Raw genomic sequence first — 57,671 nt, forward strand, 5'->3', positions numbered from 1 at the left:
AAGCGCCTACGTATCGCCCCGAACCTGCATTACGTAATCAACCCGGACCAGTTCAACGAACCGACGCGCAGCAACGATCTGAAGAATGCATTGATTGCGGGCATGCGGATCGACTGGAATCTGTGACCCGTCGAGAAGCTGCGCGCGTTGCGCGCATGCTTGGCGGGTACCACTGCCTGAAGTGAGTGGCGGGTGCGTTGCATCTGACTGCAGTGCAACGCATTACGTCGACTCGGTTGGCTTGGGCATTTACCGGTAACCCACGGAGTTCGATGAACCGCGTAAGCGCGCGACCACACTCGATGAGGCTTTGTCGGCCGCCCCTGTCGCGCGCAAGCCAGTCGCTGTAATGACGACGTCGCATCATTGCGAATCTGATGTCGCACGCAGATTGATCGCTCTGTATTGCCTTTGGTTGCCGTAACGCGGCCCATTCTTCTCCAAGGTGGCACAGAGCCGGCCTTCGCCACAGGGAGCTAGGTCGGCACGCGACACGCGATCCAGGTAGTCGATGGAAGCTCGAAGCTTTGCGAGTTCGGTTCGCTTTTCGTTGATGATGCCAACCGAGTAGGCCACCCCACCCAGCCCTAGCACGCCCGCCACGAGCATCGTGGCGGATGCGATTCCCATGCGGCGCGTGATCCGTGTCTCCAACGTCTGCTGCGCTTGCGCGTAACGCCGGGTGGCCTGTTGCAACGTCTCGTCCGCCGTGGCCATTTCTTTGTTGAATCGCTTGACGGCTGGCTCAAGAGTCTGCGTCAACGCCTGATTGGTCAACTGCGTCAGCGTCGGCAATGCATTCTCAAGCACCCGGTTGACCTTGGCATCGGCGCTGCTGGCCGCGCGTTGCAGCACTTGGAGTTGCTCGGCGACCACATCGCGCAACCGTTGTTCGCGCTGCTGCATGGATGCCATCAGCGTCGTCAGCACCGTGATGGTCTCTTGCAAAGACGCATTGGATGCGTTCAACGTCGCCATCATTTCCGCCATTGCGGCAGCGTCTTGCCTGTCCATGAGGTCTCCTAAACTCGGCTGGTCACGGAAGAGATTCTGACTAACCGCCGCCCCCTCCACCACCACCGCCTCCTCCACCGCCCCCACCGCCGTCTCCACCTCCGCCGCCGTCCCCTTGGGGACCGCTCTGCATCGGCCCCTTTGCAAACTCGGGCAAGGTCATCACCATCACCGGCCCGCGGCTGGTGTTGATTTCCGCTGAGACATCCATCCCAAGCGCCTGGCGTGTGGCGACCTGCTCCTGGGCCTCCTGCTGGGCCTGCGCCTCCAGGAAATCGTTGCCTTTTTTCAACAACGCCTGCGTGGCTGCGCTGTTGGCCACACGATTTAGCGCCTGCTCAATCGCCAACTCGTTCTTGGTGTCGAGCGCGTAGAGCACCTCGTCCACATCCGGGTCGCCGGTGATGGATTTTCGCTCGGTATGCAAAGAATCATCTGGCCCATCCCCTACCCCTGGACCGTTAGAGCGCTGAGTTAGATGTGGAAAGGTATCGGTTTGCTCAGCAGCTTCACTGGGCGAGCGACGCGCTTGCTCGCGCTGCGGGAACTCGTCGAGGCTTGGGCCGTCCACGCTTCGGGTCTCGTCGCGAACGAAGGGATAGGGTTCTCCGCGCTCGCGATGCTCCTTCCATTCCTGGTGGAAGCGTTCGTCTTCCCGATCTGCCAGCTCAATTTCCTGTTGCAGCTGGCGTAGCGAGCGCATGGTCTCCTCCAGGAATAGGGCACCGCCCGGGTCTGCGACGATGCGGTCCTGCGCCGGAGTCGATTGGGTGCGCAGGCCTTCCGCTTCCGCCGACCCGACAGGCAAGCGATTCTCTGCGCTGGCTTCCAAGGACTGCTCGCGTGCCTGCGCGAGGTGTGCTGCAGGCAGCAAAGCCGCCTCCTGATAGGCATGCAGCGCGTCTGAAGGACGGGGCTGCTCTGCCTTGGTTTCTTGCTCCTCAGGAGTGGTAAGCGCCTTGGCCTGCGATGCAATCAATGCTTCTGCTGTCGCAGGCTTAGTTTGAGCCATGACGCGAACTGGCTTTGCTTCCTGCTCACGAGCCACGTATTGCTGACGGACCGACGCTTGCTCCATCTCTCCTTGCTGCGTTTGCACCTGGTGATGCAGTGCTGGCGGCACCACATCGCCCCCCGCGCTTTGCGAAAGTCGGTTGTAATTTTCCAGCTCAGATGCAGGCATCTGAGGGCGCGCTATGTCGCGACTCTCCACTGCCGGCATTTTCAGCGCGTGCTCCGCTTCTTGCGCTTGACGCGGCTGCGCATCGCCTGGACCGGGCGTTTGCTTCAGCTGATCGCGCACGTCAGGAGCGAGGTGTTCGCGTGCCTGATGCTTCTGTGCCTCTGGCTGTTGGCGCGCGTCCTCCTGCTGCAACTGAGAACGCGACGTGTGCTGAGCAAGCGCGGCATCCTGAGCGTGCGATTGAGTGTCCGGCTGCGGCAAGGGCTCCTGACGCTGTGCCTGCTGCTGTTCGATTCCTTGAGTTTGCTGCTGCTGATCATGCGTTTGCTGAGCATGAGCTTCCTGGACTTCAACTTGCCGGGTTTCTTGAGCCTGGCGGTCTTGCTGCTCCCGCTGCTGGTTGTCCTCAGCTTGGCGTTCCTGCGCCTGTCGTTGCTGGACTTCTCTACCCTCACGCTCCTGCAGCTCGCGTTGCTGGCTGGTCTGTGCTTGCCGCTCCTGCACTTGGCGTTCGTTTAGTTCACGTTGCTGCTCTGCTTGGCGTTGACCTTCCAACACCGCGTGCGCCTGGACCGCTTGTTCGCTGTGTGACCTATCTTCATGCTCAGGCTGTGCCTGCTGGAGATGCTCGCGCACCTGCGCGGCATGCTGCTCTTGCGCGAGGCGATCTTGCTGTTCGCGTTCTTGCCGCGCCTGCGCCGCAATAGAAGCCTGCATGCGTGCCTGGAGGTCGAGCACTTGCTGCGGACTTGAAGAATCGGAGGTCGAGGTGTCCCCATCTCCCGTCGCTTCGGACGCCCGAGCAACGGTTGCCGATTCCTGTCGGTGGTCCCGCGTCTCACTCAACGCCTGCCGGATGTCTTCGCTGCTGGTGACGGCCACCACACGAGTGACCCCATCGCTGCCGCGTTGAAGGTGCGCGATGGGGCTGTCATAACCGTATTGCCCCGACTCATTACGCTGTAACTGCTGCATGGTCGGCCCCGTGATGCCATTGGCGTCCATGGTCCGCTGCGAAGCCAGCGCCACGGCCTGCTGGGTCTGCGGGTTGACGTTCAAATCGACGCCTGCGGCCCGGTAACGGTGCAGCAGCTCGTTGTGCTCCAGCTGCGCAGCCGTGGGCACGGGAAGCGCTTGGATTGCCGCCAAGGCTTCCCGAGAGCGTTCCAACGAGGGTTGCCGCAGTTGGTCGGTCAGTTCCAGCTCCACCGCCAGATTGCCACTGGCGACGCCATCCTTGCCGGACCACTGTCCTGTCTCAGTGCGCTGGTAAAGCTGAGCATCAGACCCCAGCACCGCGCCGGGCTTGGCCTGGGCGGCTTGGACGGCCGCCGGCACTTCGACACCGTAAGCCTGCGCCCGCTGCGCTGCATGGTTTTCCAAATAGGCCGCGGCGATGGCTTCGCGCCCGGTTGCGATGTTGCTTTCGATACGGCCCAGGGCTTCTTGGTTGAGCTGTTGCGCGCGTTCCGGGGAGGCGGTTTGGTGTTCGTAGCTGCCTCGGTCGTTGGCACCGGACACGGCGGTTCTGACTTGGCGTTCCCATGCCTGGCTCTCGGGATTGCGGTGCCAGTTCTGGTTGTCCAATCCCACCTGGTCGCTTGCACGGGCCGGGATGTTGAACGGGTTCTGGGGTGGCGAGACTTTGCCCAACGCCAACTCCACCGCCTTGGCGTTGGCCAGCGCCCCCAGCTCCTGCGATTTCTCATAGCTGGCGACCACGGGCTGTTCGCCCGACGTGCGGCGGCCATCCTGGGCGAGCTCGATGGCCGCTTCGCGCTGCCAGTTGCGACCGTTGAATTGCCACTCCACACCGGCCCTGTCGGTCTGGTGATAGATGGCGCGGTTGTCGAGCAATTCGGCGCCTTTGTCGAACGCCTTGCTCATCAACAGCGCATCGCCCACCACTAGGGCAGCAGGCACGAAGCCGCTGCCGCCAATCGCGGCGGCGGTGGACGCGCCACCGGCCCAGCCGCCCGCGTTGCGGGCAATGGCATGCTGAACTTCCGATTGCGCGGCAGTGGCATTGCCCTGTTCCAGCAGCTCCGCCGAACGGCGGGCGGTCACCACCGCATCCGCGCCGGTCGCTAACAAACCGCCCGAACGCACCAAGGTGCTCGCCGAAGCATTGCCGAGCAATACTTCCATGGACGCGGCACCGCGTTGGCCTCGGGGGACGCGCAGGTTATGTGCGGCCTCCTCACCGAGAATCTGCTCGACCTTGAGGATGCCTTGCTCGGATAAAACCACTCGCCCGTATTGATGGGCATTGGCGATAGCGAGCGACAAGCCGCTGCGCTGGAGTTGGAGGTCGCCGCCCCGGATGATGGCGCTATTGCTGACCTGGATCTGGTTGAGCGTGGAGACGATGCGCGACTCAGAGTGCGCGACGGCGCCCCAGCCGTGGTCTATTCCCGTGAAGCTCTTCAGGGCTTCAATTTGTTGGGCATAGGTCTGCTGGTAGGTCGGGATATCGCGGAAAAAGTCTTGAACCTTCTGATTGGTCTGCGCAGGGGTTAAACCAACGGGCGTATTGGTGTTCAAGTCCCCGTTGATCAGCCCGGCCTTGACCGTATCGCGTAGCTCTTCAACGCGCCGAACAACTCGATCCATCGCATCTGGATCACCACTCAAGGCAGCTCGACCATCGCGGGTCTTCTGAAGCCTCTCCAAGCGAAGCAGCATCCCACTTTGGTATTCGCCAAGTGGACCACCGCTATGCGGCGTAACCCCAATTGTTTGCGCAAACTGGGGACTGGCAGGAAGGAACAATCGGTTTTCCGGTGCGTGGATATCGAACTTCCCCGCCCGCTGAAGCTCATCAAGCAACTCGCTGTTCTTCAGCGTCTGCTGCTCAATATTGTGGTGGTCCTGAAAAAGCGTTCGGTAGTTCGGCACGGATCAGGCTCCTTCCTTGCGACATTGTGGCTCGCTTTAGCGGTTGACTACGTCGTAGAACCAAAGGCCGTCCGATTGTGCATCGGTGCCAATACCTGCTGCTTCCACAGCATCCTTAAATACTCGGTCGCAAAAGACGCCTCCATGAAAAGGCAACCTGAAGACGTGTGCGTCTCCCAGAACGTCACGCCTAAAAGCCAAGCGGATTTCGCCTGTCAGGTCGTAATACTTGCCCTCCTCAAAATCGTCACTGACCTCTATGTTGAGTATGGAAGCGTCCTCGTCCAGCGCATCCACCGTGCGGATCACATCGCACAGATAGACGTTCGGACCCTTCGAGCCATCGGCTAAACGATAGTCAGCGTCAGCGAAGGCGAAGGCTTCGGCATCCACTGACTCCATCACACGACGCAGACGTTCGGAAACCAACCAATAGCCGCTGAAGCCGCCCTCTAGGTCCTGTGGCAGCACGCCTTCGCTGGGTTGATAAAACAACCGGGGAGTCTCCCGCAAGGGTGGGAAGCCCCCACTTTCCGGCTTCAAAACGAGTCTGGGAGCAGTAAGGAGTGCGTCTCGGTTTTCAAAGACCACACCGTGGCCTTTGCCCCCCCGGCGAGCATCGGGGCGAAGGAGGAAGAACTCACCTTTTTTGGGTTCATTGATCATTGTTGTTTCCATGCGTTGCCTCCCGTCCACCTGGGTATGCTCCCCATCTCAGTCGGGCAGAGTCTACCGTTCCGATCGCCGACCTGGCGACGGCGGATGCCGAAGCTGTAATGACCCACCACTGCCTAACGCCTGAATTAAGCCGTGCCACGAAGCGGGTTCGGCTTGAATGAATTGTTAGGCCTCAGCCCACTCTCCATCCTGTGGATTGAACAAGGCCATATGCTCGGGCTCAGCAAGCTCGCTTGCGTCTTGCAGAGCTTCAAATATGGCCTCCTGGGAATTTTGCCAATACGGAATTGAGAGCGCTATTTCCGTCGCAAACACAGCCACTTGGACGGGACAGCCACCGATGTTCTTTACGAACTCATGGCACCGCGGTGTCGTGGCCTCAAGGCTGTACCCGTATTTGGCGAGCTTGCCTATGAATCTTTCAACGGCGGATTGATCAAGAGGCGGGTGATCAAACTCGTCGATTGCCTTCCCTTGTTCGGCGTGCTCACGAACGACGGGATGAAAGAGCTGGAAACCATAGCTCATTGTGTCTCCTGAGGTCTAACGCCTGAATTAAGAGCAGCTATCAAAACTACTGCGCAGCCGCCAGGCGGGCGCGGCCGGTGCTCGGAATCGGCATGTACCCACTACACTCCGGTTCCTCCGCGCCGTCCGCACCCACCTGACGACTGCTCGCTACGTTTTGTTAGCCGCTCTAAGCCGGCCCGCAGCGGGGCGGCGACTGAGTGCGAATATAGCCGAAGGCGCGCACTTAGGCGCCGCCCTGATGTGGGCTCGGCTTGAACGAATTGTTAGGGCACAGGCTAGTCAAGACAAACGCCCCCGACCACGATCCCCTGCTCGACTTTGTCGTAGCAACCGTAAATGTCATGCGTGTCCTCTTGGCATGTGCCAATCGATCGTGAGCCAACAATGCTGCTCTCCGGCGCCTTGCAGAGTCCTTGGCACTGCGACTTATCGGAGCAAATCTTACCTGCATCTGCAAATCGCTTGACGCAAGCAGCCGTGCCAAAAATCCCGACTCCACGGACGGCACCGCCTTCAGACCTGCATTGCTCCTGATTGATCTTGGCAAGAGCAGCAGTGCTGGAGTGATTCACGCTTTTCTGCATCCGCCAATCGCGCCAAGAGCTATAGCCGCACATAAGAAATACGGCAATCAGAACTGTGAGTGCACGATTGCTCGACATGGGCCCTAACGCCTAAACTAAGCAGACCCGCGGAGCGGGTTCGGCTTGAATGAATTTTTAGGCAGCGAGCTCAGTGAAGAAGGTGAGCCTGTTGCCGTCTGGATCAGCTACTAAGATTTCGCGAGTTTTCCATGCGGTGTTGTGCGGCGAGCCAGATTGAACAAGTCCTGCTGCTTGGAACGCCTGATGGCACTCGTCTACATCTGGAACAGCAAAGTAGACGGCGCCACCGACCTGACAGTCGTCTGCGTGCTCTGTTAGGAAAATCGATTGGTCCCCGCGACTAAGCTGCGCAAAAACCGGAAGATCTGGCTCGTGCCGATACTCCCAATCGACGGTGAATCCAAGCCCCTGAACGTAGAACGGGAAACTGGCGGAAGCACTGGTTACCCGAAGGACGGGGGTCACTGTCTGAGTCACGATGATCTCTCCTTGCTCCCTAACGCCTGAATTAAGCCAACCCGCGAAGCGGGTTCGGCTTGAATGAATTGTTAGGCGCCAACCTACGGCACAAACCCGGCAGGAAGCAACCTGACCTCCGTGGCCATGCAAATGCCGTTGCCGCCGGACAGCGGTCGCACTCCCAAGATGGTACCGTGATGCGCAAGCTCTGCTTGGACAATGACCACAGGTCGCTCGGAGCCATACTCAAGTGACTGGATTGCACAGCAAGGCAGGGCCATTGGGGCGGCGGCGGAATCACCCTGTACGTAGAAGACTGCGGAGCCAGCAGCGACGTCGGCCTCCGTAGCCGGACGGCCGACAACACAGGGCGTGTTGTGCCACTCACTTTCTGCGATTGAACCCCAAAGATCGGCCATGTTTGTTGTGGCGCCTAACGCTTGAATTAAGCCGAGTTGCGAAGCAACTTCGGCTTGAATGAGTTGTTAGGCGGCTGATCCATTAATGGACGCCGCTGGGCGGACCAATGAGGGAGTCAATTCCCTCATCCCGAATAGTGCGCAACGCCTCGTCGAGTGCGGCCTGGTCCGTTGCGAATAGGTCATCCCAGATGGTGGAGTTGTTGAACTCATCAACAGCCTCAAGGGTCCAGTCGGTGTCGAGCCCGCGATAGATCTCTAGGCGAACAGTGCGGCCATCGGTCGTGACGGAGCGGCATAGGGGCGATGTAACAAGCTGATAGTTGTCCATGAAAAATCTCAGTTGCGATTGTCTCTGTTCATCTGCCTAACGTCTGAATTTAGCCGAACCGCGAAGCGGTTTCTGCTTGAATGAATTGTTAGGCCATTGGTCGGGAGCCCATCGTCTGATGCAGCAGAACGAACGACTCACGAGCGCGTACAAGTCCCAGCCTTACCTCAGTGATGGAGTTCTCAGGCTTGTCCATGAAGAAGGCAATGTCATCGGGTGACGCAATCATGCTCTCCAACACTTGAAGTTGTGTCCCAGCAATTAGTGAATTTGCAATCTTTCCGTAGCTGAGAGAGTCCGCGACGCTCTTAAGGCAAACTGCGATAACGTGAACCTTTTCCGCCGCGTCATAGCCGGCGCTGGATGAAACAAAGTCTGCCTTTGCTTTTACAGCTGCGGCCAGCACCTCCACGGCGTTGATGCTCTTGCGGTATTGCCAGAAGTTCCAGAGATAGCGTGCGACCGGTAGTGCGACCGCGCAAACAGCGACTGTCCCTATGAACTCAAGCATTTCGTCCCCCGCGAAGGTGTATCCGCGGAGTATCTTCTATCGCTGGCGCTTTGTGAATGGGAGAAATCGTAGCCGCGATCACGGATCACACGATGGCAAGCGGACTCTACTCTTTGCGCGGTTTCTAGTTTTATCCAGCAAGGACACAAGCGTATGAAATAAACCCTCAAAAACAATGGCGTAACAGCACGTTTGCCGACACGGTTGCTCGATCAACTGCGTGAACGCTTGCGCGCTCGGCGCTACAGCCTGCGCACCAAGCAGGCGTATCTCAGTTGGATACGGCGCTTCGTCCTGGCCAGCGACTCTCTACCGCAACGTACTGCGTATCGATCGGAATCACGTGTCCGACGAAATCGCTAGTGTTCGCGATCTTGAGTAATGGCGTCACAGTGCACAACCGTGAACTAGACGTCCAACCAGAAACGAAAAAACCGCGCAATGCACGGCTTTTTCGTCACACCTTTTGCCAACCGATCAAGGACGCCGCGCCAGCGCCTCCACGTCCTTGGCCTTGGGCAGCAGATCCTGCTTGGTCACCGCAAACGGTCCGATGCTCAGCATCGGCACCGCCACGATCACCGAGGAGATCACCACGATCACCGCACCGATCATGTGGGTCTCGGCCAGGCCTTCCATCGACTCGCCGCCGTAGATGTACAGCGCCAGTGCCGACAGGAAGAACATCACCGCGGTGATCACCGTGCGCGAGAGCGTCTGGTTGATCGAGCGGTTGAGCACTTCCAGCGGCTCCACGCGCAGCGCGCGGAAGTTTTCGCGCACACGGTCAAACACCACGATGATGTCGTTGATGGCAAAGCCCATCACCGACAGCAGGCCGGCCAGCACGGTCAGGTCGAACTCGCGCCCGGTCAGCGACACGAAGGCCACCGTGACCAACAGGTCGAACAGCGCGGTCAGGCTGGCCACCACCGCGAATTTCCATTCGAAGCGGAACGCGATGTAGATCAGAAAGCCCACCAGCATGAACACGGTGGCGTAGACACCGTTCAAGGCCAGGTCCTTGCCGACCTGCGGGCCGACGAATTCGCCCGGCTGCACGGTGGCGGGGTTCTGCGGGGTGCTGACGGCCTTGCGCACTTCTTCGGCGACGGTGCTTGCGGCATCGTCGCGGTTGTTGTGCTGCTCACGCGCCTGCAGGCGGATCATCACTTCATTGCCGCCGCGTGCGTTCTGCACCTGGGCGTTTTCAAAGCCGGCCTTGGACAGCTGCTCGCGCACCTGGTCCACGTCCACGGTCTTCTGGAAGGAGGTCTGCACCAGCGTGCCGCCGGTGAATTCCAGTGCGTAATTGAAGCCCTTGCCGACGATGACGCCGACCGAGGCGACCGCGATCACCAGCATCAGGATCAGCACCGGCTTGCGCAGGCGCATGAAGTCGATCTTGGTGTCGTTGGGAATGAGATGAAGCGGGAACAGTTTCATGAAAAGAGCTTCCGTTGGACGACCGCACCGTCAAGGTCCGGCCGCTTGCGCAGGGATTCCTGCTGCGGCGTTGCGCAAAGGCGCGCGCGCCGCAGCAGGACTCGCATCTCAGATGGCCACAGACTTGAGCTTCTTGCGGCGGCCATAGATCAGAACCGCCAATGCACGCGAGACAGTGATCGCAGTGAACATCGAGGCAAAAATACCGATCATCATGGTCAACGCAAAACCGCGCAGCGGCCCGGTGCCGAAGGCATACAAAGCCACCGCCACGATCAGGCCGGTGAGGTTGGCGTCCAGAATGGTGCCGCCGGCCTTTTCATAACCGGCCGCAATCGCCGATTTGGCCGGCACGCCCAGGCGCAACTCTTCGCGGATACGCTCGTTGATCAACACGTTGGCGTCCACCGACAGGCCGACCGACAACGCCAGACCGGCAAACCCCGGCAGCGTCATGGTGGCGCCGAACAACGACATCACCGCCACCACGATCAGCAGGTTGAACAGCAGCGCCACCGAGGTGATCGCGCCGAACACGCGGTAATAGATGGTGAAAAACACCAGCGTGAACAGGAACGAATAGATCACCGCAGTGACGCCCCGCTCCACGTTCTCCGCACCCAGGCTCGGGCCGATCACGTATTCCTCGACGAAGTCCATCGGTGCGGCCAGCGAACCGGATTTCAGCAGCTTGGCCAGATTTTCGGCTTCGGTCTTTTCCAGGCCGGTGGTGCGGAAATTCTTGCCAAATACACCCGCGATACGCGTCGAAGGCAGTGCTTCTTCCTTAACTCGTACACTTCGAATTTCCTTGCCGTCAACTACGGTCACAGTTGGAACTCGCTCAATGAAGACCACGGACATCAGCTTGCCGACGTTGGCACTCGTGTAGTCAAACATACGCTGGCCTGCAGCATTATTGAGCGTCACATTCACTGCCGGCATTCCGTTTTCGTCATTACCCACCGTGGCATCGACCATCTGGTCGCCAGTCACCAGCGCGCGCTTGTTCAACAGCACCGGGGCATTGCTATCGCGCAGGCGATAGACCTTGGCTTCCGGCGGAATGGTGCCGCTGCGCACGGCGTCTTCGGCATTGCCTTCGACCACGGCGCGGAATTCCAGCGAGGCGGTGGCGCCGATCAGGCGCTTGGCCTCGGCCGTGTCCTGCAAGCCGGGCAATTCGACCACGATGCGGTCTTCGCCCTGGCGCTGGATGGTCGGCTCGGACACGCCCAGTGCATTGACGCGGTTACGCAAGGTTGTGAGGTTCTGCTCGATCGCGCCGCTGGCGATCTGCTTGAGTTCGGCCTCCGGCACCTTGACCGAGATGGTCTGGCCACTGACGTCGTAGGTCAGCGTGGGCTGCGACTTGGCCAACGCGGTCCGCGCGGCATCGGCGCTGGCGCCCTCGCCCAACGAGACCTGGATGCTGTTGTCGCCACGACGCTCGACCGAGCGATAGGCAATGCGGCCATCGCGCAACGTGGTGCGGATGTCCTCGGCAAAGCCCTCCAGGCGCTTTTCCAGTGCGGCTTTCTGATCGACCTGCATGGCGAAGTGCACGCCGCCGACCAGGTCCAGACCCAGCACCATCGGCCGGCCGCCCAGCTTGGCGAGCCAGTCCGGCACCGTGGATGCCAGGTTCAGCGCCACCGTGTAGTTCTCGCCCAACTGCTGGCGCAACACGTCGTTGGCACGGGTCTGCGCCTGCAGGGTGGGCAGGCGCACCATCAGGCTGTCGCCTTCCCGGGTCACCGCCTTGGGTGTGATGCCGGCGCTCTTGAGGTCGGCGTCGATCCGGCTGCGCAACGCGTCGTCCAGCTGCGCACCGCGGCTGGCGGTGATCTGCACGGACGGGTCTTTCTGGTAGACGTTGGGCAGCGCATACAACGCGCTGACCGCCAGCACCACCAGGATCAGGAAATACTTCCAGCGAGGAAATTCGAGCATTGCGACAGTCCCGCGCGGCACCATCCCGGCGCCACGCCTAGCAGTGAGAACGACTTCAAGCGGCCGATACAGCGTCGCGAGCGGTCATCCGGTGGATACGGGCAGTGCATGGAGCAAAAGCGCCCGGGGGCGTGGTCCGACTTCGTGCACCGACTGCGCCCACCAGAGGGTGCGCGCAGCTGTGGTGTTGCAGGTGTTCACTTGCAGCGACGTCTTGGGCGGACCCAAGCACGCATTGGCAGCGCAACGACAGCGGAGTGTACGAGCGGCCCCTGCCGTTTTCGAGCACCTGCCGGCAGCGCCGGACGGTGCCCGCTGCCGATCACGCGACTTAGCTGGCGGACTTCAGCGTGCCCTTGGGCAGCACGTGGCCAACGGCGCTGCGCTGCACGCGGATGCGCACGTTGTCGGCCACTTCCACGGTGATGAAGTTCTCGCCGATATCGGTGATCACGCCAGCCACGCCGCCGGAGGTGATGACCTCATCGCCACGCGACAGCTTGTCCAGCAACGCCTTGTGTTCCTTCTGGCGCTTCATCTGCGGGCGGATCATCAGGAAGTACATGACCGCGATCAGGATGATCGGCAGCGCGAAGGTGGACAGGCTTCCCATCGGGCCGGGGGCCGGCGCGCCACCAGTGGCCTGCGCCTGGGCGACGGGGATCAGGAAATCGAGCAGATTCATTCTATGCATCCTAGGTTTGGTGCCAGCGCGCCCAGCGGCCCGCTCGCCATTCAGGTACCGCCGGAGCGGAACAGCCGGGAATTATGCCATGCAGGTCCCACGCCGTCCGCGCCAGGGCACGGACGGCAGGTCTCAGCTGGATTCCCCGGGCAACGGCGGCGTGGTGGCGCCGCGTGCCGCATAGAAGGACCGCCGGAACTCCACAAAGGTTCCCGCCGCGATCGCTGCGCGCATGTCGGCCATCAGTTTTTCGTAGTACCAGAGGTTGTGCAGGGTGCCCAGCATCGGCGCCAGCATTTCGTTGCAGCGGTCCAGGTGGCGCAGGTACGCGCGCGTGTAGCCGCTGCTGCAGGCATGGCAGCCGCAGCCCGGCTCGATGGTGTCCAGGTCGCGTTCGTACTTGGCGTTGCGGATGCGCACCGTGCCGAACGAGGTGAAATAGTGGCCATTGCGGGCGTTACGGGTGGGCATCACGCAGTCGAACATGTCCACCCCGCGCGCCACGCTTTCGACCAGATCCTCCGGCCGGCCCACGCCCATCAGGTAGCGCGGCCGCTCGGCCGGCAGGCGCGGATGCAGGTGTTCGAGCATGGCATTGCGCTCGTGCTCGGGCTCGCCCACCGCCAGGCCGCCGATGGCATAGCCGTCGAAGCCAATGGCCTGCAGCCCGTCCAGCGAGCGGCTGCGCAGGTCCGGGTGCACCCCGCCCTGCACGATGCCGAACAGCGCCGCGTCATTGCCCAGCCCGTCATGCGCCTGACGCGAACGCTGCGCCCAGCGCAGGCTCAGTTCCATCGAACGCCGCGCGACGTCTTCGGTGGCCGGGTACGGCGTGCATTCGTCGAAGATCATCACGATGTCCGAATCGAGCACCTTCTGGATCTGCATGCTCTCTTCCGGCCCCAGGAACACCCGCGCGCCGTCGGTTGGCGAGGAGAACGTGACGCCTTGTTCGGTGATCTTGCGGCGATGGGCCAGCGAAAACACCTGGAAGCCGCCGGAGTCGGTGAGGATCGGCCCGTCCCAGCGCGCAAACCCGTGCAGGCCACCATGGTCACCGATCACGTCCAGGCCAGGGCGCAGGTACAGATGGAAGGTGTTGCCCAGGATGATCTCCGCGCCCAGCGCGCGGATCTGCTCGGGCAGGATGCCCTTGACCGACCCATAGGTGCCCACCGGCATGAACGCCGGCGTCTCCACCGTGCCACGCGGAAAGGTCAGGCGGCCACGGCGCGCATGGCCGTCGGTGGTCTGGAGCTGGAACTGGAGTCGGGACATTGGAAGGCCGGGAATGGGGAATCGGGAGTTGGGAATCGGAGAAGCGGGTGGCGATGGCGGAACGTGTGGCGGCAAGCCCTACGATTCCCCATTCCCGATTCCCCACTCCCGGCTCCACAACAACATCGCGTCGCCATAGGAGAAGAAGCGATAGCGCTGCGCGATGGCGTGTGCGTAGGCGGCGAAGATGCGGTCGCGGCCAGCGAAGGCCGAGACCATCATCAGCAGCGTGCTTTCGGGCAGGTGGAAATTGGTGACCATCGCATCGACGCTGCGGATGCGGTAGCCGGGCAGGATGAAGATCTGGGTTTCGCCGGCGAACGGCTGCAATTCGCCGTCCGGGGCGTCGTCGGTCTTGCGCCAGGCGCTTTCCAGAGAGCGCACCACGGTGGTACCCACCGCGATGACGCGGCCACCGCGCGCACGGGTACGGCGCACCTGCTCGACCAGCGCGGCGCCCACATTGAGCCACTCGGTGTGCATCACATGCTTGTCCAGCGCATCCACGCGCACCGGCTGGAAGGTGCCGGCGCCCACGTGCAAGGTCACATGGCCGAACTCCACCCCGCGCTCGCGCAGACGCGCCAGCAGGGCTTCGTCGAAATGCAGGCCGGCAGTCGGCGCAGCGACCGCGCCCACTTCGCGCGCGAATACCGTCTGGTAGCGCTCGCGATCGTCCAGCCCCGGCTCGCGGCGGATGTACGGCGGCAGCGGCAGGCGCCCGGCGTCGAGCAGCCAGTGCTCCAGCGGCGCGGGGATGTCGAAACGCAGCAGGTAGAACTCGCCGTCGCGGCCCAGCACTTCGGCCTGGCCACCGGCGTCCAGCGCGATCACGCTGCCGGCCTTGGGCGACTTGCTGGCGCCGATCTGCGCCCGCGCCTGCTGCCCGCCGAGCAGCCGCTCAATCAGGATCTCCACCCGCCCGCCACTGGCCTTCTGCCCGAACAACCGCGCCGGGATCACCCGGGTGTCGTTGAAGATCAGCAGGTCGCCCGGCTGCAGCAGCTCGGGCAGATCGCGCACCTGCCGGTCGGCCAGCGCCTGCGGCGACGGCGGCACTACCAGCAGCCGGCTCGCTGCGCGCTCGGCCAGCGGCGCCTGGGCGATCAGCTCTTCGGGCAGGTCGTAATGGAAATCGGACTTCTTCAAGGCGTGGCGGTACAGCGGTCTGGGGGCGCTAGTTTAGCGGGACATTCCGAACACATCCTTCTCCCACCGGGAGAAGGTGGCGCGCAGCGCCGGATGAGGGTGCGGGCGAAGCCTCATAGAGTTGAAAGACACATGGGCTTCGCCCCCGTACCCTCACCCCAACCCCTCTCCCGGGGGGAGAGGGGCTTCGTTCGTTCGCGAATAATGGCTCTTACGATCCCCGATCTCCGACTCACGATTCCCCGCTCTCACCGCTCGAACTTCGTCGACAGGATGATCGAGCTGGTAGTGCGCTCCACGCCGTCGATGGCGCCGATGGCGTCGGTGAGCACGTCCATGGCGTCTACGCCGCCGACCACGCCCAGGGCGATCAGGTCGTAGGGGCCGCTGACCGAGTGCAGCGCGCGGACGTCGGCGATCTCGCGCAGGGCCTTGACCACCGCGGGCATCTTTTTCGGCAGCACGGTGATCAGGATGTGCGCGCGGATGCGGCCGTGTTCGTAGGCGTCGTGGGTGCGCACGGTATAGCCGCTGATCACGCCTTCGCGCTCGAGTTTCTCTAGCCGGCTCTGCACCGTGGTGCGCGAGAGCCCGAGCCGGCGCGCGATCTGCGCGGTGGAGGCGCGCGCGTCCTCGCGCAGCAGGGACAACAACTGCTCGTCGGCGGGTGTGATATTCATTTCGGCCATTCATTTCGTCGAATCGACGAAAATACCTCAATTCCTGCCCGGATCGGCGCTGCCAAACGACGATCCACTGCCGTTAATGTGACGGGAACGCCACCGCTTCAGGAGATGCGCATGTCTGTCCTTGCCCCGCTCGCCCCGCTGCGTGCCCACGCCGGCCGCCGCCTGACCGCCGGCCTGGACGATGCCACCATCGAACGCCTGGCCACCGACCACCCCACCCTGCGCCAGGCCATCGCGGCCGCCGGCAGCGAATACGCACTGGTGCAGGCGGAGGTTGCGGACCTGCTGGACCTGGACGAAGACGCGCAGATCAGCGCGGTGCAGGACGGCTTTATCAATTTCTATGCCGACGATGCGGTAACTCCGTACGTGGCGCTGGCCGCGCGCGGCCCGTGGGTGATCACGCTCAAGGGCGCGGTGCTGTACGACGCCGGCGGCTACGGCATGCTCGGTTTCGGCCATACGCCCGAGGCGGTGCTCGACGCCATGGCGCGCCCGCAGGTGATGGCCAACGTGATGACGCCCAGCCTGGCGCAGCGCAAGCTCGACCGCGCCCTGCGTGCGGAGATCGGCCACACCCGCGGCGGCTGCCCGTTCGCGCGCTTCATGTGCCTCAACTCCGGCTCCGAAGCGGTGGGCCTGGCCGCGCGCATCGTCGACACCAACGCCAAGCTGCACACCGACCCGGGTGCGCGCCACGCCGGCGCCACCATCAAGCGACTGGTGGTCAAGGGCAGCTTCCACGGCCGTACCGATCGCCCGGGGCTGTATTCCGATTCCAGCCGCAAGACCTACAGCAAGTACCTGGCCAGCTACCGCGACGAAGACTCGGTGATTGCGATTGCCCCGTATGACATCGCCGCCCTGCAGCGTGCCTTTGACGAGGCCACGCGCAACCACTGGTTTATCGAGGCGGTGTTCCTGGAGCCGGTGATGGGCGAAGGCGACCCGGGCCGTGCGCTGCCGGCGGAGTTCTACGCCGCCGCGCGCACGCTGACCCGTAACCACGGCAGCCTGCTGCTGGTGGATTCGATCCAGGCCGGCCTGCGTGCGCACGGCGTGCTGTCGGTGGTGGATTACCCCGGTTTCGAGCAGCTCGATCCGCCGGACCTGGAAACCTATTCCAAGGCGCTCAATGCCGCGCAATATCCGCTCTCGGTGCTCGCGGTGACCGAGCAGGCCGCGCAGGTGTACCGCAAGGGCACCTACGGCAACACGATGACCACCAACCCGCGCGCGCTGGATGTGGCTTGCGCCACGCTGGCGCTGTTCACCCCGCAGATCCGCGACAACATCCGCCTGCGCGGTGCACAGGCGCTGCGCAAGCTCGAAGCGCTGCAGGCCGAGCTCGGCGGCCTGATCACCAAGGTGCAGGGCACCGGCCTGCTGTTCTCCTGCGAACTGGCACCGCAGTACAAGTGCTACGGCGCCGGCTCCACCGAGGAGTGGCTGCGCCACCACGGCGTCAACGTGATCCACGGCGGCGAGAATTCGCTGCGCTTCACTCCGCACTTCGGCATGGACGAAGCCGAACTCGACCTGCTGGTGGGCCTGATCGCCAAAGCACTCAAGGAAGGCCCGCGCCAGGCGCAGGCCGAGGCGGCTTGAGGGCTGGTGAATAGGTTGAGTGATGGCGAGGTGACGTGCCGCCAGCACAGTGCACCTGGTGCTGGCTGCGTCTGACACGCGCCGAGCAGTGGATGTGGCACCGCCTGATGGCGATGCGGCGTAGGGCGTTCGTCAGCCGTCTCGCTCGTCATCTGCGCCGCGACAGCCACACGACAACACAGGTGCGGCGACCCATGAGGTCGCCGCAACTGCATTCGCAAACGTAAAACGCCAATATGCCGCTTGGACTTCATCAAATGGGCACGGCACTCAACTTACGGCGCAGGTAGTTGGTGACCGCGCGGCGCGGCGACTTGCCGCGCCACGACGCCCAGCACAGATGCGAGCCAACTGCCGTGGCGCCGCCGCGGTGGCCAAGCCCGAACCAGGTGCGGTCGGGATGGAACGCATCACGCGCCGGGAACACGATGCCCTCGAACTGGGCACCATTGGCGTTATAGAACCGCGTCATTCCACGTGGGCCGGACATCATTGGGATCTGCCGATGGTCCTCCAGCAACTCCGGCGCGTGCGCGCTGAAGATGTGCTCGATGAACGCCCGCCAGAATGGATGGCCCGCCTCCGAGCCAAACACCGCGTTGCCGATCTTGAACGCCGCATTGTCTGGCGCGCCCTCTTCCACGGGCAGCACGCAGGCCTGGGTCAAGACATCCGGGCCGAGCGTGCGCAGCAATTTGTAGTCGGTATCGAAGTAAAAACCGCCGTAGACATGCATGTAGGCACAGCGGGCGATGTCGGCCTTCATGACGCCGAAGCGGATGGCTTCAAAGCGATCGGCCAGTTCCGGGAACGCCCTGCGCATCAGCGCGGCATTGTCGGCGTCGTCCCAGACATTGCAGGTCCAGCCAGGAAGAAGACGTTGCAGCCGGGCCTGGACGCGGCGCTCTTCCCACATCAGGTGCTTGGTAGGTGCGGTCAAATGGAACACATGCGGAATCATGTGGGCTCTCACGAGTGGGGGGCGCTGCCCTCACATCAGCCCGGATCACCTCGGGCAGCAGAGTCAGCCCGAGTGATTTTAATCACATTCATAGTGTGACTCATTTATCTTTTATAAAAATCGCAACGCCGCTTCGCGTTGGTGCTGAAGCGGTCAGGCCGCAGTTACTTACAGGTCATTCCCAACAGCGATCCGCCCGCCCCTTGAGCGTGGCACTGCGCGGGCAATCGCGTGGCGCAATCCGGCCCGCTTCGTGCTCGATCAGCTGCTTGGACCCATCTGCGCGGCGTTGCAGCTCGAACGCATCGTAGAGGCGTCCGGTCGCCGTGCGCGACTCGTAGACGAGCTTCTGTTGATCGATGCGCAGCACCTGATACAGCTGGGTGTCTTCGCCCACCGGGCGCATGGTCTTGCGCGCCATGTCCGAGAGCCGGTACTGCTTGGGGCCGGCTACCGACACCACGAACACCGGCGTTGGCTGGCCGCCGTCATCGCCGCGACGGCCGTAGGTATGGTCGTGGCCCTGCAGCACCAGATCGACCTTATGGCGGCGGATCACCGGCAACACTTGCTCGACCAGCTTTTCGTTCTCGCGGTCGGCACGCGGCGAAAAGAACGGCTGATGGATCAGCACGATCGACCACGGATGCGGGTTGTCGGCGAGCACGCCGTCCAGCCACTGCGCCTGTGCCTGCCCGGTGCCCAGATCCAGCGCCGAGGTGCCGTCGAGCACTGCGATGCGCACGCCCTGGTAATCGAACCAGTAACTGGTGCGCGCGGTGGCCGCCGGGCCGTTGCGCGGCAGCGCGAAGGTCACCGGCCAATGGCCGCCGAGCACGCGCGTAGCCTGCGGGGTGTCTTCGGCGTCTTCGTGATATTCGTGATTGCCCGGTGCCGGCGCCACCGCGGTGCCTTCCAGCAACCAGCGCCCGGCTTCGAACCATTCGGCCCACTCGTTATCGTCCTGGCCGTCCTTGCCGCTGACCAGATCGCCGGCGAACAACGCCAGCCGCGCCTCCGGTGCCGAGCGCCAGGCCTGACGGATCACGCGCGACACCAGGCTGAGGTTCTTGTTCTGCGTATCGCCGAAATACAGCAGCGTCAGCGGGGTGTCGGGCGTGGCCGCGGTGCGGAAGTGATTCCACGCGCCCCAGGTGCCGTTGCCCTGCACGCGATAGGCGTAGAGCGTGTCCGGCGTGAGTCCGTCGACATCAGCGCGGTGATGATGCGAGGCGCCGTTTTCCGAGCTCAAGGTCGCGGTCGTGGCCTGGATGCGCCGCGGCGTGCCCACGTCCGGCGAATCGCCAGCGACCACCAGTTCCAGCCAGGGCGCAGTGACGCTGGCATCGGTACGCCAGGCCACTGCGAAGCCTCGCGCGGCATCCTGCGCCGGGGTGGCGACGATCCGGTCCGGGAAACCATCGGCCACGTAGTGCGTCGAGCCCAGCGGTACCTGCGTGTTCGGCTCGGCCGCCTTGTCGGCAGCCACGGCGGGCACACCGGCGAGCGCCAGCAACGCCAGCACGGCGCGTAACGAATGCTGCTTCAACGACTGCTGCATCACTGTCACGGTGCGCAGTCCTTCAAGCGCAACGTGCGCGCGATGTCGCGCCAATCGAACGCGGCCACGGCCTGGTCGTCGTGCAGCGCGTAGAACACCCCGCCCGGGAAGCGCGCATCGCCATGCTGGTCCAGCCACACGCCATCGGTATTGGCAGTCACTCGCCCGGCGAACGCACCGACCGGCGCCAGGCTCTGCCGATCGAACACCTGGAACACGCTGCGGTCCTTGAACTGGTCGGTGGCGATCCAGTAGCCGCTGCCGTCGGCGCACTGCAGCAAGGTCATGCCTTCGGCCTGCGCCTTGAACAAGCCCGTGCCCACATTGCGGCCGCGATAGCGGCCATCCATGCCGTACTCACGCAACTGCGTGCCCACTGCGACATCTTCCTCGGCAATCATCAGGCGCGCGTTGGCCTCATCGCCAAAGACCGATTCGGCAATGCGCACCGCACCGGCCTCGGTGGTATCGCCAAAGCTCTGCGTCAGCGTAGCGTTCCAGCCCTGCCCTGCGGTCTGCAGCTGATAGCGGCGGAACCGCTGACCAAGCTCGGCCAGCGGCGGCGGTGTGTCCTTGTTGGCCGGCGACATATAGTTGTCGCTGACCACCGCCTCGTAGCCGCCGTTGTGCTTGCGCACCCACAGGCCGTACGGTTCGCGCAGTTCGTCCTGGCCGAAAGCGATCAACGGCTTGAAGTCCGGCAGCGAGAACACCTGCACGCGGCGATTGTCGCGCTCCACCACGAACACCAGATCATCGACCACCGAGATCCCGTTCGGACGATCCAGCTTGCCCAGCGCCTTGCCCTTGCCGCCCACCACGCGCAACCGCTTGCCGCTGTCGCCATCGAACACCACCAGCGCATGCGTGGCCTTGGCGGTGGCGATCAGCCAGCGGCTACCATCCGGCGCAATCCAGCTGGCCGGCGAATCCAGGTTGTCGGACGGCGTCAGCGCAGTGATGAAGGCTTCCGGCACCACTTCATGCGCGACCTTCGCGTCGCTGAGCGTGGGATCGGTGAGCAGCGCTTCGTCGGCTTCGCGGTCGACCGGCTTGGTCGCACACCCTGCCAACAGCAACGCGCTCGCGAACACGGTGGAGTACAGCAGCCCGCCGGCGCGCATCACAGCGCCACCTTCAGGCCCAGCGCATAGGTGCGGCCGTACTCTTCGTTCTGCAGCGTGCGCGAGGGCACGCCCTGGTACAGCTCCAATGGCTCATCCAGCAGGTTCTGCGCTTCCAGATACAGGCTGACGTGGCTGTTGAACTGATAACTCATGCTGACATCAAGCTGGGTGTGCGGGGCGACATAGATATCGTATGCGCGGCTCTGGCCGATGGTGTCCAGATATTCGCTGCGATACACCGCTGCCACGCGCGCACTGAAGCCGTATTTTTCATAGCCCAGATGGCCGCTGTAGATGCGCTTGGACGAGCGCGGCAGCATGAAGTCGTCGCCGGCACGATCGCTCAGGCCCGGGTCGAAGTCGCTGTCCAGGGCGGTGGCGCTGGCACCGACCAGCAAGCCGTTCCAGCCTTCGGGCAGGAAGTCCAGCGTCTGCTGCCAATTGAACTCGGCGCCGCGCACCTTGGCGGTATCGCCGTTGATCGAGCGCGTCACCTGCAGACCGGGGAACTGCGCATCGGTGGTGCTGAGGGTCTGCACGATGTAATCGTCGATCGACTTGTTGAACACGCCCAGCGACACCAGCCCGGTGCTGCCGATGTATTTTTCGAACGACAGATCCAGGTTGGTGGAGCGGTACGGGTTGAGGTCCGGGTTGCCGATGCTCACTTCTTCATCGCCACGGTTGATGCTCACGCGCGGCGACACATCGCCGAACGACGGGCGCGACAGGGTTTTGTTGGCTGCAAAGCGCAGCACCCAATCGTCGCCGCTGTCGTAGCGCAGGTGCAGGCCCGGCAACACATTGGTGTAACTGCTGGAAGCCTCGCGCGGCGTGACCGTGGCGGTGCGGCCGTTTTCGGCCACGTCCACCTGGTTGCCGGTGGCGTTGAACTGCGTGTTTTCCACGCGGACACCGGCAATCATGCGCAGCGCACCGATGTCCCAGGTGCCCATCGCATAGGTGGCGAAGACGTCTTCGGTGGCGGTGTAGTCGTCCTGCAGCGAGACCTGCTGGTTGCCGCCCACGTCCTGCGGACGTGCGCTGTACAACCCACCCGACGCGCGCCAGTAGCGACGCATGCCGTCCGAGCCGATGCTTTCGCCCAGCGTACCGCCGCGGTGCTCCGGTGCGGCGGTGGTCCAGCTGCTCAGGTCGATCGCCGGGCCACGCCGCAGCTCCTGTTCGTTGACGTCCACATCGCGCTCGCGCCAGCGACCGAGCACACCCATCTTCAAGCTGGAATGTTCGCCGTCGAAGCGCACATTGACCTGCGCGCTGTGCTCGCTGTCGTCCACCGTCTTGGGCGACACGACGAAGCGGTCGAACACGAAGTCCTGGTTGCTCTGCCATCCGTTGTCAGAGAACCCCAGCCGCGGGATGCCGCTGCGCTGGTCCACGGTGGCCGACAGGTCGTCGCCGTCGTAGTTGAAGCGCGCTTCCATTTCGTCGTTTACGCGTTCGGTGGTCTTGGTGTAGCCCACCTTGTAGTCCACCGTTGCAGCGCTCAGGCGGTTTTCACCACCGAAGCTGATCGCCGTGTTGTCTTCCTTCTTGGTGCGGTAGCGCACCCGCTTGGAGATGCTGTCCGCTGGCAGGTCGGCCACGTCGTAAGTGCCATCGCCGTTGGCGCTGACCTCCCCATCGGCCAGCCCGAAGATGGTGCGCTGGCGTGTTTCGGCATCGTCGAAACGGCTGTACAGCGAGCGCAGGTAGTAGCGGTTGTCGGCGTCCGGGCGCCAGTCCAGATTGAGGTTGGCACCCATGCGGGTGCGCTCGATGAAGTACTTGCGACGCTGCACTTCGCCGGCGAACAGGTCATCGGCAGCGCCACCGTCGAAGCTGTCGTACGCCACTTCGGTGTTGTCGGATTCGACTCGCGGTCCTGATAGTTCACACCCACCGCCACACCGAAGGTGCCGTTGTAGATGTCGCTGTAATTGAACGCGCCCTTGGGGCTGGTCTTGCCCGACAGCGACTGGTGGCTGCCTTCGATCGACCCGCGCAGGGTGCGCCCGTCGCGATCGAACGCCGAGGTCGATTCCACCTGGATGGCGCCGCCGATCGAATCGCCCGGCATGTCCGGCGTGGGCGACTTCACGACCTTCAAGCGCTCGGTGGAATCGGACGGAATCACGTCCAGCGGCGCCGAGCGCGTGCCGTCTTCCGGCGTCCCCATGCTCATGCCGTCGATGGTCACGCTGTTGAGCGACGAATCCAGGCCGCGGATCACCACAAAGCGCCCCTCGCCCTGGTCGCGGGTGACACTGACACCGGGCAGGCGCTGCAAGGATTCTGCAACATTCTTGTCGGGGTAACGCCCCATCGCGTCGGAGGCCACCGCATCCTGGATCGCATCGGAAGCGCGCTTGAGATCGACTGCGCGCTCTTGCGCTTCCAGCTGCGGCCGCACTTCCAGCCGCTCCAGGTCGATTGCCGCCGCGCCGCTGGCTGCACCGGTCGCGACCGCCTCTTCTGCCGCCTGTGCCAGCGGGCTCCACGCGACCGAGGCCAAGGTCAGCGTGATCGCCATGCAGAGCGGAGTCTTGTTCAACACGAGTGCTTCCCCAATCGGTTAAGAATGGGTGTGCACACTATGTCTGCGACGTTTCACCGACATGACATATGCAAGCACCATCACAGCCCCTGTGTGGCGACGCTGCGGCCGGCTGCGGCACACTGTGGGCCTCTCCCGCACGCTGCCGCCCATGAAAATCGTCGAAGTCCGTCATCCCCTGGTCCAGCACAAGATCGGCCTGCTGCGTGATGCAGCGTTGAGCACCAAGGGCTTCCGCGAACTGGTGACCGAGCTGGGCACCCTGCTGGCTTACGAGGCCACGGCAAATCTGGACACCGAATTGCATGTGCAGCCGGGCTGGGCCGGGCCGGTGGAGGTGCAACGCATCGCCGGCGCCAAGATCACCCTGGTGCCGATCCTGCGCGCCGGCTTGGGGATGTTGCCGGGCGTGCTGGCACTGATTCCCGCCGCCCGCGTCAGCGTGGTCGGCCTGCAGCGCGATGAAGAGACCTTGCAACCGGTGCCGTATTTCGAGCGCCTCACCGGCCGCCTGGAAGAACGCGATGCGCTGATCCTGGACCCGATGCTGGCCACCGGCGGCACGCTGATCGCCACCATCGACATGCTCAAGCGCGCTGGCGCACGGCGCATCAAGGGCATCTTCCTGGTCGCCGCGCCCGAAGGGCTGAAAGCGCTGGAAGCGGTACACCCTGACGTGGAGGTCTATACCGCCGCCATCGACGACCACCTCAACGAAAAAGGCTACATCCTGCCCGGCCTGGGCGATGCCGGCGACCGGATTTTTGGTACGCGGGTGGAGTGAGCTTTCCAGCTGAAGTGAGTCTCCCAGCTGAGATGAGCGTCCCAAGCGTCCAGATCAAGGACCGACGCGCGCTGCACTCTCCGACCGCGCTGCAACCGCGCCGACAAGATGAATCGGCGGCTTTAAGCCCCTCTCCGACGGGAGGAGATTGGGGTGAGGGTACGGCAAGCGATGCTGGCGGCGATTCACTTCTGCCGACGCGTAGCGACGCGTTTGTCATGTCAGGCATCGGCATCTCGCTGAGGCGCCCCTCATCCGGCGCTATGCGCCACCTTCTCCCGACGGGAGAAGGAAAAACCGCGTCGACGCGCTGAAGCATCCCTCAGCGCGTCGACGCCTCGATCGCCGCACTCACATACACCAGCGGCGCATTCCAGTTGATCGCCACCTCGTTCGTTGCGTAGCTGCAGGTGTTATCCAGATACGACAGTGCAGCCAGCTTGGACGGATACGCCACCTTGCAGTCTTTCGCGTCCTGCTGGCCCGGCTGCGGGCCACCGGCCAGCCAGCCCGGCACGGGCGCATCGATGCCGTCGGCTTCGGATGGGCGATGGTGGATGTGCATCGGGGTGCGCTGCCCGACCCCGGTGACGAACGACAGCCCCAGCGGATTGCGCCCCAGGATGTAGTCCAGCTGCGATTGCGCCGCATCCAGATAACGACGTTGCTGCGTCACCCGGTAGCCCTGCAGCAGCATCATGGCCTGATTGAGTACCACCGCATTACTGCCCCAGACAAAGTCGTTGTCGGCCATGGCCAACCGCCACGGCGATGCCTGCCACTGGTCGCCCAGGCGCTGCGCCAGCCCGCCAATTTCGCTTTCGATACGTGCGAGGTCGGCATGCGGCGTGAGCTGCTCACGGTGGGCGGCCAACGACATCCAGGCCAATCCACCCACGTTGCTCCACCCCGGCACGCTCGCATGTACATTGCGCGCCACCATGGCGTCGTAGAACGCGTCCTCGCGCGTGCTCACATAGAGCTCTGCTGCTGCCCAGGCGAATTCGTCGTCCACGGTGGCGTCGTCGTAGCCGCCGGTACGCACGTCGTCAGGCTGGCGATAGATCACGTTCGGGTGTTGTTGCGCCCATGTCCAGGCGCTGCGCGCCGCCTTCAACATGCGCACCGACGCGCCTGGATACTGCTTGTCGAACGGCGCATACACGCGGCTGGCCGCCGCCATCACCGCGGCAAAATCCAGCGTGGCGGCGGTGGCCTTCATCACCACATAGCGCTGCTGTTTGGCCTGGTCGGGCATCACCAGTCCATCGAACTGCTTGTCGGTGAGCTTGTGGTACACCCCACCATCGGCCGGGTCCTGCATGGCCAGCATCCATTCCAGATTCCACCATACTTCCTGCAGGATGCCGGGCACGCCAGGCGCATCGTTGGGAATGGTGAGTGCCTGCGCCTTGAACAGCGCCGGGTAGTGCTCATACGCGGCCAGCAAGGTGTAGGTGCTGATGCCGGAATTGACGATGTACTTGTTGTAATCGCCCGCGTCGTACCACCCCTTGGGCGCGCTGATCACGCTGTTGGCCGGGCGCGCGGCAGACGCCGCCGACGGATGGATGCGCACATCGGTGTCCGGATGCCCGGCCGCGCGCGCGTAGCGCCCGGCAAATTGTGCCGGCAACTCGGTACTGGCACGGTTGTAGTAGAACGCCTTCAGCGAGGCATCCACGACCGGCTGGTAGGCACTCGCTGCAATCGGGAATGCATCCGAGGCCGGCATGCCAGCGATCTTCAACCGATACGTGCCCGGCGTGCGCAGTGCGGAAAAGTCGGCCACGCGTGCCTGTTGCCCCGCCGGTGCCCAACTGGCCGCTGGCGACAAGCTGCCCTCCAGCACGCGAGCGCCCTTGGCATCCTCCACCGTGAAGCGGTCTGGACCGGCCGCAGCAGACGCCGGCAAGCTGACCACCGCCAGCTTGGCCGAGCCCGGCAGATAGCCGAGTTGATTGACGTGGATGGTGGCGCCAGCGGCCGGCGTGGTGCCGACAGCGCCGGTCATGTCCGCCGCACAGGCGGCGATGGGCGATGCGATCACCATTGCGGTGAGCAGGGTCTGGAAAATGGTCATGCCACGATGGTCGCCAAATCGACGCACACCGACAAGTCCAATCCCGGCATAGGCCACTGCGCCAAACCGCATTACTGCTGGCGAAGGTGTGGCGTGCAAGCGCTTGGGCCGGCGTGGGTCAGTACTGTGTGCAGGCCCACCTGAAACGTTTCGTAGCGCGGCGTTGCTGATCACTTTCCCGCTCAGAGCCGAGCCGCTGAGCAAGATTGCGCACAAGATCGCGCATCAGCAAAAGCGCGCGCTTCGTCGAACGCTTCCGTCATGCCTGCTCCGGGAAACGGCGCAGGCATGCGGGACTCACCGCGCCGGCGTTGCCAGCTGCACTGCGGCCTTGCCCACCGGATTGCGCGGGTCACTACCACCGCTGAGCACGTTGCGGCGCTTGTCCCATTCCACGGTCTGGAAATTGCCCCAGACATGGCTGGAACCGCGGCCGCCTTCGGCGGTGTCGCCCGGCAACTTGAGCGCGTGGCCCATCGCTTCCAGCGCCTTGGCGGTTTGTGGCGAGAACGCATTGCTCTCGGCCTCGATGACGTCCGGCAACCACTGGTGGTGGTAACGCGGCAAGGCACTGACCTGCTGCGCGTCCAGGCCGGCGTCGTACCCCAGGATGCCGAGCAGCACCATGGTGATGATGCGGCTGCCGCCCGGGGTGCCGAGCACGGCGACCTTGTCGGCCGACTCCATGAAGGTGGGCGTCATCGAGCTGAGCATGCGCTTGCCCGGCTTGGGCGCGTTGGCGGCATAGCCCATCACGCCAAACGCGTTCGGGGTGCCAGGCTTGAGCGCAAAGTCATCCATCTCGTCGTTGAGCAGCACGCCGGTGCCCTTGGGGATCAGCCCGGAGCCGTACAGCAGGTTCACCGTCTGGGTGGCGCCCACGCGGTTGCCTTCGCCATCGATGATGGAAAAGTGCGTGGTCTCGTCGTCTTCCAGCGGCGTCGGGTTGCCCGACAGCAGGTTGCTCGGCGTGGCCTTGTCCGGATTGATGGTGGCACGCAGGCCCTGCGCGTAATCCTTGCTGGTCAGCACGCGCTGCGGTACGTCGACAAAGTCCGGGTCGCCCAGGAAAAAGGTGCGGTCGCGGTAGGCACGGCGCATCGCTTCCACCACCAGGTGGGTGCGGTGCGCGTCGTCGAGCGTGTTCAAGTCCCAGCCTTCCAGGATCTGCAGCATCGCCGCGAGTGCAATGCCGCCGGAAGACGGCGGCGGCGCGGTAGTGACCTTCCAGCCGCGGTAATCGAACTGGATCGGCGTGCGCTCCTTGACCTGATACCCGGCCAGCTCGGCCGCGGTCCAGCGCCCACCGGCCTGCTTGACGCCGGCCAGCAGTTTCTTGGCGGTCTCGCCCTTGTAGAAACCGTCAAAGCCCTTGTCGCCCAGCAACGTCAGGGTGTGCGCGAGCTCGGGCTGCTTGAAGATGTCGCCTTCGGCAATGGGTTTTCCGCCGCGCAAGTAAACCTCGCGCGTGCCGGGGTAGCGCTCCATCACTTCGCGCCGCGAGGCGTAGCCCTTGGCCATGCGCGCATACACCGGGAAGCCCTCGGTAGCGATGCGGATCGCCGGTGCCAGCGATTGGGTGAGCGGCAGCCGGCCGTGCTTGGCCGCCAGTTCCACCAGCGCCGCCGGCAAACCGGGGATGCCGGCCGACCACGAGCCGTTGACCGAGCGGTCGCGGTCCAGCCCGCCGTTCTTGTCCAAAAACTGTGCGGAAGTGGCGGACTCCGGCGCGTACTCGCGCGCGTCCAGCATCACGTCCTTGCCGGTCTTGGCGTCGTGCAACAGGAAGAACCCGCCGCCGCCCAGCCCCGAGCTGATTGGCTCGACCACCGCCAGCGTGGACGACACCGCGATCGCCGCATCGAAGGCATTGCCGCCTTCGCGCAGGATCTGAAGCCCGGCATCGGTGGCCAGCGCGTGGCCACTGGCCACCGCCGCACCCGGCGGATGCGTGGCGGTGCCGGCGGGCGGCGGCGTGGCCGCTGCGGCGTCGGGCTGGGCCGACCATGCGGCTGGGGCGACCACGAAGGCCAACAACAACAGGCCACGCGGGAACAAGCGTCGGGGGGAAGTGATCACGGGGCGGGAGGCTCCTGTTCGTACAGTTCGGGATGATCGCGCTGCAGCTGGATGAGCTTGGCCAGCAGTTGATCATGTGTTTCCGGGATCGCCGGGTCCGGGTCGATGCATTCGACCGGGCACACCACCACGCACTGCGCCTCGTCGAAATGACCCACACATTCGGTGCAGCGCGCCGGATCGATCACATAGATGGTTTCACCCATCGAGATGGCCTGATTCGGGCACGCCGGCTCGCAGACGTCGCAGTTGACGCACAGCTCGTTGATCTTCAGCGACATGTGGAGGCCACCTGCGGGGCCAGGCCCAGGCGAAGCAGCTGCTCGCGCGCGACGGCGCAGGCACTGCGATGGACGCCGCCGGTGGCGGTGTCGAGGAACCGCCCCGAAGGGCCGACCCGGATGGAGTGCAACGTCAGCAGCATGGTGCGTTTCCACGCCGCGGCCGGATGCGCCCTCCCGCGCACCCGGCCTGGTACGGCATTACTTGGCTTCAACGAAGATGTATTCCGCGCCCTTGGGCTGGATGATGGTCTGCACGCGCGCGTTCTCGGCGGCATTGCCGATGAACAACACGCGCACGCCCTTCATCGAATCCGGCTGCACGTCCTTGAACGCGGCTTCGATCAGGTCGGCCATCTTGGTGGAGGCCGACGAACCGAAGGCCAGCATGTTGCCCGGCTGCACGCCACGGGCCAGCGCGGTCTTCACGCTTTCCAGCTGACGCTCGTAGCTGCCGGCGAACTCGGCATCGGATTCCGGCGGCAAGTAATACAGGAACGGGCTGTTGGTGGTGGTGCCCAGGTTCTGGCCAACCACTTCCTGCAGGTATTTCTTCCAGCCGGCGTTGTCGTCCTTGGCCGGAGCGGTCAGCGCAGCCGGAGCGGCAGCGGCGGTCGGTGCCGGCTCTTCCTTCTTGCAGGCGGTGACGGCCAGAGCGGCGATCGAAGCGAGCGCCAGCGCGCGCATGGTGTGTTTCATGAAACTCCTCCCTTTGAAAAGCGTGTGGTGGTGTTGACTGTTGAGACGGTTCAGACCTGGGCGCGCGATTCACGCACCTGGCGCAAGGCATCGACGACCGACGCCGGAACGAAGCCGGACACATCCCCGCCCAGCCGCGCAATTTCGCGCACCAGCGAAGACGAGATGAAGCTGTACTGCTCGGCCGGGGTGAGGAACAGCGTTTCCACCTCCGGGATCAGATGGCGATTCATGCTGGCCATCTGGAATTCGTATTCGAAATCGGACACCGCACGCAGGCCGCGCAGCAGCACGCCGGCGCCCATGTCGCGCACGAAATGCGCCAGCAAGGTATCGAAACCGCGCACTTCCACATTGGCATGCGCCGCCAGGGCTTCCTGGGCGAGTTCGACGCGACGCTCCAACGGCAGCGCCGGACCCTTGGACGGGCTGTAGGCAACGCCCACCACCACACGCTCGAACAACGGCGCGGCGCGGTTCACCAGGTCGATATGGCCATTGGTGATCGGGTCGAAGGTACCGGGATAGACAGCGGTGCGGCTGTTGGCCACGCTCATACGGAAGCTACCGGGGTCGGATCGCCGTTCAGTGTAGCAGCGGCCCGGCGATACAGCGCATAGCGCACCTCACGGGTGGCGCCCTCACGGTGCAGGTGCCAGCCCGGCGGTACCTGCGGCGGCAGCTCGGCCGGCGTTTCCAGGTACAGCCAGGCCTCTGCAGCCAGATGCGGCGAGAGCCGTTCCAGCACCGGCGCCCACAAACCGGCGGCGAATGGCGGGTCGACAAACACCAGATCCACCTGGCTGGTGGGCGCGCGCTCCAGCCAGCGCAGCGCATCGTCCTGTAGCACCTGCACCTGCTCGGCGGCGCCCAGCCGGGCCACGTGCTCACGCAGGCGTTGCGCCAGCCCGGGGTCGCGTTCGATCAGCAGCGCATGCGCGGCACCCCGCGAGACTGCCTCCAGCCCCAGCGCGCCGGAGCCGGCGAACAGGTCCAGCACGCGGGCGCCGGCCAGGCGCGGCATCAGCCAGTTGAACAGCGTTTCGCGCACGCGGTCGCTGCTGGGCCGCAACCCGGGCAGCTGTGGCACCGACAAACGCGTATTGCGCCAGCGCCCGCCCACGATGCGCACCTGCCCTTCCGCCGCGCCGCTGGCCGGCCGTGCAGCGCGGCTCATCGGCGCACGCACGTGGTCGGCTGATGAAGGCAAGGCAGCAAAGGAGCGGCAGGCATCATGGGCAGGCAATGAAAGAACCGGTGCCCATGATAGCGCTGCGGCCGCCATGGCCGCGCCGTGTTCCGGGCGGCCGCTGCATTGCTGAATCCTGCCATCAGGCCTTGAAAAATTTCGCATGCAGCCTCATCCCCCAGGCCATCGGCCGCACTGCGGCCCAGGCCACCACGGAGCACGACCACAATGACCGTTGATACCGACAAGCAGACGCTGGGCTTCCAGACCGAGGTCAAGCAGCTGCTGCAACTGATGATCCACTCGCTGTATTCCAACAAGGAAATCTTCCTGCGCGAGCTGGTGTCCAATGCCGCCGACGCCGCCGACAAGCTGCGCTTCGAAGCCTTGGTCAAGCCTGAGCTGCTGGAAGGCAGCGGCGAGCTGCGCATCCGCGTCGACTTCGACAAGGAGGCGCGCACCGTCACCATCGACGACAACGGCATCGGCATGAGCCGCGAGGACGCGGTGTCCCACCTGGGCACCATCGCCAAGTCCGGCACCGCCGACTTCCTCAAGCATCTCAGCGGCGACCAGAAAAAGGACGCCAACCTCATTGGCCAGTTCGGCGTAGGCTTCTACAGCGCCTTCATCGTTGCCGACCAGGTGGACGTGTATTCGCGCCGTGCCGGCCTGCCCGCCAGCGACGGCGTGCATTGGTCCTCACGCGGTGAGGGCGAGTTCGAAGTCGCCAGCATCGACAAGCACGAGCGCGGCACCCGCATCGTGCTGCAGCTGAAGGACGGCGAAGAGTCCTTTGCCGATGGCTGGACCTTGCGCAACATCCTCAAGAAGTATTCCGACCACATCGGCCTGCCGATCGAGATGCGCAAGGAGCACTACGGCGAAGACGCCGACAAACCCGCCGAACCCGAGTGGGAAGTGGTCAACCGCGCCAGCGCGCTGTGGACGCGCCCCAAGAGCGAGATCAGCGAGCAGGAATACCAGGAGTTCTACAAGCACGTCGCGCACGATGCCGGTAACCCGCTGGCGTGGAGCCATAACAAGGTCGAAGGCAAGCTGGATTACACCTCGCTGCTGTTCGTACCCGGCCGCGCCCCGTTCGACCTGTATCACCGCGATTCGGCCAAGGGCCTGAAGCTGTACGTGCAGCGCGTTTTCATCATGGACCAGGCCGAACAGTTCCTGCCGCTGTATCTGCGTTTCATCAAGGGCGTGGTGGATTCGGCCGACCTGTCGCTCAATGTCTCGCGCGAGATCCTGCAGTCCGGCCCGGTGGTGGATTCGATGAAGTCCGCGCTGACCAAGCGTGCGCTGGACATGCTGGAAAAACTGGCCAAGGACAAGCCCGAGGAATACGCCACGTTCTGGCGCAACTTCGGCCAGGCGCTGAAGGAAGGCCCCGCCGAGGATTACGCCAACCGCGAAAAGGTCGCCGGCCTGCTGCGTTTCTCGTCCACCCACGACACCACCGGCGCGCAGAGCGTGGCGCTGGCCGATTACGTGGGCCGCATGACCGAAGGTCAGGACAAGCTGTACTACCTCACCGGCGAGAGCTATGCGCAGATCAAGGACAGCCCGCACCTGGAGGTGTTCCGCAAGAAGGGCATCGAAGTGCTGCTGCTCACCGACCGCATCGACGAATGGCTGATGAGCTACCTCACCGAATTCGACGGCAAGTCGTTCGTGGACGTGGCACGCGGCGACCTCGACCTGGGCAAACTGGACTCGGAAGAAGACAAAAAGGCGCAGGAAGAAGTCGCCAAGTCCAAGGAAGGCCTGGCCTCGCGCATCAAGGCAGCGCTGGGCGACGACGTGGCCGAAGTACGCGTCTCGCACCGCCTGACCGATTCCCCGGCGATCCTGGCCATCGGCCAGGGCGACCTGGGCCTGCAGATGCGTCAGCTGCTGGAAGCCAGCGGCCAGGCCGTTCCGGAAACCAAGCCGGTGTTCGAATTCAACCCGGCCCACCCGCTGATCGAAAAGCTGGATGCGGAACAAGATATGGACCGGTTTGGCGATTTGAGCCGGGTGCTGTTCGACCAGGCTGCGCTGGCGGCGGGTGATAGCCTCAAGGATCCGGCAGGGTATGTGCGGCGGTTGAACAAGTTGTTGTTGGAGTTGTCGGCTTAAAGCTTACGACACACTGGTGATACACCAAGACCGGCGCATGCGCCGGTCTTTTTTTATGTCTATCCTGGCTTATGGAAGACGCCTCACCTGCGTCGCAGATCACTTACCGAGTGGAACGTCATCATCAGAGCGTTGAACGCGCGCCAGCCGCCACTGTGAGTGCAGCAGGCATGCCACCCGCACTCCCGACATGGCCAATACATAAAACAATTGAATTGACCTGACTCCGGCAATGCAACAAGGCAGAACTGCAATGATGAACAATCGTTTCCTACTTGCACTGCTCGCCGCTTTGGCGGCCTCATTTCCGGCATGGAGTTCGGATATCGGCAAACCAGCAACTTGGCAATCATCGCGATCCGCTGAACTCAATCGAACCCGCGACCTTCCCAAATTGACCGAAGCATTGATCGCCAATTTCGATCCCGATGGCAACATCGTCCCAACAACCGTCAGCGAAGCGCAATTCATCGATCTTGATAACGATGGAACGTTGGAGCTTGTTGCGCTGGTCGACTATGCGGGACGACAGTTTTTCAGCACGATGATTGTCATCACGACCGTCAATGCAAAGCCGGTCGTGGTGACATACCGCAGCAACGGCGCCAACATGGATCGCCTGGGCGAGCGCATCATTACAGAACCTGAAAACCCGAAAAAATTGATTGTCGCAGACCGTTTCATCGGGGGATACAAAGGGTCGACGGCAAGCGCCAAAGAACAGCGACTTCTGGAACTCAGATCGGCCACACTGGAGGATGTCAGCGCGCACTATCCCAGTTACTACCTCACCAAGCGTCTACCCGCACTGGAAAAACAGGCCCGCATGTCTGCTCCAGTCGATAATGCAGACGACGTCGGGCTTGGCTCGATGAATTCCGACGAGAATAGGCGTGTGCTCAGGCAGGAGATAGAACGGGCTCGGGAACAGTCGCTAGGCAAGTGATGCATTGGTTCCATCCGTGCCTGGATTTGAGACGCTCCCATAGAGTATCGCCAGCTGCTGCGGCGTAGATGGATCGATTGGCTCGTCCACATGCCGCACCCGTAGTCGGGCTGTCGATGGGATGACTCGCTCTCATCGTGGATCGTGAGCTTGGGTCGGCACAAGTTCACGCCGACTCCAGCACCCAACACCCGAACGCCGGGCCGGCCGAATAGCCGGTCTCCGGTTCGATGCGGATCTGCAGAGTGGCACGGCCGGCCAGTGCTGCAGGCAAGGCGTAATCCACATCGACGAAGTCCAGGCCGCGGTTGCCGTCCAGGCGTTCGTTGGTAATGAGTTCGCCGTCGGCGAGGATGCGGAAGCGGCGGCGGGTTTCGTCGCCCCAGTAGCGCAGGCGCAGCACGCGGGCGGCTGCGGTGTTGCGCAGGGTAAAGGCGATGAAGCCGCCGGTGCGGGCGTCACGGCCGGCGCGGCGGCGGTAGCTCAGTGCGTAGGAGCCGTCGCTCTGCAGGGCGTGCGCTTTTTCAGACGCGTCGTCGCCCAGGGCGACCCAGTCCAGGGCGCTGGCATCGAGCGCATGCTGGCGTGCGGCTGCGGCGTCCTGTTCGGCCTGGCGTTGCTGCCAGTCGTTGGCACTGCGGTGTTCCAGGTAGACCGCGCTGCGGCGGTCGAACTGCGCGTAGAACGGTGAAAAGCGCCAGTGTTGGCCGCCGTCGCTGTAGACGTAGCTGCCCTGCTCTGCCGCTGGTTGCAGCTGCTGCAGGACCTCGTCACCGCCGATCAGCGCCGGCGTCTTGCCCGACCACGGCGTGGCGGCATCGCCCAGATCTGCCGCCAGCACCAATGGCCCGCGCAGCACCGAGACCCAGGCGGGGTCATCGGGCGTGGCTTCCAGCCGCAATGGCATTTGCAGGCTGAGGTTGAGCGTGTCGCCTGGGTGCCAGATGCGCGTGACCCGCAGATAGCCATCGACCGGCGCTGCGTCCACGACCGCGCCATTGAGCTGCAGCACCGGCGCGGCCGCCCAGCCGGGTACCCGCAGCGAGAGCGTGCGCTGCGCTGCCGGCGCAGCGTCGATGCGCAGCGAGACGCTGCCTTGCGCCGGCAGCGCGCTGTGCAAGGTCATGTCCAGTCCGGCTGCGTTCCGCACGCGTGACGGCACATACAGATTGATCGCCACGCCCTGCCCGTCTTCCCAGTAAATCGAGTCACCGAACTGGGCGTGCGCTTCCATGCCGCTGCCGACGCAACACCAGAAATCATCGAACGGCGATGACCAGCCGCGGGCCTCGCCGGCCAGCATCGGTGTCATGTAGGTGAACATGCCGGTGCGTGGATGCTGCTGCGCCATCACGTGGTTGAGCAGCGTGCGCTCGTAGTAATCGAAGTACGCGGCTTGCGGACCCCATTGGTACAGGTGTCGGGTGAGCTTGAGCATGTTGTAGCTGGAACAATGTTCGCAGGTCTGCTCGGTGAGAAATTTCGAGATGCTGTCCGGCTGCTGGAAATATTCGCGGTCGCCATTGCCACCGATGACATAGCTGTGATGGTCGGTGACGGTGTTCCAGAAGAACCGCGCCGCCGCGCCGGAAGCCGCATCACCGGTCACTTCATACTCGCGGGCCAGACCGATGAGTTTGGGGATGTTGGTGTTGGAATGCTGATGCACCAGTTCGTCGCGCTGGGCGATCAACGGGTCAAGCACAGCGTGATGATGCAGACGCTGCGCCAGTGCCAACCACTGTGCATCGCCGGTGCGCACGTGCAACTCGACGAAGGACTCGTTGAGCCCGCCGAACTCGCACGAGAGCACCTTCTGCAGCTGCGTGTCGTCCAGTGCGGCAAAGATACCCTGCAGGTAGCCGGCCAGTGCCACCGCCACCTGCAGTGCTTGCGCGTTGTCGCAATGCACATGCACGTCGAGCAGGCCGGCGAACAGCTTGTGCCAGGTGTACAGCGGTGCCCAGCTGCCGTTGAGATAGAACGGTAGCGGCTCGATCTTGCCGCGCTTGAGTTCGTCGAACAACGCACGGCCGCTCTCGATCTGGCCGGCCGCATTCTTGCGGGTGAAGCCGGCCACGTAGCCATCGCCGGCATGCGCCTGGCAGCGTGCGAGTTCGGCCACCAGATAGCTGGCGCGCGTGCGGCACTGCGCATCGTCGGTTTGCGCATGCATCAGCACCAAGGCACTGAGGTAGTGCCCCAGCGTGTGGCCGGCGATGGTGTCCGCTTCCCAGCCACCGTAGGCGGGGGCCTTGGGATCGAGACCGGCGTACAGCACGAAGTTGTGCAGCAAGCGGTCCGGCTGCAAGCGCATCAGATAACGGCGATTGGTGTGCAACGCATCCAGAAACAGCGACGGCATCAGCCGCACCTGCGCCAGCGGCACCGCGCGGATGCTGCCGGGCTGCGCCGCGGCGGCCTGGGCTGGAAAACGCAGGAATCCGGCCGCCACCGTCATGCTGCTCCAGGCCAGAAACCGACGCCGCGACAGGCTCAGCGCAGCATCGTTCACGTCATCATTGGGGTGTGCATGCGTCATCGGACCAGCTTAGCTCCTGTAGGCAACGGCGCAGTGCGCACGCGGTTGCAGTCTGCGGTGGTCGGCCTTGCGCTCGGCGGTGTTGCGGCGTTGTTGCGACGATGGAACGCAAGCGCCGGCTGCACGCACACACGCCCACCACTGCGCCAGTCAGAACTTCACCGTGGCACGCGCCCAATAGAACCGGCCCAACAAATCGTAAGTAGCCACGTCAGTGTTGGCGTTGCCAACATTGTTGGAGTAATACAGCGGCGGCTGCTTGTCGGCGATGTTGTCCACACCCACTTCGAAACGCGTGTGCCACGGTTGCACCTCGTAGCCCAGCTGCAGATTGTTGTAGACATAGGCGCCGATCTTGCGCACCACGGTGGGCCGGCTGGAATCGGCCGACAGGCTCTGATCCGGATCGGAATTGCCGATGGCGGTATTGCCGACGTAACGGATGCGCCAGGTTGCGCTCCAGTCGCCCAACGCCCAGCTCACTGTGCCCAGGCCACGCCAGCGCGGGAAGTTGCCATAGGCCTGGGTGTAGCGGCCCACATTGTGGATAGTGACCGAGCTGGGGTCGGTGGTGTCGGGCAGCACGTCATAGCGCGTGAGATAGGTGCCATTGAGGCCGACATTGACGTTACCCCATGCGGTTTCCGGCAGACGATAGGTCAGGTTGAAGTCGATGCCCTTGGCCCACAGCTTGCCCAGATTTACGGTGGGCTCGGCGATGTAGTTGATGGTGCCGTTGCCGTTGCGATGGATCAGCGGGCAGAACGCACTGGCAGAATTCGCATAACACTGATTGAGCACGGTCTGCGCGGAGACGGTGGTGATGGTGTCTTCCAGATCGATGCGCCACCAGTCCGCGCTCAGCGAGAGGCCATCGATCCATTGCGGGTCGTACACCAGGCCCACGTCATAAGATTTACCGGTCTCCGGTTTCAGCTGGTAACCGGCCACCGCTGCGCCGGACACCTTGCCCGACACCTGGCCATCGGACTGCTGATAGCTGCCATCGGTGGGCACGTTGGCACACGCCACGCTGCTACCGCCGGTGTAGCCATTGCATGGGTCGTTGACGGTGGCCGCATCGCCGGCCACGCCGGCATACAGCTCGTTGATATTGGGCGCGCGGAACACCTGCGAGACCGTGCCACGCAGCAGCAGGTTTTCGATCGGGCGGTACTCCAGCGACACTTTGCTATTGGTCTTGCTGCCCACCGAGCTGTAGTCGGAAAACCGCGTGCCCAGGGTGATGTTCAAGGCATTGATACCCGGCAGGTCCTTGAGCAGCGGGAACAGCGCTTCTGCATAGGCCTCCTTGACATCGAAGCTGCCGCTCAACGTGGAGGCGCAGTATTCGATCACGCCGCACAAGCCGTCCTCATCGCCCGTCCACAACGGGTCGGAGGTGGTGGTGGAGCGCTCCTTGCGATACGACAGACCGGCTGCCAGGCTGGCTGCGCCGGCCGGCATCTCGAACAGCGTGCCGTTGGCATTGGCCTCGAACTGCTTGACCGTGTAGACGCTGGTGACAATCGGGTTGACCACCATGCTCTGCAGGGTTGCGAGGTTGGAGCTGTCGTTGAGGTTGAAGAAATTTAGCGGCGTGCAGCCGGCGATCGCCGCGCCCGCGCTGCCGCACTTGACCACGCCATCGCTGTCCAGGAACGACGGACCGATGGCCTGATTGAAGGTGGCGTAGTCCAGGAAGCCGTTGTTGATCGACTTCTGCTTGACCTTGCCGTAGTTGAACGTGGCATCCCATTGCCAGGAGCTGTCACCGAAGCGCCCGCGCAGGCCGGGGCTGATCTGGAAGTTGTAGGTGTTGTACTGGTAGCTGCGATTGCCCAGCACGGTGGCGCGGGTATTGAAGTCGTTGTACGAGGTGCCGGAGCTGCGATCGGTGCCGAAATTCACCCCGAATGGGTTGTAGTAACTCTGCGACGACACCAGGATGTTGTCGCCGTTGGAAAAGATCGGGATCGGCGCGATGATCGAGGCGGATTCGGTTTTGCTGAACCATGTGTTGACGTAGCCCTCCACGCTGTCGCTGAAGCGATACGTGCCCAGCACAAAGGCATTGGTGCGCTTTTGCGGTGTCTGCAACAGGTTGAACGGCTGGTAGTTGTAGGAATCGGCAGCGGCGTCGTAACAATGGAAATCGCCGGGCCCGGCACGGCCGCTGACACCGCCATTGAGTGTGACACGCGTACAGCCATTCGCTTGCCGCAGCTGATTTGAAGCCTCGGAGCCATCGTTGAAATTGACGGTGCCGGTGGGCGTTGCGGAGGAGCCCTGCTTCACCGGCACGCCATCGGTGAGCGCCAGCGCATCCTTGGAATAGTCACGCGCGGCGGCAGAAACCGGGTCGATGTTGTGATACGACAGACCCGCAATCAGGCTGCCACGCTCGAAGGTCTTCCCGGCGGTGAGCGCGAAATTGCGGCGATTACCATCGCGCTCCTTGCTGGTGCCGAAGTCGCTACTGAATTGCACACCATCAAAGCGCGTACGCAGGATGAAGTTGACCACACCACCAATGGCATCGGACCCATACACCGCCGACGCACCATCGCTGAGTACCTCGATGCGTTCGATCATGCTGGCCGGAATGGCATTGACGTCGTTGTAGGCAAGCCGAATGCCGTTGACCAGGACCAGCGTGCGCTTGTCGCCCAGACCACGCAGCGATACGGCCGACGCACCGGTGCCGCCGCCATTGTTGGTGTACGGGTTGGTGGCATTGCCGGCAATGGACGGCAGCTCCTGCAACAGGTCGCCTACAGTGGCCTTGCCGGTGGCGGCAATCTGCTCCTGGCTGACGGTCACCACCGGGTTGGCGGTTTCGGTATCCACTCGGCGCAGGCGCGAGCCGGTGACCACCACGCTGTCGAGTGTCTGTGTTGCATCGCCGGCAGCTGGGGTCTGTTGCGCATGCAGATCCGCCCCCACTGTCAGGCCCAGGGCTGCGGCGACGGAAAGACTCAGGAACGAAGGACTGCGCACCGGACGTAACGGCAAAGAAAACGACATCGGAACTCCTCGGAAATCATTCATGAGAAGCAGTGCGGCCTAGCAGACTGAGCCGGCCGCATCACGCGTTGACGCAAAGAGGACTGCATTGCCTAAGACGCGACGCGTCTGAAGACATGTGCATCAGCAGGTAATGCGCGTACCAACACGCGCTTTGTCATCGGTGCGTCACACTTTAGGCAGCACCGCCACCCGACGTCTTGTCGCATTTGCAACGCATTGGCGCGGAAACTTGCACGATCGATGGACGGTCGACGCCGACGTCGGCGCAGTGCACATGTATTGGCGGGGCAACTCCGCCGACTTTCAGCGGCTGACCGCGCGCATAGCAGACTGCAGCGCAGGTGCGGATCTGCGCGTGCGCGCCTCAGGAACGTGGGATCGGCAGCCGAACAGCCATCTGCGCTCCCAACCCCACGGCAATCAGTGCATGCGACCACTCACCTCATCGGCAGGGTTGTGGCTCGAACTGATGGCCGTTGGTATTCCAGTTCCGATCCAGGCCATCGTCGCCTTTATAGGCATAACAGGTCGCGGCCGGGCCCACTAGCGGAGTGGCGCCCTGAATACTAACCTCATAGGGAAACCGCGCAGCTGCCTGGCCCGCCAGCTGCTCTTCCCCGGTAGGCACCTCGGAGTAGCGATACGGCGTGGCGGTGACCACCAGGTAGTGCGTGATGCCTTTACCGCCTTGCAGCGGGAATGACGCAGTCGCCGACGCAGTGCCGTCCACCGCAACCAACGGCGCGTAGCGCGGATGCGCCTGGGCATCCAGTGAGACCACAGTGAATCGCCACGACGCCTGATCAGCGCGGGTCTTGCCGGTCAAGCTGACCTTGATCGAGGTCGCCGAGCTCAGCGGCGTCAACGGAATCACGTGCGTGCCGTAGATGTTCAACGGGCGCTCCGGCGACGATGCGTAGCGGCCGGGCGCCGCCAGGGGCTTGAGCGGCACATAGCGTTTGCCAGCGGCGTTGCCGTTGCCGATATCGAGCATCGCCTTTTGGCTGACGAAGTCGAACGCCGCTAAACGTGCGCCATAGCGGCCCACGGTGTCGGCGAACGAACGATACCCGTTTGGAAACTGCCCGCCCTGCTGACCCAGGCGCACCAGGGTCTCTACCGGCAGTTCCAGGGTGTCGCCATCGGCATTGCGCAGGTTCTTCAGCCACATGTCCCAGACCAGTGACCGGGTGGCATCGTTTTCGTCCAGATACATCAACCACGGATGCGCGCCGTAGCGGCTTTGCGGAAAGAACGGGCCGTTTTCCAGATTCGAGTAGTAGTACGCCAGCCATTGGTCGTCCATGCGCGTTGTCTGGTACGCGCTCCAGTTGGCGTTGGTTTCCCAGAACCACCCGGCCGCCTGCTTGTTGCGATAGCCGCCGCTGTAGAACTGGATGACATGGGTAAATTCGTGTGCAATTGAAAATGACCCATAGCCCAGCGCCCACGACGAGGCGCCGATGGCCTGACCACCGGAGGCGCCGCATTCGGTAAGGTCTCCGCCTTGCACATAAGGTAGGCCGGTTGCGCACATGTACACATTAATGCGCTTGGGTTTGGCTGCAGTTGCATACGGCATCGGTGCACCGAGCGCCTGTGCGTTCATGTCCCAAACCTGCTCCAGCCAACGCGCGCTTTGGGCGACAAAATCCTTCCACACCAGTCCGCGGCTGGCCACGTCGCGGTAACTCTCGCCATTGCGATCGATGCCGTACCACAACGCAAAGTGCTGCGTTTCGTACTTCTGCACAGAACCATTGGCCAGCATCGCGGCAGTGACCGTCTCGGGCTCGGCCTCGGTGACATAGCGGCGGGTGTCCTTGCGGATTGGATGTGCCTTGGCGACATTGGCAACATAGCGGCGGTCAGGCTCTCCAAACGAATTGAGTTGATAGCGCCGGCGGCAGCCATCGGCACTCTCCAGCACCACCGTGCGCCAGGATTGCGAAGACGCCTCCCCGACGGCAACGACCAACCTGGCATCGAAGGGCTGCCCCTGCGCAATGCCGGCGTTGTTCGGTTTTCCGGCGTCCGGTTGCCCATTGTTGGGCGTCCAGGTGCGTAGCGGCTGCGCCGCCCCCCAGGGATAGCGTTGCGAGAGGCTCTGGCAACCGACCGTTTCGGCCGCCATTGCCAGACTGGGCAGCGACATCGAAAGGACGGCGCCAAGTATCCAGCGCGTGACGGGGATGAGATGTTGCGTCATTGTCGGGTCTCCAAAACGAAGTGCAGGGATGCATGTGAATCGGGTCGTGCAAGTGGGCAGTGGGATCGCCGGTCGGTCTTGCGATGCAGCCGCGATTACCGATGAGCTGCGGGAGACGCCGACTCACAAGCGCAGTTTTTCGGCGGCGTTCGGCTGGATCGCCACGTTGCGCAACGCCGGCCTGCCAATCCGTTGTCATGGCGCGGGCACTGCGGCAGAGACCTGATTCCACTCCGGCGTCGGAGTGCGGTGCAACCAGCGCTGGAAAAAATCCAACAGGCGGCGCTTGCCGTAGTCACCGCCTGCGCCGTGATCGCCGCCGGGCACCACCAGCAGGTCGAAATCCTTGCCCGCCTTGATCAGGCGATCGGCCACCTGGAAGGTGCTGGCAGGATCGACATTCTTGTCCATGTCGCCGGTGACCAGCAGCAAATGGCCCTGCAGGCGCGCGGCGTTTTCCACGTTCGAGGATTCGGCGTACCACGGCCCCACCGGCCAGCCCATCCATTGCTCGTTCCACCAGATCTTGTCCATGCGATTGTCGTGGCAGCCTGAGTTCGCCACGCCGGCCACGTAGAACTCGGGATGGAACAGCAACGCGCCCAGCGCGTTCTGCCCGCCGGCCGAGGTGCCGTACACGCCCACCCCGCCGCGAATGTCGTACCAGGGGTAATGTGCGGCGGCCGCCTTGTGCCAGGCGATGCGGTCCGGCAAGCCGGCGTCTTTAAGATTGCGCCAGGCCACGTCGTGAAAAGCGCGCGAGCGGTTGTTGGTGCCCATGCCGTCGATCTGCGCCACCGCAAAGCCGAGCCCCGTCAGCGGCGGCGTGCGCGTGGTGAAGCGCTTCGGCACGAACGAGCCCTGCGGCCCGGCGTAGATGTATTCGACGACGCGATACGGCTGCTGGGCATCGAGCTGCTGGGGGCGGAAAATGACGCCCCAGATCTCGGTCTTGCCATCGCGCCCGGGGGTATGGAACGGCAACGGCGGCTGCCAACCGGCCGCCAGCAGGTGGCTTAGATCTGTGCGCTCCACCGTGTGTACCAGGCTGCCATCCGCACTGCGCCGCAGCTCCAGTACCGGCCCCAGGTCCACGCGCGAAGACAGGTCCAGAAACCAGCGCCCGTCCGGCGAATAACGCACATCATGATCGGCGGCCAGCGGGGTCAGCGCGGTCAGGCCGGTGCCGTCCAGGCCGATGCGATAGGCATGGCGGTAGTACGGGTCTTCACCGGGTTGCATGCCGGAGGCGCTGAAGTACACCTGCCCGGCCGCCTCGTCGACATGATCGAGCCTGCGCACCACCCACTCGCCACGGGTGACCTGGCGCATCACGCGACCAGTGCGGCCATCGTAGAGATACAGGTGTTCCCAGCCATCGCGCTCGGAGGCCCACAGCAGTTGCGCGCCATCGGCAAGATCGTGGCGCGCGTACTTGCCGCCGTCTTCGTTGTCGCCACTGAGTGGCGAGTACTCGATAAAGGTGGGCGAGGTTTCCTCGATCACGGTGCGCGCAACGGCGGTGCCTGCATCCACTTCGATCACGCGGTACAGCTGATGCCCGCGTGCGTTGTATTCGAAGGTCACGCCGCGGCTGTCCTTCCACCATTGCAGCTCGCTAAGGGTGAAGGCGTTGGGCAGCAGGGTCATGTCCACCGGGCGCGCGGTGCGCGTGGCCACGTCGAACAGCACTGGCTGCATCACCGGCAATGGGTCGCCGGGCTTGGGATAGACCTGCTGATGCAGCTTGGGTTGCACGCGATCGGCCGGCGCCGATTCGAGGTAATACACGATGTGCGGCGGCGGCGCCTTGACCCGATAGGCGGCCACATGTTGCGAGTCGGGCGACCACACCACCGTGTCGATGGCGTAGAAGTCGCTCGCACTGCCATCGTCACTGATGGCCGTTGGCGTGCCGCCGCCCACCGGGGCGATCAGCAGATTGCCCTGCTCCACCCACACCCGCCAGCGCCCGTCCGGCGAGTGCTTGGCATAGCGCGCGCCCTGCTTGAGCGGGAAACTCATGTCCATCGACTCGGGCCGCACATCGCGCTCGGGCAGGTGCGTGCAGCGGTAACGCACCAGCTCGCACTGCCAGCCAAGATCTGCCAGCTGAAAGCGCAGCGTCTGCTGTTCCAGCGCAGGATCCTGCAGTTGCAGCGCTGCCGCATCCACGTTGTGTGCGCCGGCCTGGGTCAGCGCGGCGGCAAGACGTGCGTGGTCGAAGGCAGGCGTGTTGCGCCCGCTGGCCGCGTCCACCAGCCGGTACTCGATTGCCGGCGCCTGGCCCTGGCGCATGCTCCCGCGCCGGTACAAAAAGCGCTGCGCATCCACCCATACCGGCGCGCTGGGCTGGCGGTCGACCAGGGCGTCGTAGCGGTCGGTCAACCCGATCGCCGCGGTGTACTGCGCCGGTGTGGGCTCGGCAGGCTGCGCCGCCGCGTGCGCCAGCGTTGGCAGCATCGCGATGCTTAGGCAGCACGCGATGACAATACGAAAGTGCGACAGGCGCGCGGGACGTTGCAACTGCAGGAGCATGGGCCGATCCAGGTGAGAAAGCCGGTGATGGGTGAAGAGCGGCATCGACACTTGCCAAGCGCCAACCCGCCGCAGCGCGATAGCAGTTGGTGGCTGGGCGCACAGGTCGGCTATTTCTTCGATACGTCAAAAGACGAGCATCCAGAACGCGCCGCTACCGGTGCAACATAGGCGGTTCGCAAGCGGCTACACGCCTACGCGCCCCCCAGCATGCAGGCCCGCACCAGCGCACGCTCAGCCGTACCACCCCTGCACGCTCACCGTGCCACCGGTACCAGGCAATGCCACACGGTCACCGTGCGGCCCGTGCAGGCGTGCCGGCTTTCCGTCCACCTCTGCCCGTTGCAGGCGCGTGCCGTGCGGTGGGCGCATGCTGAGCCAAGTCTGCTGCGGGCTGCGCGCGGGTAGCACCACCTGCGCATTGATGCGGCGCTGCTCCGGCAGTGCCTGCAGCGTCAGCGTGACCGTGCCCCAGCGCGTGGGCGCAGCGGTGATGCCGACCATCTTGCCGGTGCCGAGCCAAGCGCGCGGCACTGCACGTGCCAGGAATAGCTGCTCGCCGGCGCTGTCATCGCTGACCAGCATCCAGCGCAGCAGCAGCGGGATGGTCATCTGCGCGGGAATGCAGAACAGCGGCATGCCACCGGTGATGCCACTGACCTCGCCGGCCGTCCAGCTGCCGCGCGTGTGCACCTGATAACGATGCGCGTACAAAAACAGCAGGTACTCTTCGATGCGGTCCAACCGCAGCAGTTGTTGCGCATAACCGTAGGAAATAAAGCCAAGCAGATCGCGGCTGCCGGGTTCGGGCGGCGCGATGTTGGCCACCACGCCCAGGCTGGTGCCGCCGTGGCCACGCAGGCAATCGATCACCAGGTTGGCCAATGCATCCGGCAGCACATCGGCCTGCAATAGTTCGGCATAGGCACGGTGCGGCCATTGCTGTTCGCTGGGTTTTTCCTGCAGCAGCGATTGCCGGAACGTCAGCGTGGTGCCTGGCAATGGCCCCACGTACGGCGGTGAGAGATCGCGCCGCACGTTGGCCCGCAGGCTGGCTTCGAGACGTGCGCGCAGTTGCCGGGCGCGGCGCTGCCAGTCCTGCGCGACGGATGGCTCACCGCCAAGCGTGCGCCAAACCTGTGCGATGTCTTCCCAGCCGCGAATGGTCAGTGCGCTGTTGGCGTAATACGGCTTCCACCACAGCGACGGATCGGGGAACAGGCAGGCATCGGATTCGTTCCAGCCATGCAGCAGGCCGTGGCCATGGGCGTTACGCGGCAACGCCAGCGCCTGGTCGTGCAAGGTGCATAACACCTGCGCGGTGGCGGTGATCCTGAGCAGATGCCGGCGCAGGCGCGTGACATCACCGGTGTACTGCAGATAGCGCGCCAGCAGCGACAACGTCAGCCCGGATTGCCCGACCTCCGGCCCACGCATGTTCGGCAGGCCGTCGTCCTGCACGAACCTCTCGAAATAGTTGTCCAGCACCGCGGCGGCCTGGTCGAAGCGCCCCCACTCCAGGTTGGCGTAGAAGGAACTGGTAAAGGTGTCCTGAAAGCCGTCGTATTCGTTGCCGTAGTAGTCGCGCTCCACCGCGCCGTACTTGGGGTAGTCGCCGCCGGGGCGCACCACCAGTTCGCGCGCAAACGCAAACTGCGCCATGTCGTTCCAGCTGGCATCGGGCAGCTGCGCCTGCACCGTGCCGCTAAGTGCGTGCTGCCAGTACGCGGCAAAATCGAGCAGCGCCGCATAGAACTGCCCGGCACTGGCCTCGCCACGCACCGGGCCGAACGCGGGGTAGCTGTGGGTGTAGTGCACCGCCACGATCTGCCCACCTTTCACCTGCATGGTGCGGTGCCAGGTCTGCACCACGAAGCGATCGGTGGCGCGCACATCGGCAAACACCAGCACGTCGTACCACGCATCGGCCTGGCCATCGTGGCGCATGACCTTGCGCACCGCCGGCATCCAGCCGCCGAGCATGCCCTCCTCGCGCCGCTTGATCAGCGCCTCGTCGCCCAACGCGGCAAAGGCATGTTCCGGGCGCGAGGTGCGGCTGCGGCCGTTGGGCAGGATGGGCATGGTGTCGAGCGCTTCGCGCGTGCCGACAAACGTGGTCCACGGCCAGCGCCCGCCATTGTCCTTGGGATCGAGCAGCGAGGCCGGCGGTGGCGCCACGTCGCGCACCTGCGCCTCGTCCGGGTCGCCATCGCGCAGCAGGCGGTCGGCAAGCAGATCCGCCTCGGCCATCGCTACCTCGGCCAGCGGCAGGCCGAAATACGGCTTACCCGCGGCGGGATAGGCAGGCTCGGTGCGCTTGTCCAGGCGCAGCATGCCGCTGTCGGTCCAGAGCGTCAGCTGGCCTTGCGGGTCGTCGAGATGCTCGTAGACGGTCCAGTCCTGGTCCAGGTGGCGAAACCGGCACAGCGTGCTGCCAACATGCGCCGCCGAAGGCAGCGCTTCCAGGCGCGGACGCAGCGGCACGGGCGCGGCGCCGCCGGCCACCGCAGCCGGTACCGCACCGGCACCCGCCACGCCCACCACGGCGGTGGCGGCAATCCCCTGCCGCAGAAACGTTCGACGGTCCATCGTTGCGCCCCATTCAAGTCTCGACTTCGCATCGTGCGCGCGCACTGGCGCCACGTCTTGTGGCCGCTGCCTGGCAGGGGTGCGGAAATCTGCACAGGTGCGCGGGAGGCTGCAGGCACGTGGAGCTCAGGCATGTGGGGGCTTCGCGCGTAGCGAACCAGCGGGGTTATCAGCGTAGGCAGTCTTTGACGGGTGCTCGCGTCGCCACGGACGGGATCAATAGCGGCATGGATGCCACCAACAAGACGTCGCGGGTGGATGCACGGTGCGCGCGGTGCCAGACACGTCACGCGCCTGCACGTTGCAGATGCCAGCGTCTGCTGCCTGATTGCGTTGCATGCGGACATGCGTCCCGGACTCACGGTGATGAAGACCGCGATTGAAACCCACATCGCTAATCGCAAGCGAGACAGCTCAATGCACATCAGGCAGCTGCATCAACAACGACGCCGCACAGGCACTCAACGGCAACGGGCCGCCTGCGAACCCCGCGCACGCACAGCCATCAGGCGCAGTGACTTATCGCCTATTGTTTCCAAGCGTACGCGGCAACGACACTCGTCATGCGCCATTGGCTCCACAGCGCACTGCGATCACCCAGACCAAAGACAACGCAACCACACGCGGCGCCGCGTCCATCTGCAGGCCGGCACGTTCACCGGTTCCGCATCCGCGCACCACCTCAAGGAATGAAGATGCATCTGCATGCGTTTAGATGGGCCCTGTCGTTTGCGCTCGTATTGCCTAGCCTCGCACAGGCGCAGGCCACCCACGTTGACCTGTCCACGCTGGATGCGGAGATGGCCGGCCCGCGCACGCCGGTTCTGGTGTTGGGGAGCGTGCATCTGTCGCAGCTGCCGAAGGGGAGCGATGTCAGCACCGCGCGCCTGCAACCGCTGCTGGAGCGCCTTGCCGCGTTCAAGCCGGACATCATCACCATTGAAGGCTGTCTGGCGAAACCTGCGACCTGATGCGGCGGCATCCAGCGGTGTATCTGGCCGAGGACGTGGCCGCGTATTGCCCGGACACGGCCGCCGCGCAGGCCGCCACCGGGCTGGACGTGCCCGCGGCAATCGCCCAGATGCGCACGCTGTTGAAGACCATGGCGCGCACATCCACACCCGCGCAGCGCCGCCACCTGGCCGCGGTGTTCCTGGCTGCAGGCGACCCTGCATCGGCCAGCGTGCAATGGATGCAACTGCCGGCCGCCGAACAACATGCAGGCGATGGCCTGGACCAGGCGCTGGTGACCTGGTTGCGCGCGTATCAGGACCGCCCCAACGAGAGCCAGCAGATTGCCGCACGCCTGGCGGCGCAACTCGGCCTGCAGCGGGTCTATCCGGTGGACGACCACACCGGCGACAACATCGATCTGGGCGACCCGGCGGCGTACGGCAAGGTGATCCAGGCCCAGTGGGAACAGGCCGCACCACACGCCAAGCCAATGCGCGACCAGGAAGATGCGCTGGCATCGCAGGGCCGCCTGCTGGAGCTGTATCGCGCGATCAATAGGCCCGGCAACGCGCAGCTCGCGGTGGATGTCGATTTCCGCGCGGCGCTCCGCGACAGCTCACCGGAGCATTACGGGCAGCGGTATGTGGCCGGTTGGGAAGCGCGCAACCTGCGCATGGTCTCCAACATCCGCACCAGCTTCGGCGATCGACCCGGTGCACGCGTGCTGGTCATCGTTGGCGCAATGCATAAACCGTGGTTCGACAGCCTGCTGGGGCAACTGCAAGGCATCGATATCGTCGATGCACAACAGGTGCTTGGCGCACCTTTCCCGGTGAGCCGCGGTGGCGTGTCGCACGTTCACTGCGCTCACGCCCGCGAGCCGCGCTCGCTCAGGCCAGCACGTCCAACAGGCTGCCCAGCGCTTCGTCGGAGCGCCGCAGCACGTTGGCGTTGGCCTGAAAATCATTGCGCGCGGACAGGCCGGCCACCAGATCGGTGGCCAATGCGGACGGATCCGCCGCCGCATCCACCACGCTGGCAGTCACACCGCCGCCGGCCTGCGTGCTCGCCGCCACGGCCTGGCGCGGGCTGCCTTCCACCGGCTGACGCGCCACATTGCTGGCGGCCACTTGCTGGCGCATGGCGGCCACCTGCATTCCGGAACTGGCGATGGTGCTGATGCTCATGGTGGCTCCGGACTGAGAACAAGGAAAAAACGACAAACGCCTACTGCAACCATCAACTGGCCGATGCGAACCGCCAGCCAGGCGCCACACCCGTCCAGCACATCACGGCCTGCCGATCACCGGCGGCCAATCCGCAGCCGCTACGCGTTCAGTAGCTGCCCACCCGCACCCGCAATACCGGCGGCGGTTGGCCAGCCGCATCGGTGCGGCCGAAATTGAGCCCGTAGTCGGTCTGGTCGCCGTTGAGCTGGCGCTCCATCTGCCAGCGCCCGTCGACATACCGGCCCTGCTCCACCTGCAACAGCTGCCCATGACGGGTATCGGCCGCGCTGCGGAAAAATTCAATCCGCGCTGCGGTACCGGTGACCAGGAACTCCTCCGGCCCCTGTTGCAGCACCAGCAGGCGCCCGGCGTGATCGTCGGTGCCGGGCAGGATGGCCGGCGCATCGCCCCACAGCGGCGCGCCAAACGACACCTTGGCCTCCCAGTCACCGAAACGCAGCGTGCGCTGCGGCGCCCCCGGCTGCTCGGCCACCGCTTGCAAGCGGCCATCGAGATTGGCTTGGGCAATCAGGCGTTGCAGCGGCGCCAGCTGGCGAAAGTTGGCCGCGTGCGCGGCAATGGCCGCGCGGTTCGCCTCGCTGTCCGGGTTGCCGTCGATACCGAACACCGAGAACCCGATCCCGCCCTGCCCTAGCACATGAAACAGATACGGCGCCGTCGCCGCCTCGAAGCCGGTCTCCGAGACCCAGGCCGGGTTGTCGGCGCGCGCGTACTGGCCGATGACCTTGGTGTATTCGCCGTAGTCGCTGGTGTAGATGTCGGTGCCGATGAAGTCGATCGACGGCGTGGCCGCGCGCCACAGCGCAAACACATTCACCGTGGCGCCGCCGGAGGGGTAATCCATGCCGGGGTAGCGCTTGCCCTTGTAGCGCAGCCAGGTGTTGACGTAGAGCGGCAACGGATATGCACGCTTGCCCGCTGCGGCCACCTGTTCGATATACGCGGCGGTGGCATGCGCATTGAACGCTTCGGCCGCTTCCGCACCGAATAGCTGCTGCCAACTGCCGGCGGGCTTGCCCAGCGCCGCGGCAATGGCGGCCGGCACCGGTTGCGCGAATGCCGCTTCGCCGGCCGAGCCGTGATCGCGCACGGTGCCGATCGCGCCTGGCTCGTTTTCCACCTGCACCACGATCACGGTGTGGCGGTCGCCATCGACCTTGCGCAGGTGCTGCATCAACGCGGTGAACGCGCGCGCGTCGGACTGCACATTGGCCGCCACATGCGGCGACAGCACGTCCACCGGCTCGCCATTGGCGTCGCGCATGCTCGGGTAAGTCGCGTCGTCGCGCTTGATCCACTCCGGCACGTAATGCATCTGGCCGTTCTTCCAGCTGCCGAACCACAGCAGCGCTACGCGCAGCCCGCGCTTGCGTGCCCCGGCGATCAACGCATCCACATTGGTGGTATCGAACCGCCCTGGCGCCGGCTCGAACTGCTCCCAGTACACCGGCGCTTCCACCGTGTTGGCATGCAGCGCGACCACCTGGTCCAGCGCCTGCGGCAGCACCGCCGGCCAGGCGCTGGAGTTGTGCAGCTGCGCGGCCAGGATGGTGTACGGCGCGCCGTCGACCAGCAAGGCGTGGCGGCCGTTCTGGGTAACGAAACGTGGCAGTTCTTCAGCACTGGCAACACTGGGGCCGCCCAGCAATGCCAGCGTGCAGAGCAGCACCTGCGCAACGCTGCGGCGCACGGCGCCAGGGGAAAGGAACGGGCGCATCAACGGGCCTCCTGGGCAGTGGCATTCCAGCGCGGCGTGGCATCGCCGCGCAGATGGCGAACGAAAAAGTCGTACTGGCGGCGCTGCACGTAGTCGATCGGACCGCTGGAGCGGCCCACCGAATGCTCGCCGCCCGGCACGTTGAGCAGGTCGAAATCCTTGCCGGCCTTGATCAGCGCATCCACCACCTGTGCAGTGGACGCCGGGTCCACATTGCTGTCCTGCTCGCCGACGATCAGCAACACATCGCCCTGCAGCGCTGCTGCATTGACCACGCCCGATGCGGCGGCGTAACTGGCATCCACCGGCCAGCCCATCCACTGCTCGTTCCAGCTGATCTTGTCCATGCGGTTGTCGTAGCAGCCCGCAAACGCCACGCCCACCTTGTAGAACTCCGGGTGGCGTTCGAGCGCGCCCAGGGTGCTCTGCCCGCCGGCGGAGGCACCATAGATGCCCACCCGGCTGATGTCGTACGAGGGATCCTTGGCGGCCAGCGCACGGTGCCAGGCAATGCGATCGGCAAAGCCGGAATCGCCCAGGTTCTTCCACGCCACATCGTGGAAGGCCTTGGAGCGGTTGGCGGTGCCCATGCCGTCGATCATCACCACGATGAAGCCCAGGTCCGCCTGCGCCTGCATGCCGATCTGCTTGTCGCCACCGGAGTGGTAGCCGAACGGCCAGAACGTCTTCGGCACGAAGGCGTCGTGCGGCCCGGCGTAGATGTTCTCGATCACCGGGTAGCGCTTGCGCGGGTCGTAATCGCGCGGGCGCACCACCATGCCCCAGATGTCGGTGCGCCCATCGCGGCCCTTGGCCACGAAGGTCTCCGGCGCGCGCCAGCCGGCGGCCTGCAGTTTATCGATGCTGCCCTGCTCCACCTGCTGCAGCAGGCGGCCATCGATGGCATGCAGCTCCATCACCGGTGGCAGATCAGGGCGCGAATAGGTATCGACGTAATGCTGCCCATCCGGGGCAATCGCCACGTCGTGGTCGGCGTCGCTGTGGGTCAGCCGGGTGAGCTGACGGCCATCGAAATCCACGCTGTAGAGCTGGCGGTAGTACGGGTCCTTGCCGGCATCCATGCCACTGGGGGTGAACCAGATGCGGCGATGTGCATCGTCGACGCGCAGCACATCGCGCACGATCCACGCACCGCGGGTGAGCTGGCGTTTGACCTTGCCGCTGCGGCCGTCGAACAGATACAGATGGCGCCAGCCGTCGCGTTCGGAGATCCACAGGATCTCATCGCCGCGCCCATCGACATCGTGGCGAAAGCTGCGGTCGGCATACACAAACGTGCGCGCGTCCTCGCCCACGGCCACGTGCGCGCGGCCGGTCTGCGCGTCCACCGCAATCACGCGCACGCGTTGAAACCCGCGTTGCACGTACTCGAAACTCACGCTGCGGCTATCGCTGCGCCACTGCAACGGCGACAGCGCATACGGGTTGCCGAACAACGCCGTGTCCACCTCACGTCGGCTGCCATCCAGTGCAAACAGCACCGGCCGCTCCACGTCCACCGCATCGCCCGGCTTTGGGTACAGCTGCGCGTGCACCACCGGCTGCCCGCCACCAGGCGGCGCCGCTTCCACGCGGGTCACCCGCCGCGCATACCCCGGGCGTACGCGGTACACCGCGAAGTGCTGCGAATCCGGCGACCAGGCCACGCTTTCAAGATCATAGAAATCATCGGCGCGTCCGTCGCTGCTCAACCGGGTGCTCTGGCCGTCGGCCACGCACCGCAGCTGCAGATTCCAGCCATCGGCCACCACCTCCCACGCACCATCGGGTGAGCGCCGCGGCGTGGCGTCGGCCGCCACGGCCAGATCGCGCACCACGCCAAACCCGCGTGGGCGCGGCTGCGCGGTGGCAACCACCGGCGCGCATTGGTAGCGGGTCAGTGTGCAGCGCCAGCTGGTCTCGCCGATCTCGAATTCCACTGCGCCATCGGCACGCCCGGCCTCCTGGGCATAGGCAAAACGCTCGAATGGCAGCGTCGTTGCGGTGACGTTGTTGCCGCCGGCAGCAGACAACGCGCGCGCCAGCTGCGCGTGATCGAAGGCGGGCGTTTTCTGCAGCGTCGCCAGGTCTTCGCGCATGAACGCGAAGCCGCCCGGCACGGTTTTGCGGTAGTAGAACGTGTCAGCGTCGTGCCATTGCGCCGGCCAGCTCACGTTTTCGGTCAGGGTCATCCACTGCGCACGCAGGCCCAGCGATCGCTGGTAGTCGGCCACGCTCGGCGCGGCTTGCGCCGCAGCGGTGAGCAGCACCGCGCAGGCAACCACGCCGCGCAGCCACTGCCGCATGCAGGTGCGCTTGCATCCGTCACTCACCATCGTCCTCCTCCAGCGCCAGTTCGTCGCTGCGCAGGCCGCTACGCGCACCCCAGTGATAGATGCAGAAAGCGATCACCGCCACGCTCAGCGTATCGAACGGATGCGCGATCCAGCCATGGCCACCGAAGGTGCCCGCCCACGACACCGTCATCACCAGCACGAAAAACACGATCAGCCACAGTGACGCGCGGACCTGGCGCAACAGCCGGGCCCTGCCCGCACGCGATGGCAGGCGATACAGCACGTACGCCGCGAACGCGAGCACCTGCAGGCCCAGCAGCCAGGACAGCGTGGGCCAGGTGGACCAGTACACGATCAGCGCAGCCACCACGAACGACAGCGGCCCCAGCACCGCAAATCCGCGCACGCGGAACGGCCGCGCCAGGCCGGGCGCACTGCGCCGCAGCGCGGCCACCGTGACCGGCGCCACCGCATAGCTCAGCACCAACGCGGCCGACACCACGCCAATCAAGGTTTCCCAGGACGGGAATGGCAAGGTCCAGAAGATCGACAACCCCAGGCTCAGCCACAACGCCGGCCGCGGGATGCCCGAGGCCGGATCCACCCGCGTCAACACCGGCAGAAACCCGCCGCTGCGCGCCCAGCCGTACACCACGCGCGGCGTGGCATTCATGTAGATATTGCCGGTGCCGCTGGGCGACACCATCGCATCGCAGATCACCAGCGCAGCCAGCCATGCCATGCCCAGCGCCAGCGCGATGTCGTGGTACGGCAGCGAAAACGCCTTGTCGATGCCACTCCAGCCCTGCGCCAGTTGCGCGGCCGGAATGCTGCCCAGAAAGGCAAGTTGCAACAGCACGTAGATCACCGTGGACAGCGCCACCGACAGGATCAAGGCAATCGGAATATTGAGTTGCGGGTTGCGCACCTCGCTGGCCACCGAGACGATCGGGGTGAGCCCCAGGTACGCAAAGATGATGCCGCCGGCGGAGATCGCCGCTTCCACACCCGCCATGCCCGAGGGTGCGAAGCCATGCACGCTCAGGTTGTCGGCATTGAAGTGCTTCATCAGCAGCACGATGACCAGGATCGGCACCAGGAACTTGAAGATGCTGACGATGTTGTTGGCCAGCGCGAAGGTCTTGACGCTGAAGTAATTAAGCGCAAAGAACAGCAGCAACAATGCCAGTTGCACCAGCCAGCCCAGCAGGCTGGGATGCGTGCTGCCGGCCTGGCTAAGCGCCGGAAACCAGGCCGCCGCGTACTGCCGCGCCGCTTCCACTTCGATTGCGATCAGGCTGGAAAACGCAATCAACGTGATGAAGCCGGTCAACGACCCGAGCAAGGGCCCATGCGAGTACTCGGGGTAGCGCACCACGCCGCCGGCGCGTGGCAACGCGGCGCCGAGTTCGCAATACACCAGCCCCAGCAACAACACCGCGATGCCGCCAAGAATCCACGACACGATGCCGGCCGGACCGGCGATCGAGGACACGTGGCTGGCGGAAAACAACCAGCCCGAGCCGAAGATCGAGCCCAGCCCGATGAAGGTCAGGTCGGTCAGGCTGAGCCGCTTGTGGAACTTGCCCTGTGCGCTCGCACCGTGTGTGGTCATACGTCACCCCCAGAGAGGAAAGCAGTGAAACCGCGCGGCCTGCGCCGGCATGAGGCAAGACAACTCAGTCGCTGGCCGACACCTTGGCATCGGAGCCGGCGCGCGGATCCGGATACGGCGATGCGCCACCATCGGCGATGAAGCGATCGATCCGCGCTTCCAGCACCGGCAAAGGCACCGAGCCGGTCTGCAGCACCGCATCATGGAAGTGGCGCAGGTCGAACGTCTCGCCCAGTGCCGCCTCTGCCTTGCTGCGCAGCTCAAGAATCTTCAACTCGCCCAGGTAATACGACAGCGCCTGGCCCGGCCAGGCGATGTAGCGATCCACCTCGGTGGTCACTTCGTGCTCGCTGAGCGCGGTGTTGTCGCGCAGATACGCGATCGCCTGCGCACGCGTCCAGCCCTGGTGGTGGATGCCGGTGTCGATCACCAGCCGGCAGGCACGCCACATCTGGTAGGTGAGATAGCCGAAGCGGTCGTACGGCGTCGCGTACATGCCCATTTCCTGGCCCAGATATTCCGAGTACAGCGCCCAGCCCTCGCCATAGGCGGAGATGTAGCTGTAGCGCCGGAACTCCGGCAGATCCTGCGCTTCGGCGGCCAGCGGCATCTGCAACGCATGGCCGGGCGAGGATTCGTGCAAGGTCAGCGCGGTGAGGTTGTACAGCGGGCGCGATGGCAGGTTGTAGGTGTTGACCAGATAGATGCCCGGCCCACCGCGGCCACCGGTGTAAAACGGTGCCAGCTCCGGCGGCACCGGCTCGATGGCGAAGCGTTGCCGCGGCAGGCGGCCGATGTAGTCGCCGACCTTGGCGTCGACGCGCTTGGCGATCCAGGCCGCCTGCTTGAGCAGCTCCTCCGGCGTCTTGGCATAGAACCGCGGATCGGTGCGCAAGAACTGCAAAAACGCAGGAAACACCGCCTGCCCGGCCGGCGGCTTGAAGCCGCTGGCCACGATGGTCTGGTCCATCTGCGTACGCAGCTTGGCCACTTCCTGCAGGCCAATCTGATGGATCTGCTCCGGGCTCAGATCCAGCGTGGTGAACTCCCGGATCTGCGCGCGGTAGTAGGCCGCGCCATCGGGCAGCGCTTCGCCAGCCAGGGTGTCGCGGGCGCGTGGCTGATACTCCTCGCGTATGAAGCTGAGCAGCTTGGCGTACGCCGGCACCACGTGTTGGGCGATGACCTGCAGCGCCTGCTGCCGCAACTGGGCCTGCTCGGCGGCCGAGAGGGTGGCCGGCATCTGCTTGAACGGTGCGTAGAACGGATTGGCCTCGCCCTTGGCCTGCACCACGTCGGCAATGGACTGATCGCGCCCGGTCAAGGTGACCCTGGGCTGGCTGAAACCGCGCGCCAGGCCGTCGCGCATGTTGTCGGTCTGCTCACCGAAGTAGCGCGGAATATCGGCCAGCATCTTCAGATAGCGCTGGTAATCCTGGCGCGTGCGCAAGGTGGCCTCGGCACTGAAGCCCAGGTCGCTCCAGAACGCCGAGTCGCTATTGAACGGCATCTCCCAGGCGCGGAAATGCTGCTGGTCCAGCAGCACGTTGAGCTGCTGGCGATACACCTGCGCGTTCACCTGATCCTCGGCCGAGAGCTGCGCCATCGGAATCGCATCCAGCTCCTTGAGCACCTGTTGCCAGTACGCGGTGCGCATCTGCTGCGTGGCCACGTCGACCTTGGGCAGGTGATCGGCTGGGCCACTCTGGGTGGCCTTATTGTCTTCGTCCACCGCACCCGCCAGCTGCGCCTGCCGCCAGCGCCATTCGCGCGTGTACAACGCCTTGAAGCGCTGCGCAGCGGATGTCTGCGCAACCGACGCCGGTGCCGCCGCCTGCACGGGCGCAACCACGCTGCACAGGCTGGCTGCGATCATGCTGCTCAGGACGCTGGCGCGCAACACGGTCAGTGCGCTCATCCGCGTGCATCCCGCGTGGCAATGGCCGCTTTCGATTGCACGATCCACGCACGCACGCGCTGTTGCAGCATCGCCAGCGGCATTGCGCCACCACCCAGCACCGCATCATGGAAACCACGGATATCGAAATGCGTGCCCAGTTCTTTTTCGGCTTCGGCACGCAAGGCCAGGATCTGCAACTGACCCAGTTTGTACCCCAGCGCCTGGCCCGGCCAGACGATGTAGCGGTCGGTTTCGGACTGGATGCTCGGCTCGTCGTCGGACGGATGCGCGTGGAAGAAATCCACCATCTGCTGGCGGTTCCAGCGCTTGTAGTGCACGCCGGTATCGAGCACCAGGCGATTGGCGCGCAGCAGCTCGCCGGAGAGCCGCCCGTAATCGTTGTACGGGTCCTTGAAGAAGCCGATGTCCTTGCCCAACCGCTCGGCATACAGCGCCCAGCCTTCGATGTAGGCGTTGTAGCCGGCCTGCTGGCGGAACGGTGGCAGCGGCAACGTCTGCGCAAGCGAGATTTGCAGGTGATGGCCCGGCACGCCCTCATGGTAGGCGGTGGTTTCGATATTGATCAGCGTGCGGCTGGCGTAGTCGCTGGTGTTGACCTTCACGATGGCCGGCTTGCTGCCTTCCGGATTGCCCTGCCAGTACTCGGCGCCCGGTGCGGTCCGCCGGAACGCCGGCATCGCCTGCACCTCCAGCGCAACCGTGGGCAGCTTGCCGAACAGCTTGGGCAACTCCGGCTGCATCGCGGCGATGTACTGCCGGTATTGCTGCAGGATCTGCTCGCCGGATTTGGCGAAGTGGCGTTTGTCGGCGTCCACCGCCTTGCGGAAGCTGGCCAGGTCCGGGTAACCCTGCGCCTTGGCGATGACGGCCATCTCGCCTTCGATGCGCGCCACCTCCTTCAAGCCGATCTGATGGATCTCCTCCGGCACCATGTCAGTGGTGGTCTGGGTGTGGATGGCGTAGCGGTAGCGGCGCTCGCCATCGGGCAGCGACCAGATGCCTTCCTGCGCGCGCCCCTGCGCGGCGTATTCGTCACGCACGAATGCTGCCAGGCGTGAGTAGGCGGGCCTTACCTGCTGGTCGATTGCTGCAATCAGCTGTGTGCGTAACGCAGCGCGCTGGTCGGCCGGCACCGCGCCGTCGAGCTTCTTCAATGGCGAGGCGAACGGGCT

Annotated in this window: 41 protein-coding genes, 1 other RNA gene and 2 pseudogenes (2 of these 44 only partly in view); 9 read left to right on the plus strand and 35 right to left on the minus strand. The window is 64.3% G+C overall.

All coding sequences use genetic code 11. From position 1 onward, the window contains the following. Nucleotides 1–126, plus strand: partial view of a carbohydrate porin gene (locus tag ACCQ01_RS13330; protein ID WP_228432194.1) — the 3' portion only. The gene continues 1,152 nt to the left of window position 1, outside the view; only the last 126 of its 1,278 coding nucleotides appear in the window; its start codon lies beyond the left edge, outside the window; it ends in the stop codon at nucleotides 124–126. A gap of 237 nt (nucleotides 127–363) precedes the next feature. Here ACCQ01_RS13330 and ACCQ01_RS13335 read toward each other — a convergent pair whose 3' ends face one another. The 4 genes from ACCQ01_RS13335 to ACCQ01_RS13350 all read right to left on the minus strand — a co-directional run bounded on the left by ACCQ01_RS13335 (nucleotide 364) and on the right by ACCQ01_RS13350 (nucleotide 6,301). Next, nucleotides 364–1,014, minus strand: coding sequence for a hypothetical protein (locus ACCQ01_RS13335; RefSeq protein ID WP_228432197.1), 651 nt, complete (start codon nucleotides 1,012–1,014; stop codon nucleotides 364–366). A gap of 40 nt (nucleotides 1,015–1,054) precedes the next feature. Beyond that, nucleotides 1,055–5,095 (minus strand): coiled-coil domain-containing protein, encoded by a 4,041-nt coding sequence (locus tag ACCQ01_RS13340; protein ID WP_228432199.1) that lies wholly within the window; start codon nucleotides 5,093–5,095, stop codon nucleotides 1,055–1,057. Nucleotides 5,096–5,131: 36 nt separating this feature from the next. Then, entirely contained in the window at nucleotides 5,132–5,773 is a 642-nt protein-coding gene (locus ACCQ01_RS13345) for a DUF1629 domain-containing protein (protein WP_228432201.1), read from the minus strand. 165 nt (nucleotides 5,774–5,938) lie between these two features. Then, on the minus strand, nucleotides 5,939–6,301 hold the full coding sequence (locus tag ACCQ01_RS13350; protein ID WP_228432202.1) for a hypothetical protein: 363 nt from the start codon (nucleotides 6,299–6,301) through the stop codon (nucleotides 5,939–5,941). Nucleotides 6,302–6,393: 92 nt separating this feature from the next. Here ACCQ01_RS13350 and ACCQ01_RS13355 point away from each other — a divergent pair. Beyond that, nucleotides 6,394–6,467, plus strand: a non-coding RNA gene (locus ACCQ01_RS13355) — sX9 sRNA. A gap of 556 nt (nucleotides 6,468–7,023) precedes the next feature. Here ACCQ01_RS13355 and ACCQ01_RS13360 read toward each other — a convergent pair. The 3 genes from ACCQ01_RS13360 to ACCQ01_RS13370 all read right to left on the minus strand — a co-directional run bounded on the left by ACCQ01_RS13360 (nucleotide 7,024) and on the right by ACCQ01_RS13370 (nucleotide 8,629). Next, a complete protein-coding gene (locus ACCQ01_RS13360; RefSeq protein ID WP_228432205.1) occupies nucleotides 7,024–7,386 on the minus strand; it encodes a bleomycin resistance protein in 363 nt (120 codons plus the stop codon). A gap of 483 nt (nucleotides 7,387–7,869) precedes the next feature. Beyond that, nucleotides 7,870–8,118, minus strand: a complete 249-nt coding sequence (locus ACCQ01_RS13365; protein ID WP_043921810.1) for a hypothetical protein — start codon at nucleotides 8,116–8,118, stop codon at nucleotides 7,870–7,872. Nucleotides 8,119–8,206: 88 nt separating this feature from the next. Next, the gene (locus ACCQ01_RS13370) at nucleotides 8,207–8,629 is read right to left on the minus strand and encodes a hypothetical protein (RefSeq protein ID WP_115005132.1); all 423 of its coding nucleotides are present in this window, start codon (nucleotides 8,627–8,629) and stop codon (nucleotides 8,207–8,209) included. Nucleotides 8,630–8,857: 228 nt separating this feature from the next. Between ACCQ01_RS13370 and ACCQ01_RS13375 the strand changes: the two genes are divergently transcribed. Continuing rightward, on the plus strand, nucleotides 8,858–8,992 hold the full coding sequence (locus tag ACCQ01_RS13375) for a hypothetical protein (RefSeq protein WP_323370318.1): 135 nt from the start codon (nucleotides 8,858–8,860) through the stop codon (nucleotides 8,990–8,992). Nucleotides 8,993–9,106: 114 nt separating this feature from the next. Here ACCQ01_RS13375 and secF read toward each other — a convergent pair whose 3' ends face one another. The 6 genes from secF to ACCQ01_RS13405 form a co-directional block, all read right to left on the minus strand. Beyond that, nucleotides 9,107–10,075 carry a protein translocase subunit SecF gene (gene secF / locus ACCQ01_RS13380; protein ID WP_040941150.1) on the minus strand — a complete coding sequence of 323 codons (969 nt, stop codon included), beginning with the start codon at nucleotides 10,073–10,075 and terminating at the stop codon, nucleotides 9,107–9,109. A gap of 108 nt (nucleotides 10,076–10,183) precedes the next feature. Next, entirely contained in the window at nucleotides 10,184–12,028 is a 1,845-nt protein-coding gene (gene secD / locus ACCQ01_RS13385) for a protein translocase subunit SecD (protein WP_228432206.1), read from the minus strand. A gap of 331 nt (nucleotides 12,029–12,359) precedes the next feature. Beyond that, a complete protein-coding gene (yajC, locus tag ACCQ01_RS13390; RefSeq protein ID WP_011037519.1) occupies nucleotides 12,360–12,713 on the minus strand; it encodes a preprotein translocase subunit YajC in 354 nt (117 codons plus the stop codon). A gap of 132 nt (nucleotides 12,714–12,845) precedes the next feature. Beyond that, on the minus strand, nucleotides 12,846–13,991 hold the full coding sequence (tgt, locus tag ACCQ01_RS13395; RefSeq protein WP_228432207.1) for a tRNA guanosine(34) transglycosylase Tgt: 1,146 nt from the start codon (nucleotides 13,989–13,991) through the stop codon (nucleotides 12,846–12,848). A gap of 78 nt (nucleotides 13,992–14,069) precedes the next feature. Next, on the minus strand, nucleotides 14,070–15,140 hold the full coding sequence (gene queA / locus ACCQ01_RS13400; RefSeq protein WP_228432208.1) for a tRNA preQ1(34) S-adenosylmethionine ribosyltransferase-isomerase QueA: 1,071 nt from the start codon (nucleotides 15,138–15,140) through the stop codon (nucleotides 14,070–14,072). Between the two features lie 248 nt (nucleotides 15,141–15,388). Next, on the minus strand, nucleotides 15,389–15,820 hold the full coding sequence (locus ACCQ01_RS13405) for an Lrp/AsnC family transcriptional regulator (protein ID WP_228432210.1): 432 nt from the start codon (nucleotides 15,818–15,820) through the stop codon (nucleotides 15,389–15,391). A gap of 120 nt (nucleotides 15,821–15,940) precedes the next feature. Between ACCQ01_RS13405 and ACCQ01_RS13410 the strand changes: the two genes are divergently transcribed. Next, a complete protein-coding gene (locus tag ACCQ01_RS13410) occupies nucleotides 15,941–17,437 on the plus strand; it encodes an aminotransferase class III-fold pyridoxal phosphate-dependent enzyme (protein ID WP_228432212.1) in 1,497 nt (498 codons plus the stop codon). Nucleotides 17,438–17,690: 253 nt separating this feature from the next. Here ACCQ01_RS13410 and ACCQ01_RS13415 read toward each other — a convergent pair whose 3' ends face one another. The 4 genes and pseudogenes from ACCQ01_RS13415 to ACCQ01_RS13430 form a co-directional block, all read right to left on the minus strand. Beyond that, on the minus strand, nucleotides 17,691–18,398 hold the full coding sequence (locus ACCQ01_RS13415; protein WP_228432214.1) for a glycosyltransferase family 32 protein: 708 nt from the start codon (nucleotides 18,396–18,398) through the stop codon (nucleotides 17,691–17,693). A gap of 175 nt (nucleotides 18,399–18,573) precedes the next feature. After that, nucleotides 18,574–19,959 carry a purple acid phosphatase family protein gene (locus ACCQ01_RS13420; RefSeq protein WP_228432336.1) on the minus strand — a complete coding sequence of 462 codons (1,386 nt, stop codon included), beginning with the start codon at nucleotides 19,957–19,959 and terminating at the stop codon, nucleotides 18,574–18,576. Nucleotides 19,960–19,964: 5 nt separating this feature from the next. Then, on the minus strand, nucleotides 19,965–21,083 hold the full coding sequence (locus tag ACCQ01_RS13425; RefSeq protein WP_228432216.1) for a phytase: 1,119 nt from the start codon (nucleotides 21,081–21,083) through the stop codon (nucleotides 19,965–19,967). Then, nucleotides 21,083–23,643: pseudogene (locus ACCQ01_RS13430) on the minus strand (TonB-dependent receptor). The gene ACCQ01_RS13425 and the pseudogene ACCQ01_RS13430 overlap by 1 nt, the downstream one beginning before the upstream one ends. 151 nt (nucleotides 23,644–23,794) lie before the next feature. On the opposite strand from ACCQ01_RS13430, the gene upp reads away from it, so the two are divergent. After that, a complete protein-coding gene (upp, locus tag ACCQ01_RS13435) occupies nucleotides 23,795–24,427 on the plus strand; it encodes a uracil phosphoribosyltransferase (RefSeq protein ID WP_228432217.1) in 633 nt (210 codons plus the stop codon). 322 nt (nucleotides 24,428–24,749) lie between these two features. Here the strand turns inward: upp and ACCQ01_RS13440 are convergent, their stop codons facing one another. The 7 genes from ACCQ01_RS13440 to rsmD form a co-directional block, all read right to left on the minus strand. Continuing rightward, nucleotides 24,750–26,510 carry a glycoside hydrolase family 9 protein gene (locus tag ACCQ01_RS13440; RefSeq protein ID WP_228432219.1) on the minus strand — a complete coding sequence of 587 codons (1,761 nt, stop codon included), beginning with the start codon at nucleotides 26,508–26,510 and terminating at the stop codon, nucleotides 24,750–24,752. A 297-nt stretch (nucleotides 26,511–26,807) separates the two neighbouring features. Continuing rightward, entirely contained in the window at nucleotides 26,808–28,589 is a 1,782-nt protein-coding gene (ggt, locus tag ACCQ01_RS13445; RefSeq protein WP_228432221.1) for a gamma-glutamyltransferase, read from the minus strand. Beyond that, nucleotides 28,586–28,870, minus strand: coding sequence for a YfhL family 4Fe-4S dicluster ferredoxin (locus ACCQ01_RS13450; RefSeq protein WP_011037531.1), 285 nt, complete (start codon nucleotides 28,868–28,870; stop codon nucleotides 28,586–28,588). Before ACCQ01_RS13450 ends, ggt begins: the two co-directional genes overlap by 4 nt. Then, complete coding sequence (locus tag ACCQ01_RS13455) at nucleotides 28,861–29,013, minus strand: hypothetical protein (protein ID WP_228432223.1); 153 nt, start codon at nucleotides 29,011–29,013, stop codon at nucleotides 28,861–28,863. The genes ACCQ01_RS13450 and ACCQ01_RS13455 overlap by 10 nt, the downstream gene beginning before the upstream one ends. A gap of 58 nt (nucleotides 29,014–29,071) precedes the next feature. After that, nucleotides 29,072–29,569 (minus strand): hypothetical protein, encoded by a 498-nt coding sequence (locus tag ACCQ01_RS13460; RefSeq protein WP_014508077.1) that lies wholly within the window; start codon nucleotides 29,567–29,569, stop codon nucleotides 29,072–29,074. Nucleotides 29,570–29,619: 50 nt separating this feature from the next. Next, nucleotides 29,620–30,126 (minus strand): pantetheine-phosphate adenylyltransferase, encoded by a 507-nt coding sequence (coaD, locus tag ACCQ01_RS13465; RefSeq protein WP_011037533.1) that lies wholly within the window; start codon nucleotides 30,124–30,126, stop codon nucleotides 29,620–29,622. Beyond that, on the minus strand, nucleotides 30,123–30,854 hold the full coding sequence (gene rsmD / locus ACCQ01_RS13470; protein ID WP_372358900.1) for a 16S rRNA (guanine(966)-N(2))-methyltransferase RsmD: 732 nt from the start codon (nucleotides 30,852–30,854) through the stop codon (nucleotides 30,123–30,125). The genes coaD and rsmD overlap by 4 nt, the downstream gene beginning before the upstream one ends. 132 nt (nucleotides 30,855–30,986) lie before the next feature. Between rsmD and htpG the strand changes: the two genes are divergently transcribed. Together htpG and ACCQ01_RS13480 are read left to right on the plus strand one after the other, a co-directional pair. Further along, entirely contained in the window at nucleotides 30,987–32,891 is a 1,905-nt protein-coding gene (htpG, locus tag ACCQ01_RS13475) for a molecular chaperone HtpG (protein WP_228432224.1), read from the plus strand. 256 nt (nucleotides 32,892–33,147) lie between these two features. Continuing rightward, nucleotides 33,148–33,837: a hypothetical protein gene (locus tag ACCQ01_RS13480; RefSeq protein WP_228432226.1), complete on the plus strand. Its 690-nt coding sequence runs from the start codon at nucleotides 33,148–33,150 to the stop codon at nucleotides 33,835–33,837. A 166-nt stretch (nucleotides 33,838–34,003) separates the two neighbouring features. Here ACCQ01_RS13480 and ACCQ01_RS13485 read toward each other — a convergent pair whose 3' ends face one another. The 4 genes from ACCQ01_RS13485 to ACCQ01_RS13500 all read right to left on the minus strand — a co-directional run bounded on the left by ACCQ01_RS13485 (nucleotide 34,004) and on the right by ACCQ01_RS13500 (nucleotide 44,081). Further along, entirely contained in the window at nucleotides 34,004–36,379 is a 2,376-nt protein-coding gene (locus ACCQ01_RS13485; RefSeq protein ID WP_228432228.1) for a glycoside hydrolase family 127 protein, read from the minus strand. Between the two features lie 150 nt (nucleotides 36,380–36,529). Continuing rightward, the gene (locus ACCQ01_RS13490) at nucleotides 36,530–39,406 is read right to left on the minus strand and encodes a TonB-dependent receptor domain-containing protein (protein ID WP_228432229.1); all 2,877 of its coding nucleotides are present in this window, start codon (nucleotides 39,404–39,406) and stop codon (nucleotides 36,530–36,532) included. Nucleotides 39,407–39,851: 445 nt separating this feature from the next. Further along, a complete protein-coding gene (locus tag ACCQ01_RS13495) occupies nucleotides 39,852–41,618 on the minus strand; it encodes a DUF6055 domain-containing protein (protein ID WP_228432230.1) in 1,767 nt (588 codons plus the stop codon). A gap of 195 nt (nucleotides 41,619–41,813) precedes the next feature. Further along, nucleotides 41,814–44,081 (minus strand): S9 family peptidase, encoded by a 2,268-nt coding sequence (locus ACCQ01_RS13500; RefSeq protein WP_372358805.1) that lies wholly within the window; start codon nucleotides 44,079–44,081, stop codon nucleotides 41,814–41,816. A gap of 36 nt (nucleotides 44,082–44,117) precedes the next feature. On the opposite strand from ACCQ01_RS13500, the gene ACCQ01_RS13505 reads away from it, so the two are divergent. Beyond that, a complete protein-coding gene (locus ACCQ01_RS13505) occupies nucleotides 44,118–44,327 on the plus strand; it encodes a hypothetical protein (protein ID WP_228432346.1) in 210 nt (69 codons plus the stop codon). A gap of 63 nt (nucleotides 44,328–44,390) precedes the next feature. Here the strand turns inward: ACCQ01_RS13505 and ACCQ01_RS13510 are convergent, their stop codons facing one another. Next, on the minus strand, nucleotides 44,391–46,745 hold the full coding sequence (locus tag ACCQ01_RS13510) for a Tat pathway signal protein (RefSeq protein WP_228432234.1): 2,355 nt from the start codon (nucleotides 46,743–46,745) through the stop codon (nucleotides 44,391–44,393). 695 nt (nucleotides 46,746–47,440) lie between these two features. Here ACCQ01_RS13510 and ACCQ01_RS13515 point away from each other — a divergent pair. Next, nucleotides 47,441–48,519 (plus strand): annotated as a pseudogene (locus ACCQ01_RS13515) (DUF5694 domain-containing protein); the annotation flags it as partial. Between the two features lie 70 nt (nucleotides 48,520–48,589). Here the strand turns inward: ACCQ01_RS13515 and ACCQ01_RS13520 are convergent. From ACCQ01_RS13520 to ACCQ01_RS13545, 6 genes are all read right to left on the minus strand, one after another. After that, nucleotides 48,590–48,886: a hypothetical protein gene (locus ACCQ01_RS13520; RefSeq protein WP_115530603.1), complete on the minus strand. Its 297-nt coding sequence runs from the start codon at nucleotides 48,884–48,886 to the stop codon at nucleotides 48,590–48,592. Nucleotides 48,887–49,034: 148 nt separating this feature from the next. Beyond that, entirely contained in the window at nucleotides 49,035–50,666 is a 1,632-nt protein-coding gene (locus ACCQ01_RS13525; protein WP_228432236.1) for a DUF5597 domain-containing protein, read from the minus strand. Continuing rightward, on the minus strand, nucleotides 50,666–53,002 hold the full coding sequence (locus ACCQ01_RS13530; RefSeq protein WP_228432238.1) for a S9 family peptidase: 2,337 nt from the start codon (nucleotides 53,000–53,002) through the stop codon (nucleotides 50,666–50,668). The genes ACCQ01_RS13525 and ACCQ01_RS13530 overlap by 1 nt, the downstream gene beginning before the upstream one ends. Next, entirely contained in the window at nucleotides 52,992–54,578 is a 1,587-nt protein-coding gene (locus ACCQ01_RS13535; protein WP_228432240.1) for an APC family permease, read from the minus strand. Before ACCQ01_RS13535 ends, ACCQ01_RS13530 begins: the two co-directional genes overlap by 11 nt. A gap of 64 nt (nucleotides 54,579–54,642) precedes the next feature. Beyond that, entirely contained in the window at nucleotides 54,643–56,496 is a 1,854-nt protein-coding gene (locus tag ACCQ01_RS13540) for a DUF885 domain-containing protein (RefSeq protein WP_228432242.1), read from the minus strand. Further along, nucleotides 56,493–57,671: the 3' portion of a DUF885 domain-containing protein gene (locus tag ACCQ01_RS13545; protein WP_228432244.1), read on the minus strand. It continues 648 nt past the right edge of the window; only the last 1,179 of its 1,827 coding nucleotides appear in the window; its start codon lies beyond the right edge, outside the window — the gene reads right to left on this strand; the stop codon is at nucleotides 56,493–56,495. The genes ACCQ01_RS13540 and ACCQ01_RS13545 overlap by 4 nt, the downstream gene beginning before the upstream one ends.

The organism is Xanthomonas sp. NCPPB 4037, assembly GCF_041475695.2.
Classification (GTDB): Bacteria; Pseudomonadota; Gammaproteobacteria; order Xanthomonadales; family Xanthomonadaceae; genus Xanthomonas; species Xanthomonas campestris.

Bases quoted from the DNA above. Each gene is read 5' to 3' on its own strand.
- yajC (WP_011037519.1), bottom strand. From the start codon at position 12,713: ATGAATCTGCTCGATTTCCTGATCCCCGTCGCCCAGGCGCAGGCCACT.
- ACCQ01_RS13335 (WP_228432197.1), bottom strand. From the start codon at position 1,014: ATGGACAGGCAAGACGCTGCCGCAATGGCGGAAATGATGGCGACGTTG.
- ACCQ01_RS13460 (WP_014508077.1), bottom strand. From the start codon at position 29,569: ATGAAACACACCATGCGCGCGCTGGCGCTCGCTTCGATCGCCGCTCTG.
- ACCQ01_RS13365 (WP_043921810.1), bottom strand. From the start codon at position 8,118: ATGGACAACTATCAGCTTGTTACATCGCCCCTATGCCGCTCCGTCACG.
- ACCQ01_RS13540 (WP_228432242.1), bottom strand. From the start codon at position 56,496: ATGAGCGCACTGACCGTGTTGCGCGCCAGCGTCCTGAGCAGCATGATC.
- ACCQ01_RS13415 (WP_228432214.1), bottom strand. From the start codon at position 18,398: ATGATTCCGCATGTGTTCCATTTGACCGCACCTACCAAGCACCTGATG.
- rsmD (WP_372358900.1), bottom strand. From the start codon at position 30,854: ATGGCGGCCGCAGCGCTATCATGGGCACCGGTTCTTTCATTGCCTGCC.
- ACCQ01_RS13420 (WP_228432336.1), bottom strand. From the start codon at position 19,959: ATGCAGCAGTCGTTGAAGCAGCATTCGTTACGCGCCGTGCTGGCGTTG.
- ACCQ01_RS13530 (WP_228432238.1), bottom strand. From the start codon at position 53,002: ATGGTGAGTGACGGATGCAAGCGCACCTGCATGCGGCAGTGGCTGCGC.
- ACCQ01_RS13535 (WP_228432240.1), bottom strand. From the start codon at position 54,578: ATGACCACACACGGTGCGAGCGCACAGGGCAAGTTCCACAAGCGGCTC.
- ACCQ01_RS13405 (WP_228432210.1), bottom strand. From the start codon at position 15,820: ATGAATATCACACCCGCCGACGAGCAGTTGTTGTCCCTGCTGCGCGAG.
- ACCQ01_RS13425 (WP_228432216.1), bottom strand. From the start codon at position 21,083: ATGCGCGCCGGCGGGCTGCTGTACTCCACCGTGTTCGCGAGCGCGTTG.
- coaD (WP_011037533.1), bottom strand. From the start codon at position 30,126: ATGAGCGTGGCCAACAGCCGCACCGCTGTCTATCCCGGTACCTTCGAC.
- ACCQ01_RS13480 (WP_228432226.1), top strand. From the start codon at position 33,148: ATGAACAATCGTTTCCTACTTGCACTGCTCGCCGCTTTGGCGGCCTCA.
- upp (WP_228432217.1), top strand. From the start codon at position 23,795: ATGAAAATCGTCGAAGTCCGTCATCCCCTGGTCCAGCACAAGATCGGC.
- secD (WP_228432206.1), bottom strand. From the start codon at position 12,028: ATGCTCGAATTTCCTCGCTGGAAGTATTTCCTGATCCTGGTGGTGCTG.
- ACCQ01_RS13520 (WP_115530603.1), bottom strand. From the start codon at position 48,886: ATGAGCATCAGCACCATCGCCAGTTCCGGAATGCAGGTGGCCGCCATG.
- ACCQ01_RS13485 (WP_228432228.1), bottom strand. From the start codon at position 36,379: ATGACGCATGCACACCCCAATGATGACGTGAACGATGCTGCGCTGAGC.
- ACCQ01_RS13450 (WP_011037531.1), bottom strand. From the start codon at position 28,870: ATGTCGCTGAAGATCAACGAGCTGTGCGTCAACTGCGACGTCTGCGAG.
- ACCQ01_RS13500 (WP_372358805.1), bottom strand. From the start codon at position 44,081: ATGCTGCCAACGCTGGCGCACGCGGCGGCGCAGCCTGCCGAGCCCACA.
- ACCQ01_RS13490 (WP_228432229.1), bottom strand. From the start codon at position 39,406: ATGTCGTTTTCTTTGCCGTTACGTCCGGTGCGCAGTCCTTCGTTCCTG.
- tgt (WP_228432207.1), bottom strand. From the start codon at position 13,991: ATGTCCCGACTCCAGTTCCAGCTCCAGACCACCGACGGCCATGCGCGC.
- secF (WP_040941150.1), bottom strand. From the start codon at position 10,075: ATGAAACTGTTCCCGCTTCATCTCATTCCCAACGACACCAAGATCGAC.
- ACCQ01_RS13525 (WP_228432236.1), bottom strand. From the start codon at position 50,666: ATGCGCCCGTTCCTTTCCCCTGGCGCCGTGCGCCGCAGCGTTGCGCAG.
- htpG (WP_228432224.1), top strand. From the start codon at position 30,987: ATGACCGTTGATACCGACAAGCAGACGCTGGGCTTCCAGACCGAGGTC.
- ACCQ01_RS13440 (WP_228432219.1), bottom strand. From the start codon at position 26,510: ATGACCATTTTCCAGACCCTGCTCACCGCAATGGTGATCGCATCGCCC.
- ACCQ01_RS13455 (WP_228432223.1), bottom strand. From the start codon at position 29,013: ATGCTGCTGACGTTGCACTCCATCCGGGTCGGCCCTTCGGGGCGGTTC.
- ACCQ01_RS13370 (WP_115005132.1), bottom strand. From the start codon at position 8,629: ATGCTTGAGTTCATAGGGACAGTCGCTGTTTGCGCGGTCGCACTACCG.
- ACCQ01_RS13495 (WP_228432230.1), bottom strand. From the start codon at position 41,618: ATGACGCAACATCTCATCCCCGTCACGCGCTGGATACTTGGCGCCGTC.
- ACCQ01_RS13345 (WP_228432201.1), bottom strand. From the start codon at position 5,773: ATGGAAACAACAATGATCAATGAACCCAAAAAAGGTGAGTTCTTCCTC.
- ACCQ01_RS13510 (WP_228432234.1), bottom strand. From the start codon at position 46,745: ATGGACCGTCGAACGTTTCTGCGGCAGGGGATTGCCGCCACCGCCGTG.
- ACCQ01_RS13350 (WP_228432202.1), bottom strand. From the start codon at position 6,301: ATGAGCTATGGTTTCCAGCTCTTTCATCCCGTCGTTCGTGAGCACGCC.
- ACCQ01_RS13410 (WP_228432212.1), top strand. From the start codon at position 15,941: ATGTCTGTCCTTGCCCCGCTCGCCCCGCTGCGTGCCCACGCCGGCCGC.